Source organism: Hyphomonas sp. BRH_c22, from assembly GCF_000961795.1.
GTDB lineage: Bacteria > Pseudomonadota > Alphaproteobacteria > Caulobacterales > Hyphomonadaceae > Hyphomonas.
The window spans coordinates 1-48,348 of the sequence record NZ_LADU01000071.1; the positions used below are offsets into that span (position 1 = coordinate 1).

46 protein-coding genes and 1 tRNA gene are annotated in these 48,348 nt (G+C 61.6%); 24 read left to right on the forward strand and 23 right to left on the reverse strand.

Features of this window, described 5'->3' with window-relative positions:
* Positions 1-528 (reverse strand): IS110 family transposase (locus VR74_RS09305; RefSeq protein ID WP_045694826.1); only part of this gene is annotated, 528 nt, incomplete at its 3' end.
* A gap of 39 nt (positions 529-567) precedes the next feature.
* A complete protein-coding gene (locus VR74_RS09310; RefSeq protein WP_299950016.1) occupies positions 568-1,461 on the reverse strand; it encodes an aminotransferase class IV in 894 nt (297 codons plus the stop codon).
* Between the two features lie 179 nt (positions 1,462-1,640).
* Between VR74_RS09310 and ccrA the strand changes: the two genes are divergently transcribed.
* Together ccrA and VR74_RS09320 are read left to right on the forward strand one after the other, a co-directional pair.
* A complete protein-coding gene (gene ccrA, locus VR74_RS09315; RefSeq protein ID WP_045696135.1) occupies positions 1,641-2,897 on the forward strand; it encodes a crotonyl-CoA carboxylase/reductase in 1,257 nt (418 codons plus the stop codon).
* A 122-nt stretch (positions 2,898-3,019) separates the two neighbouring features.
* Positions 3,020-3,274 carry a hypothetical protein gene (locus VR74_RS09320; protein ID WP_045696137.1) on the forward strand — a complete coding sequence of 85 codons (255 nt, stop codon included), beginning with the start codon at positions 3,020-3,022 and terminating at the stop codon, positions 3,272-3,274.
* A gap of 18 nt (positions 3,275-3,292) precedes the next feature.
* On the opposite strand, the gene VR74_RS20780 is transcribed toward VR74_RS09320, so the two are convergent.
* The 6 genes from VR74_RS20780 to VR74_RS09350 form a co-directional block, all read right to left on the reverse strand.
* On the reverse strand, positions 3,293-6,499 hold the full coding sequence (locus VR74_RS20780; RefSeq protein ID WP_299950019.1) for an ATP-binding protein: 3,207 nt from the start codon (positions 6,497-6,499) through the stop codon (positions 3,293-3,295).
* 131 nt (positions 6,500-6,630) lie between these two features.
* The gene (locus VR74_RS09330) at positions 6,631-6,867 is read right to left on the reverse strand and encodes a DUF465 domain-containing protein (protein ID WP_045696138.1); all 237 of its coding nucleotides are present in this window, start codon (positions 6,865-6,867) and stop codon (positions 6,631-6,633) included.
* A gap of 89 nt (positions 6,868-6,956) precedes the next feature.
* Positions 6,957-7,493: a hypothetical protein gene (locus VR74_RS09335; RefSeq protein WP_045696140.1), complete on the reverse strand. Its 537-nt coding sequence runs from the start codon at positions 7,491-7,493 to the stop codon at positions 6,957-6,959.
* Positions 7,494-7,569: 76 nt separating this feature from the next.
* Positions 7,570-8,862, reverse strand: coding sequence for an adenylosuccinate synthase (locus VR74_RS09340; protein ID WP_045696141.1), 1,293 nt, complete (start codon positions 8,860-8,862; stop codon positions 7,570-7,572).
* A gap of 101 nt (positions 8,863-8,963) precedes the next feature.
* Complete coding sequence (locus tag VR74_RS09345) at positions 8,964-10,433, reverse strand: NAD(P)/FAD-dependent oxidoreductase (protein ID WP_045696143.1); 1,470 nt, start codon at positions 10,431-10,433, stop codon at positions 8,964-8,966.
* 87 nt (positions 10,434-10,520) lie between these two features.
* Positions 10,521-11,099, reverse strand: coding sequence for an acyloxyacyl hydrolase (locus VR74_RS09350; RefSeq protein WP_045696144.1), 579 nt, complete (start codon positions 11,097-11,099; stop codon positions 10,521-10,523).
* Between VR74_RS09350 and VR74_RS09355 the strand changes: the two genes are divergently transcribed.
* Entirely contained in the window at positions 11,098-11,313 is a 216-nt protein-coding gene (locus VR74_RS09355; protein WP_045696146.1) for a hypothetical protein, read from the forward strand. The genes VR74_RS09350 and VR74_RS09355 overlap by 2 nt on opposite strands.
* A 43-nt stretch (positions 11,314-11,356) precedes the next feature.
* On the opposite strand, the gene serA is transcribed toward VR74_RS09355, so the two are convergent.
* Together serA and VR74_RS09365 are read right to left on the reverse strand one after the other, a co-directional pair.
* A complete protein-coding gene (gene serA, locus VR74_RS09360; protein ID WP_045696147.1) occupies positions 11,357-12,958 on the reverse strand; it encodes a phosphoglycerate dehydrogenase in 1,602 nt (533 codons plus the stop codon).
* A gap of 108 nt (positions 12,959-13,066) precedes the next feature.
* Complete coding sequence (locus VR74_RS09365) at positions 13,067-14,230, reverse strand: phosphoserine transaminase (RefSeq protein ID WP_045696149.1); 1,164 nt, start codon at positions 14,228-14,230, stop codon at positions 13,067-13,069.
* A 134-nt stretch (positions 14,231-14,364) separates the two neighbouring features.
* Between VR74_RS09365 and VR74_RS09370 the strand changes: the two genes are divergently transcribed.
* Positions 14,365-15,201 (forward strand): TauD/TfdA family dioxygenase, encoded by an 837-nt coding sequence (locus VR74_RS09370; protein ID WP_045696150.1) that lies wholly within the window; start codon positions 14,365-14,367, stop codon positions 15,199-15,201.
* On the opposite strand, the gene VR74_RS09375 is transcribed toward VR74_RS09370, so the two are convergent.
* Positions 15,198-15,848, reverse strand: coding sequence for a lysoplasmalogenase (locus tag VR74_RS09375; protein WP_299950023.1), 651 nt, complete (start codon positions 15,846-15,848; stop codon positions 15,198-15,200). The two genes, VR74_RS09370 and VR74_RS09375, sit on opposite strands and share 4 nt — an antisense overlap.
* Before the next feature lie 4 nt (positions 15,849-15,852).
* Positions 15,853-16,254: a YkvA family protein gene (locus VR74_RS09380; RefSeq protein ID WP_045696152.1), complete on the reverse strand. Its 402-nt coding sequence runs from the start codon at positions 16,252-16,254 to the stop codon at positions 15,853-15,855.
* Positions 16,255-16,320: 66 nt separating this feature from the next.
* On the opposite strand from VR74_RS09380, the gene VR74_RS09385 reads away from it, so the two are divergent.
* On the forward strand, positions 16,321-17,100 hold the full coding sequence (locus VR74_RS09385) for an SDR family NAD(P)-dependent oxidoreductase (RefSeq protein ID WP_045696154.1): 780 nt from the start codon (positions 16,321-16,323) through the stop codon (positions 17,098-17,100).
* A gap of 154 nt (positions 17,101-17,254) precedes the next feature.
* On the opposite strand, the gene VR74_RS09390 is transcribed toward VR74_RS09385, so the two are convergent.
* On the reverse strand, positions 17,255-18,007 hold the full coding sequence (locus VR74_RS09390; RefSeq protein ID WP_045696155.1) for a vWA domain-containing protein: 753 nt from the start codon (positions 18,005-18,007) through the stop codon (positions 17,255-17,257).
* A gap of 154 nt (positions 18,008-18,161) precedes the next feature.
* Complete coding sequence (locus VR74_RS09395) at positions 18,162-19,052, reverse strand: stearoyl-CoA 9-desaturase (RefSeq protein WP_045696157.1); 891 nt, start codon at positions 19,050-19,052, stop codon at positions 18,162-18,164.
* Positions 19,053-19,258: 206 nt separating this feature from the next.
* On the opposite strand from VR74_RS09395, the gene VR74_RS09400 reads away from it, so the two are divergent.
* On the forward strand, positions 19,259-20,413 hold the full coding sequence (locus VR74_RS09400; RefSeq protein WP_045696158.1) for a hypothetical protein: 1,155 nt from the start codon (positions 19,259-19,261) through the stop codon (positions 20,411-20,413).
* A gap of 2 nt (positions 20,414-20,415) precedes the next feature.
* On the opposite strand, the gene VR74_RS20785 is transcribed toward VR74_RS09400, so the two are convergent.
* Entirely contained in the window at positions 20,416-21,258 is an 843-nt protein-coding gene (locus VR74_RS20785) for a hypothetical protein (RefSeq protein WP_299950025.1), read from the reverse strand.
* The gene (locus tag VR74_RS09410) at positions 21,255-22,826 is read right to left on the reverse strand and encodes an AMP-binding protein (RefSeq protein WP_299950027.1); all 1,572 of its coding nucleotides are present in this window, start codon (positions 22,824-22,826) and stop codon (positions 21,255-21,257) included. The genes VR74_RS20785 and VR74_RS09410 overlap by 4 nt, the downstream gene beginning before the upstream one ends.
* A gap of 112 nt (positions 22,827-22,938) precedes the next feature.
* Between VR74_RS09410 and VR74_RS09415 the strand changes: the two genes are divergently transcribed.
* The 10 genes from VR74_RS09415 (at position 22,939) to VR74_RS09460 (ending at position 33,582) form a co-directional block, all read left to right on the forward strand.
* Positions 22,939-24,078, forward strand: a complete 1,140-nt coding sequence (locus VR74_RS09415) for a LuxR C-terminal-related transcriptional regulator (protein ID WP_045696160.1) — start codon at positions 22,939-22,941, stop codon at positions 24,076-24,078.
* A 182-nt stretch (positions 24,079-24,260) separates the two neighbouring features.
* Positions 24,261-25,196, forward strand: a complete 936-nt coding sequence (locus VR74_RS09420) for a hypothetical protein (protein WP_045696162.1) — start codon at positions 24,261-24,263, stop codon at positions 25,194-25,196.
* Positions 25,197-25,265: 69 nt separating this feature from the next.
* On the forward strand, positions 25,266-25,709 hold the full coding sequence (locus tag VR74_RS09425; RefSeq protein WP_299950029.1) for a curli assembly protein CsgF: 444 nt from the start codon (positions 25,266-25,268) through the stop codon (positions 25,707-25,709).
* 164 nt (positions 25,710-25,873) lie between these two features.
* Positions 25,874-26,704 (forward strand): CsgG/HfaB family protein, encoded by an 831-nt coding sequence (locus VR74_RS09430; RefSeq protein WP_299950031.1) that lies wholly within the window; start codon positions 25,874-25,876, stop codon positions 26,702-26,704.
* Between the two features lie 199 nt (positions 26,705-26,903).
* Positions 26,904-27,716, forward strand: a complete 813-nt coding sequence (locus VR74_RS20790; RefSeq protein WP_299950033.1) for a hypothetical protein — start codon at positions 26,904-26,906, stop codon at positions 27,714-27,716.
* 148 nt (positions 27,717-27,864) lie between these two features.
* Positions 27,865-29,982 (forward strand): hypothetical protein, encoded by a 2,118-nt coding sequence (locus VR74_RS09440; RefSeq protein ID WP_045696164.1) that lies wholly within the window; start codon positions 27,865-27,867, stop codon positions 29,980-29,982.
* Positions 29,983-30,175: 193 nt separating this feature from the next.
* Entirely contained in the window at positions 30,176-30,700 is a 525-nt protein-coding gene (locus tag VR74_RS09445) for a hypothetical protein (RefSeq protein ID WP_045696166.1), read from the forward strand.
* 773 nt (positions 30,701-31,473) lie between these two features.
* Positions 31,474-32,259 (forward strand): type IV toxin-antitoxin system AbiEi family antitoxin domain-containing protein, encoded by a 786-nt coding sequence (locus VR74_RS09450; RefSeq protein ID WP_045696168.1) that lies wholly within the window; start codon positions 31,474-31,476, stop codon positions 32,257-32,259.
* On the forward strand, positions 32,246-33,160 hold the full coding sequence (locus VR74_RS09455; RefSeq protein ID WP_045696170.1) for a nucleotidyl transferase AbiEii/AbiGii toxin family protein: 915 nt from the start codon (positions 32,246-32,248) through the stop codon (positions 33,158-33,160). Before VR74_RS09450 ends, VR74_RS09455 begins: the two co-directional genes overlap by 14 nt.
* Positions 33,161-33,330: 170 nt before the next feature.
* Positions 33,331-33,582: a helix-turn-helix domain-containing protein gene (locus VR74_RS09460; protein ID WP_045696172.1), complete on the forward strand. Its 252-nt coding sequence runs from the start codon at positions 33,331-33,333 to the stop codon at positions 33,580-33,582.
* A gap of 71 nt (positions 33,583-33,653) precedes the next feature.
* Here VR74_RS09460 and VR74_RS09465 read toward each other — a convergent pair.
* The 4 genes from VR74_RS09465 to VR74_RS09480 form a co-directional block, all read right to left on the reverse strand.
* Positions 33,654-33,730: transfer RNA gene (locus VR74_RS09465), tRNA-Arg, on the reverse strand.
* An 82-nt stretch (positions 33,731-33,812) separates the two neighbouring features.
* Positions 33,813-34,781: a serine protease gene (locus VR74_RS20795; protein WP_299950035.1), complete on the reverse strand. Its 969-nt coding sequence runs from the start codon at positions 34,779-34,781 to the stop codon at positions 33,813-33,815.
* A 69-nt stretch (positions 34,782-34,850) separates the two neighbouring features.
* Positions 34,851-35,786 (reverse strand): serine protease, encoded by a 936-nt coding sequence (locus VR74_RS09475; protein ID WP_045696174.1) that lies wholly within the window; start codon positions 35,784-35,786, stop codon positions 34,851-34,853.
* Positions 35,783-36,781: a P1 family peptidase gene (locus VR74_RS09480; protein ID WP_045696209.1), complete on the reverse strand. Its 999-nt coding sequence runs from the start codon at positions 36,779-36,781 to the stop codon at positions 35,783-35,785. The genes VR74_RS09475 and VR74_RS09480 overlap by 4 nt, the downstream gene beginning before the upstream one ends.
* A gap of 126 nt (positions 36,782-36,907) precedes the next feature.
* On the opposite strand from VR74_RS09480, the gene ggt reads away from it, so the two are divergent.
* The 3 genes from ggt (at position 36,908) to VR74_RS09495 (ending at position 40,575) form a co-directional block, all read left to right on the forward strand.
* The gene (gene ggt / locus VR74_RS09485; RefSeq protein ID WP_045696176.1) at positions 36,908-38,689 is read left to right on the forward strand and encodes a gamma-glutamyltransferase; all 1,782 of its coding nucleotides are present in this window, start codon (positions 36,908-36,910) and stop codon (positions 38,687-38,689) included.
* Between the two features lie 134 nt (positions 38,690-38,823).
* Positions 38,824-39,411, forward strand: a complete 588-nt coding sequence (locus VR74_RS09490) for a thymidine kinase (RefSeq protein WP_045696178.1) — start codon at positions 38,824-38,826, stop codon at positions 39,409-39,411.
* 114 nt (positions 39,412-39,525) lie between these two features.
* Positions 39,526-40,575, forward strand: a complete 1,050-nt coding sequence (locus tag VR74_RS09495) for a phytase (protein ID WP_299950037.1) — start codon at positions 39,526-39,528, stop codon at positions 40,573-40,575.
* Between the two features lie 6 nt (positions 40,576-40,581).
* On the opposite strand, the gene VR74_RS09500 is transcribed toward VR74_RS09495, so the two are convergent.
* From VR74_RS09500 to VR74_RS09510, 3 genes are all read right to left on the reverse strand, one after another.
* Positions 40,582-41,166 carry a hypothetical protein gene (locus VR74_RS09500; protein WP_045696179.1) on the reverse strand — a complete coding sequence of 195 codons (585 nt, stop codon included), beginning with the start codon at positions 41,164-41,166 and terminating at the stop codon, positions 40,582-40,584.
* Positions 41,156-41,665, reverse strand: a complete 510-nt coding sequence (locus VR74_RS09505) for an MgtC/SapB family protein (protein WP_045696182.1) — start codon at positions 41,663-41,665, stop codon at positions 41,156-41,158. The genes VR74_RS09500 and VR74_RS09505 overlap by 11 nt, the downstream gene beginning before the upstream one ends.
* 105 nt (positions 41,666-41,770) lie before the next feature.
* On the reverse strand, positions 41,771-43,498 hold the full coding sequence (locus VR74_RS09510; RefSeq protein ID WP_045696184.1) for an EAL domain-containing protein: 1,728 nt from the start codon (positions 43,496-43,498) through the stop codon (positions 41,771-41,773).
* A 297-nt stretch (positions 43,499-43,795) separates the two neighbouring features.
* Here VR74_RS09510 and VR74_RS09515 point away from each other — a divergent pair, with 297 nt between their 5' ends.
* From VR74_RS09515 to VR74_RS09535, 5 genes are all read left to right on the forward strand, one after another.
* Positions 43,796-44,356 (forward strand): rhodanese-like domain-containing protein, encoded by a 561-nt coding sequence (locus tag VR74_RS09515; RefSeq protein WP_299950039.1) that lies wholly within the window; start codon positions 43,796-43,798, stop codon positions 44,354-44,356.
* Positions 44,357-44,445: 89 nt separating this feature from the next.
* Entirely contained in the window at positions 44,446-45,270 is an 825-nt protein-coding gene (locus VR74_RS09520) for a ferredoxin--NADP reductase (protein WP_045696186.1), read from the forward strand.
* Between the two features lie 76 nt (positions 45,271-45,346).
* Entirely contained in the window at positions 45,347-46,084 is a 738-nt protein-coding gene (locus VR74_RS09525) for a hypothetical protein (RefSeq protein ID WP_045696188.1), read from the forward strand.
* A 70-nt stretch (positions 46,085-46,154) separates the two neighbouring features.
* The gene (locus tag VR74_RS09530) at positions 46,155-47,585 is read left to right on the forward strand and encodes a D-arabinono-1,4-lactone oxidase (protein WP_045696190.1); all 1,431 of its coding nucleotides are present in this window, start codon (positions 46,155-46,157) and stop codon (positions 47,583-47,585) included.
* Positions 47,578-48,348: alanine racemase (locus VR74_RS09535; RefSeq protein ID WP_045696193.1), on the forward strand; the 771-nt coding region annotated here is incomplete at its 3' end. The genes VR74_RS09530 and VR74_RS09535, both read left to right, overlap by 8 nt.

Genomic DNA, 48,348 nt, shown 5'->3' on the forward strand with positions numbered 1-48,348 from the left:
GTCAGGGATGCGATCATCCTGATCATCTGCCAGTGTGTCGAGGATGGCTTCAACGCCCATCCGACCCTTGGAGGCTACGATCCCAAACTCAGCCAGATAGCCACGCAATGTGTTGATCAGCCTGGTCGACAATCGCACCCAATGATCTCGCACCCCGTGTAGAGCAAGAAGGGCTTGCTGATCGGGTGTCTTGATAGGCACGAACCGCATCGTCGGTCGCGTGACCGCTTCGCAAATCGCTTCGGCATCGCGCATGTCATTTTTCTGGCTCTTCAGGTAAGGCTTCACGAACTGGGGCGGCATTAGCTTAACCTCATGTCCGAGCGCTCTGATCTCTCGACCCCAGTGGTGCGCTGTCGCACACGCTTCCATGCCGACCAGACATGGCTCCAGCTTGCTGAAATAGGCGAGAACTCTCGACCGGCTCAGCTTGCGACGGACAACAACTGCGCCCTCAGCATCAATGCCGTGAACTTGAAAAACGGACTTGGCCAAATCCAATCCAATAACTGTGATAATCTTCGTCATAGGCGTGCTCCTAATGTTGGCGGTGTGGATACCTTCACATTACCAGCTCAGCAGAGCTGGGTGGGGCACGCCGTCCACAGCATCAACAGCGGCCACGTCTGCCCCCATCGCCTGATAATACAGCCTCTGGATCTGCCGCGTCACCGGCCCCGGCCGACCATCGGCCACCGGCTTGCCGTCAATCGCAACAACCGGCGCGATCATCGCCCCCGCCGACGTCGTGAACGCCTCCTTCGCCTGCTGGGCCTCATCCGGTGTGAAGGCACGCTCCACGAGACGAATGCCCGATCCCTCCAGCAGGTCGAGCACACCCGCCCGCGTGATCCCCGGCAGGATGGAAGGCGACAGGTCGCGCGTCACCAGATGCCCCGCATCATCGACGATCCAGGCATTGGCCGAGGCCGCTTCCGTCACCCGGCCGTCCTCCACCATGAAGGCCGTATCGGCCCCCGCCTCCCGGGCCGCGCGATAGGCCAGCGCCTGCGACAACAGCTGCGTCGTCTTCATGTCGCGCCGCTTCCAGCGCGTATCCTCCAGGAAGATGACCTTGACCCCGTCGCGCGCCGCAGTGCCGATCAGCGGCCGTGCATCGGCATAGAGGAACACGGTTGGCTCAAACTCCTCCGGCCCGGCAAAATCGCGCAGGCCGTAGGACCCGGCCGTCACCTGCAGGTAAATCAGGCCTTCGCCCAGGTCGTTGAACGCGATCAGGTCGCGGTGGACCTTGCCCCACCCGTCGCCCGACAGGGGGTTTGGGATGCCAATCCCGGCCAGTGTGCGGCCGAGCCGCGCGATATGACCCCCGAAATCCACCAGGTGACCGCCATAAACGGCCGTCACCTCATAGGCGGCATGGGCAAACAGGAAGCCCCGGTCAAAGGGAGATATCCTAGCATCCGCTGCAGAACAGAAGGCGCCGTTGAGGTAGGCCATGGTGCATATTGTCATTTTTGTCACGCTGTTACGGTTGCGTTATTGTGCGCCGCAACAAATGCCTTGCATCCTCGCGAACGTGACGCCAAGGTGCCGCGACCCGGGGGCTTTGTGAAGACACGCAATAATTGTGCGCATACAGCCCCCTGACCTGATTTTGGAGGATTGGTATTTCAATTATGGGCAGAGAACAGAAAGACATTTACGCGCTGGGCGAGATTCCTCCGGAATTCCATGTGCCGAAATTCATGCATGCGTGGGCCATCCGCCGCGAGCGCCACGGTCGTCCGTCGACCGCAATGCAGCTCGAACAGGTTCCCGTGCCGGACATCGACTCCGACGAAGTGCTCGTCCTCGTGATGGCTGCAGGCGTCAACTATAATGGCATCTGGGCCGGTCTGGGCGAGCCGATTTCGCCCTTCGACATCCACAAGCAGGACTATCACATTGCCGGCTCCGACGCTGCGGGCATCGTCTGGGCTGTCGGCCGCAAGGTCACCCGCGTAAAGCCCGGCGATGAAGTCGTTATCCACTGCAACCAGGATGATGGCGACGACGAGGAGTGCAATGGCGGCGACCCGATGTTCTCCCCCTCCCAGCGCATCTGGGGCTATGAGACGCCGGACGGGTCCTTCGCCCAGTTCTGTCGCGTGCAGGCGCGCCAGTGCATGCCGCGCCCGAAGCACCTCACATGGGAAGAAAGCGCCTGCTACATGCTGACGCTGGCGACAGCCTATCGCATGCTGTTCGGCCACCGTCCGCACATCGTGAAACCGGCCGACAATGTGCTCGTCTGGGGCGCCTCGGGCGGCCTCGGCAGCTTCGGGGTGCAGCTCTGCGCGGTGACAGGCGCCAATGCGATCGGCGTGGTCAGTTCCGACGACAAGAAAGACCACGTGCTCGGCCTCGGCGCCAAGGGTGTGCTCAACCGGAAGGATTTCAATTGCTGGGGCCAGCTGCCCACAGTGAACGGGCCGGAATTCAGCGACTATATGAAAGAGTCGCGCAAGTTCGGCAAAGCCATCTGGGAATTCACCAACAAGCAGGATGTCGACATCGTGTTCGAACATCCCGGCGAGAGCACCTTCCCCGTCTCAGTCTTCGTGGTGAAGCGCGGCGGCATGGTCGTCATCTGCGCCGGCACGTCCGGCTTCAACCTCACCATGGATGCCCGCTTCCTCTGGATGCGCCAGAAGCGCGTGCAGGGTAGCCACTTTGCCCACCTCAAGCAGGCAAGTGCGGCCAACCAGCTGGTCATCAACCGGCGGATTGATCCCGGCATGTCGGAAGTCTTCCCCTGGGACCAGATCCCGGCGGCCCACGACAAGATGCTCGACAACAAGCACCTGCCCGGCAACATGGCCGTCCTCGTCACCAGCCCCAAACCCGGCCTGCGCACGGTCGAAGATGTGCTGGAAGTAACGGGCCAGGTCTGAACGGCTAGGCAATCCAGGCGCGGGTGGCGGCGTCCACCCTCCCCCGCGCCGCACATCCCGGTCCCGCCTCCCGGGAACGATCTATCGCAGCATCCGTTGATCCGGCAAAAGGAGAACCGGATATGCCGCGCAAGACACTCGACCGAGAAGCACGCCCTCACACGTCGCCTGCCGAAGCCGATCAGATCGAAACAGCGGCCCGGCACCGGCGGACCCAGATGCTGCCCGGCAAGGGCCCGCATGCGCCGGAACGCGACATAACCGTCGATCATTTCAAGGGCAGCGACAAAATCATCCTCGGCAGCAACCCGGAGGCGGCCAGCTATACCCGGGCCGACCGGGACACCGACGAGGACCCTGGCGATCCAGATTCATGAAGCCTGCGGACACAGGCCTCAGGCAGCCTGCTGTTCGGCTATGCGGATGAAGTAACCCACGGCCTCTTCCAGTGAAGCCTTCACCGGCGCGCCGGCAATGATCTCCTTGGTCACCGCCTCGAGCCGGAAGGCGGCATCCGAGACAGCGCTGAAGCCGAAATTGCCGGCCGTGCCCGCAACGGAGTGGGCGAGCGCAGCAATCGCCTTTGCCCGCATGTCCGGGTCCGCTATCCGCAACAGCGCGCCCAGCTTGCCCGGCAGGTCCATGATGTCCTGGCGGCACTCGTCTTTCAGCCGCGCGATGGCCGCGTCTGCCTTGGCCGACCGGAGGGCATCCTCTTGGCCCTTCTCGTGCAGCAACTGCGCGATCAGGTCATTCAATGCTTTCATGTCAATCGGCTTCGGGAAATGCGCATCCATGCCGGCCGCCCGGCATTCTTCTGCCTGGCTGGCCATCGCATTGGCTGTCAGCGCGACAATCGGAATACGGCTCGCCGCGCCTGTCATTTGGCGGATACACCGTGTCGCGGTCATCCCGTCCATATCGGGCATCTGGATGTCCATCAGTATGACGTCAAACATCGCGCCTTCAACCAGCGCCTGAATGGCGCCGGCCGCCGAGGCAAAGCTCGTCACATGATGTCCCGACGCCGCCAGTCCGGCCTCGACCAGTGCCCGGTTCATTTCCACATCATCGACAACCATGATCCGTGATCCGGCGGGCACCCTGCGGTCCGGTACCATGCCGGATGCATCGGCTGTTTCCGAGCGGCGTTCCGGGAAGTAGGGCAACGTCAGTATTGCGTTCGTTCCCTCGCCTGGCGCGCTGATCAGTTTGAGATCGCCGTCCATGAGTTTGGCCAGTGAGCGGCTGATCGACAGGCCCAGACCCGTCCCCCCGAAACGGCGTGTGATCGAGCTGTCGGCCTGCGAAAACCCGGTAAAGACATGGTCCAGCTTGTCAGCCGGAATGCCCGGGCCGGTATCAGCCACGATCACGCACAGCCGTCCTGACTTCAGTCTTGCATCCAGCCGGACGTGACCGGCTTCGGTGAATTTCGCTGCATTGCCGACAATATTCGTCAGTATCTGACGGACACGCGTTTCATCGCCGACCACTAGCGCCGCCACATCCTCCGCCACCTGATAGGAAATCCGCACACGCGGATTGGGCCGCGCCGCCGAGACAAGGCTCACAACCTCGTCGATCACCGCACGCAGGTCAAACGGGCGCATTTCAACATCCATGCGTCCCGCATCGATCTTGGAAAAATCAAGCACGTCGTTGACGATCCCCAGCAGAGAGCGGCTCGCCGACACGATCCGCTGGACATAGGCGGCCTGATCATCCGACAGGGGTGTTGTCTTCAGCATGTCAGCAAAACCCATGACACCGTTCAGCGGTGTACGGATTTCATGGCTCATGTTCGACAGGAATTCCGACCTTGCCACAGCCGCCGCCTCGGCCAGCAGCCGCGCCTCTGCGAGGGCCTTTTCCCGTTCATGCCGCTCGCTGACATCCCGATAGGACGAGACGACTTCAACCGGCTTGCCCAGTTTATCACGAATGACCTGCGGGCGTCCTTCAAGCCAGATGACGGACCCGTCCTTGAGACGCACCCGGTATTCGCGGGCCACGGAAGGGTCAATGTCTTCGCCCGTAAAAAGCGCGCGCGTCACGGCGATCGCGAACTCCCGGTCTTCCGGAACGACAAAATCGACTGGCCGCATGCCAACCGCCTTTTCCGGCGGCGTGATGATGGACGCAGACGGCGACGCATAGCTGATGATCCCGTCGGCGCCGAACTTGAGCACAATATCCGTCGAATGCTCCGCAAGCAGCCGATATTGTTCTTCCTGCGTCGCGAGCGCTTCGTAGAGTTCGTGCTCCTGAGTGATGTCCTTGAACACGCCAAAGATGTTCTCAACCTTGCCCGATGGTCCGAGGTTGCACTTGGCAATCGACCTGACGCGCCGCCGGCTGCCATCAGACCGGCGGATGATTGTGGCCTCAGTATCCCAGTCCTCGCCGGTTTCCAGACGTTCCTTGATCAGGTTTGAGACCCGTTCGCGATCATCCTCGCAGTAGAAGTCCAGCGCATCGCCCAGTGTCGGGTTAAAGGTTTCGGGTGTCACGCCATGAATGCGGTACACTTCAGGTGACCAGAAGACGGCGCCGATGTCCGAACGCAATGTCCAGTGGCCAACCTGTGAAATGGCTTCAGCCAACTCCGCCTGCGCCAGAAATTCCTTTTCACGGGCCATGCGTTTCAGGAACCTTCGGTTTGCATACCGCGCACGCAGGGTCAGGCGGCGACGCTCCGCTACGGACGCGCCGAGCGAGAGCGCCACGTAGAAGTTTGCTGCCAGGAAGGCCTGAAGCACAAGCATGTGAAGGACAAATCCCCCATCTGCCAGCACGGTCGGCCCCCTGCCGGCATAAGTGAACCCAATCGAGATCACGGTCACTGCCAGCAGTGCGACCGCTGCCCCGCGCGCGCCGTGACGGAACGTCAGCGGCACAAGCACCGGCGGCACCAGGAAAAGCAGCGGATAGATCGACTGCGCGAAAACGCCCGTCGTCACGACGACCACCAGCAAGGCTTCCAGGAAAGACTTCCAGCCAGCTTTCACACCTGAAGACTCACGCTTCGCCATGAGCGCCCAGAGAAGCGGTGCAAAAAGAAGCAGGCCAAGCATGTGGCTGAAGAACCAGAGCAGGGGCGCCTGCCCTGCCAAGGCCGCGCCTGTTACCGCGAGCCCGGCAAGCGCGATCGGTGTCGACACGCTGCAAGCAACCAGCGTAGCGGCAAACAGCTTCATGATGCCGGACTTGCGAATAATGTCGGGTCTGGATTTCCGGCAGAGCATCAACGCAACAATGAGAACTTCAACGCAATTTGCGGCGCTGAGGATGACGCAGCGCAGCCACGGATCACCCATGATCAAATTGGCCAGCAGGCTGCCGAGGAACAGGCAGCCAAACAGCGACGGCCATTGCGCACGCGGCCACTTCAGCATCACGGCCAGGAGGGTCGCATTGACAGGCCAAATGGCCGCGATGTCACCGGTACCGCGCGTCAGCTGTGCTGCGCCCGTAATGATCAAACAGGCGGCAAGTGTCAGCAGGATATGGGCGATTCCTGGCCGACGCACCAGGTCAGCCACCCCGGCACGGCCGTGCGGCCCGACCGGAACGCCGGAATGAGGTGCAGTATGCGTCATGCGCTAGGGTCTTTCAGGGCAATTCCTGAAAGACCCTATTCACTATAGAATTTAAGATCTCTTACGCGAGCGGTGCGGCGGAGTGTACATTTTCCACCGAAGAATGATCGCCGGGAAGCCTTGTCTCCTGTTCAGGATTTCAGCATGGCGTAGATTTCATCCTTGAGCAGGATCCGGCGCTTGCGCAGCTCGGTCTCATGGGTCTCGCTGGCCGGCTGAATGCCTGACTCGTGCCGGTGAATGTGCCGGTTCACATCATGATACTCGTCCGCCAGACGCGCAAAATGCGGGTTCGATACTTTGAGTTCATGGATCCTGGCGGCTGATTCCGGAAATTCTTCGGCAAGTTCATGGGGTGTGTTTGACATGGCGTGGGTGCTCCTGAGGCATCATGACTAACGCCCATCAGGCCAATTTGGTTGCCTCAAGTCACTAAGGGAGTCTGCGTATGCGCTGATCAGCGCAACTGGTAATAGGTCGAATAGCCGACAGCATCCTTCGTCTCCGCAATCACCTGCTTGAGGTCAGCATATGCTGTGATCGCGCATTCAGCGTCGAGGCCGAGTTCATTCATCGAATCGATCGACAGGTCGTCGCAATCGGGGAATTTCACAAACAACTTGTCGCCGGCCAGTTTTCCAACGCCATAGCTGTACACATAGCCGCCCTCGATCGCTTCGTCGGGGAGCGCAACCTGCATCAGGTATTCATCCGTCGAACCGTCCAGCCGCGCGAAGACCAGCCATAATTCCTCATCCAGCCAGTAGCCGTACCCTTCCTGGCGAATGGCGTATGCCTCGGGAACGTCATTCTCCGTCACCCTGTCCCAGCGCGCCGGGTCGTCGGCGCTCTGATTGTAGGTCTCTGCGACCGACGCCGTGCCGAGCGGCAGTACAACCGCGTCAGCCGGGATCAGGGCCTCGTACGACCCGAAGGCGCAGGCCGCCACAAGCGCACAGGCCATGGCTGCAACGACAATTCTGAACCGCATCATGACAGGCCTCGCAAGGTTTCGCTGCCGCCAGCTAACCTGCCGGGACTGTCCGTTGCAACAAGGGACTTTCGCTGGATCAGGCTTCGAACGGGTCCCGCATCAGGATCACGTCTTCCCGCTCAGGCGATGTCGAGACCAGGGCGCAGGGTTTCCCGACCAGCTCTTCGAGCCGGCGGACATATTTGACCGCTTCAGCCGGAAGATCTGCCCAGCTGCGCGCACCGGCCGTCGATCCCTGCCATCCGGGAATGGTTTCATACACCGGCTCCACCGCTGCCTGATCGGTCAGCCCGGCCGGGTAATAGTCGATTTCCTTGCCATTCAGGCGATAGGCAACGCAGACCTTGATCTCGTCGAAACCATCCAGCACGTCCAGCTTGGTCAGTGCCAGCCCCGTTACGCCGCTCGTGGCGCAGGCCTGGCGCACCATGACACTGTCAAACCAGCCGCAACGGCGCGCCCGGCCGGTATTGACGCCGACTTCGCGGCCAATCCGGCCCAGGCGTTCGCCGATTTCATCATGGAGTTCGGTCGGAAACGGCCCGGCGCCGACGCGGGTCGTATAGGCCTTCGCAAGGCCCAGCACATAGGAGATTGCCCCGGGGCCGACACCCGAACCGGCGGAAGCGTTCCCGGCAACCACATTCGACGAGGTGACAAAGGGATAGGTGCCATGATCCACGTCGAGCATGACCCCCTGGGCCCCTTCGAAGAGGATGCGGCGGCCACGCCGGACCTGTTCGTCGAGCAGTTTCCACACGGGCTGCGCATAGGCGAGGATCTGCGGCGCGATCTTCAGAAGATCCGCCTTCAGTTGCACGCCGTCTGGCTCAGGCAGGTCGAGGCCGATCCGAAGCGGACGGTGATGCGCGAGCAGGCGTTCGATTTTCATGTCGAGGGCGGCCGGATCAGCCAGATCCGCCACGCGGATCGCCCGGCGCCCGACGCGGTCTTCATAGGCCGGGCCGATGCCTCGCTTGGTCGTGCCAATCTGCGCCGCGCCAAGCGCCCCTTCGCGGGCCGCATCAATGTCCTTGTGCCAGGGCAGGATCAGCGACGCATTGTCTGCCAGGATCAGGTTCTCGGGCGTCACCTCGACACCCTGCGCCCGGATGCCGTCGATTTCCGTCAGCATGTGCCAGGGGTCAACCACCACGCCATTGCCGATGACCGACAGCTTGCCGCCGCGGACAAGGCCCGAGGGCAGAAGCGCCAGCTTGAACACCTTGCCGTCGATGACCAGCGTATGGCCGGCATTGTGCCCGCCCTGGAAACGCACGACGACATCGGCCCGGCTCGACAGCCAGTCGACAATCTTGCCTTTTCCTTCATCGCCCCATTGGGCACCTACGACGACGACACCTGACATGCTCTGCTCCCGTGTTCAGCCGCCGCGACAAGGGCAGGAGTCTGGCCCGAAAAGCAAGGGGCCAGACGCTGCTTTCGCGCGTGTTTTGCAGACTTTCAGACCTACTTGACGAGATCGAAGTCCTTGAGATCGACCGCGGCCACGGCATCGGCATAGGCACGGGTGTGATCGGCCCAGTTCTGGGTAATCCGGCCGCCTTCGGTCTTGTACCAGCTGTTGCAGGCCGGATCGGCCCAGACTGTCTTGCCGAGACGGTCCTGCAGGTCCTTGTTGAACCTGTCCTGGACGGCCCTGTTGGGGGCCATGGCCGCCGCGCCTGCCTCTTCCAGCTTGTGCAGGGCCTCCATCGTGTATTCGACCTGGCGTTCGAGCATGAAGGTGATCGAATTGTGCCCGAGATTGGTGTTGGGGCCGTAGAGCACAAAGAAGTTCGGAAAACCCGCAACCGTGATGCCGAGATAGGCTTCGGGTCCATCAGACCACGCCTCTTCAATCGAAACGCCCCCCTGCCCCACAACGTCGACCGACCAGTGCCAGCCGGTTGTCTCGAACCCGGTCGCGAAGACGAGGATGTCATACTCATGCAGTTCGCCATCCCCGGTGCGAATGCCCTCAGGCACGATTTCCGCGATCGGGTCGGTAATCAGGTCGACATTGTCGCGCATCAGCGTCGGATAGAAATCATCCGCGATAAGAATGCGTCGGCAGCCAACCGGATAGTCCGGCGTCAGCTTCTTGCGCAGCTCAGGATCGGGGACCTGTGCGTTGAGGTGGTCGGTCGCCTGGCGCGTGAAGAAGGCCCGCCCTTCGGGTGTCCACTGGAAGGCCTGCCAGAAGAAATAGTCGGCATTCTCGTAGATGATCTTGCGGTTGATTGCTGCGAATTCGGCGGCCTTTTCCGGTATCGTGAACATCAGCGCCATTTCTTCCGGCGTGATTTCCCGGTCATTGCGCGGGATCATCCAGTTGGCCGAGCGCTGGAATACGCCAACATTGGACGCTTCGAGCGCAACCTGCGGGATCAGTTGAACGGCGCTGGCCGCCGAGCCTATGACACCCACGCGCTTGCCTTTGAAATCAACAGAATGATCCCAGGCAGCCGAATGCATTTTCGGCCCCTTGAACGTGTCGAGGCCGGGAATTTCGGGCCAGAATGGACGGTTGAGCTGGCCGAGGGCGCCAATCACCGCATCCGCTTCAATCACGCGCCCCTTGGTCGTGGTCACCGTCCACGTCTTGTCTGCGTCACTCCAGACCGCGCTGGCGGCACCTTCATTCAGGTGGAGATTGGGGCGCAACTGGAAGCGATCGGTGATTTCCTCGGCATAGGCCTGGATCTCGGCCTGCAACGGATAGAGCCGTGTCCAGACCATGGATTGGGCGAAGGAGAGCTGGTAGAGCGCCACCTGAACGTCGCAGGCACACCCAGGATACGTGTTCGCCGCCCATGTGCCGCCGACACGGTCGCCTTGTTCCAGCAGTGTGAAATCGTATCCGGCTTCCTGCAGCTTGATCGCAGCCGTCAGGCCGCCAAGGCCCGCGCCGATCACTACAACATGCTTGTCTGGCATAACTTCCTCCTGATTGTATTTTCAGGAGAGAGTGTCAGGAACCGGTCTCAGTGCAAGGGGTGTCGCAACGCCAATGCACCCTGCCGCCTAGTTCCCCAGCGCGTAAGTCACCCGCAAGCCCACATTGTCGAGCCCCTGGTTGCGCCCATTGCCGAGTATCTGACCGTGGCTCAGGTGTTCATACAGCGCCTGCGCGCCCCACCTGTCACTGATCGCATAATTGAGGGCCAGCGAGGTCCGGAACAGGTCTTTCGAGCCGAGCAGGACATGATTGGACGTGAACGCGTCGCCTTGCGGATCGCCCTGGGGAAACGGGCTGTGGAGAGCGCCGTCATGCAGCGCGTATCCCACGCCCGGCTCGAAAGACAGCCGCTCGGTCAGGCTGAAATTCCAGATCAGTCCTGCCGCGCCATAGCTCGTATTGCCCGAAGTATTGAGACTACCCATCACATAGGGCCGCGGCGCGAGGACGACCGACAGGAAGTCCGGCGAACTGAACACCAGTTCGGCGCTGATATTCGGGCCGTCTTCCTTGTCGGCATTGTTACAGTCGGTCACGCACACATTGTGCTGCATGACCCCGATGCGAGCCTCGTCCAGAATGTCGGCGAAGGCTGTTCCCGCCATTGCAAAGACGGCGAGAAGACTAAGACCAGTGCGATACATGAGCGATTCCCCAATTAGGCGTGTCCAGAGTGACCAAGGGCTTAAACCCGTTGCCGTCAAGACGGTTCCTTCACGCCCCGCCACGAACCCGGCGCAGGGTGGTTTCTGCGACACGCTTGCCGAACTGTTCAGCCGTTTCAAGGTCGAAGCGATCCTCGCCACGGCAAGCGTCTGCGTCTCGCTACCTCCAGTGGAGGACGGGCCGTTTCACTGACAGCCCGTCCTGACGGCATTCGCTTTATTCAGCCCGAGACGCCCTAGAAGGTCAGCACCTTGGCGTAACGCACCTGCGGCAGCGTCCCGAGCTTGTCCATCAGCGCATCAGCAGGAACCGAATCGATCCCGATCAGCGCAATCGCCTCGCCGCCTGCAGATGTACGGCCAAGATGGAAGGTCGCGATATTCACCTTTGCTTCGCCCAGCATCTGGCCCAGCGCGCCGATAAAGCCCGGCTTGTCGAGATTGTTGACGTAAAGTGTGACTGGCGAGAAATCGCCTTCCAGCGCCATGCCCTTCACTTCCACGATACGCGGCTGGCCGGCAATGATCGTGCCCGCTAGCGTCCGCCAGCCGCCTTCCGGCGCATTCTTGGTCGCCTTGGTCTTCACCTTGACGCGGATCAGGCTGTCATAGACCGGGCTCGCCTCGGTCTTGGTCTCGGTCAGCTTCACGCCGCTATCAGCGAGGATCGCCGGGGCCGACACCATGTTCACATCGCCGCGCGAGGCGCGCAGCAGGCCGGCCAGCAATGCCGCCGTCAGCGGCTTGCGGTTGAGATCTGCCACCTCGCCTTCATACTCGATGACGACTTCATCATAGCCGAAGTCCGAGATCTGGCCGGCAAACGAGCCGAGCTTTTCGGCAAGGCCTGCAAACGGCTTGATGCGCGGGGCTTCTTCCGCCGTGATCGACGGCATGTTGAGGGCGTTGGTCACGGCGCCAGAGAGGAGGTAATCCGACATCTGTTCAGCCACCTGAAGCGCCACATTTTCCTGGGCTTCATTTGTCGCGGCGCCAAGGTGCGGCGTGGCAACGAAGTTCGGCTTGCCAAACAGCACGTTTTCCTTGGCAGGCTCGACCGCGAACACGTCGAAGGCTGCTCCGGCCAGGTGCCCGCTTTCCAGCATCTCGGCGACAGCCTCCTCGTCGACCAGTCCGCCGCGCGCGCAGTTGACCAGGATCAGGCCCTTTTTAGTCTTCGCAAGGTTCTCACGCGACAGCACGTTACGGGTCTGGTCGGTCAGCGGCACATGCAGCGTGATGACATCTGCACGCTGCAACAGCGCGTCCAGTTCCACCTTCTCGACGCCAAGCTCAATGGCCCGCTCCTCGGTGAGGAACGGATCGTAAGCCACGACTTTCATCTTCAGGCCGATGGCGCGTTCCGCGACCCGGCTGCCGATATTGCCGCAGCCGATCAGGCCGAGCGTCTTGTAGCTGACCTCGATACCCATATAGCCGGATTTCGGCCATTTGCCGGCCTGCGTTTCGGCATTGGCGGCGGGGATCTGACGGGCCGCTGCGAACATCATCGCAATGGCATGCTCCGCCGTGGTGATCGCGTTGCCGAAAGGCGTGTTCATCACCACGACGCCCTTGGCGGTCGCCGCCTTGATGTCGATATTGTCAACGCCGATACCAGCCCGGCCGATGACTTTGAGGTTGTCGGCGGCAGCGATCACATCGGCGTTCGGCTTGCAGGCCGAACGGACGACAAGGCCGTCATAGCCAGGGATTTCCTTGATCAGGTCTTCCGCGCTCAGACCGACCTTGGTCACGGTTTCGATGCCGCGGGCGTGGAAAATCTCCACGGCGGCGGGGGAGAGTTTGTCTCCGATAAGGACTTTGGGCATTTGCATATTCCTTGAGGGTTGTGTCATCCCGGACGCCGCAGGCGATCAGGGATCTTGTGCATTTTGGGGAGACGGTCCCGGATACCGCCGCAGGCGGTTCCGGGATGACAGGCGCTAGAGGCCCGCGGCTTCTTCAGCGAAGGCCCAGTCGAGCCACGGCGTCAGGGCGGCCACGTTCGATGGTTCCACCGATCCGCCGCACCAGATGCGCAGTCCCGGAGGGGCCTTGGCATAGCCGGCCGCGTCGAAGCAGGCGTTTTCCTTTTCGAGGCGCTTCATCATGCGCTTGACGAAATCGCGCTGGCCATCCTCGTCCATGCCCGCAACGCGCGGATCGACGATCTTGAACGTCACGCCCGTGTTCGAGCGAACGGATGCGTCCGCACACAGGAAATCGACCCAGTCGGTCTTGCCGACCCAGTCAGTCAGGATGCCGAGGCTCTCATCAGAACGCTTCTGAAGCCCCTTCCAGCCGCCCAGGCTTTCGCACCAGTCGAGCGCCTGGAGATAGTCTTCAACGCACAGCATCGACGGCGTGTTGATCGTCGCGCCCTCGAACAGGGCCTCGTCCAGCTTGCCGCCCTTGGTCATGCGGAAGAGTTTCGGCAGCGCCCGGTCCGGCGTGTAAGTTTCGAGACGCTTCACAGCGTTCGGCGACAGGATCAGCATGCCATGGGCCGCTTCCCCGCCAAGGCATTTCTGCCAGCTATAGGTGACCACATCGAGCTTTTCCCACTCAATGTCCTGCGCGAAGGCGGCAGAGGTCGCATCGCAGATCACAACGCGGTCGGGGTTCGGCTTGATCCAGTCGGCATTGGCAACGCGCACGCCGGATGTCGTACCGTTCCAGGTGAAAATAATGTCGGCGTCGTCGCGGGCCTGCGTGAAGTCGGGCAGCGCGCCATAGTCGGCGCCATAGGTCTTGCAGTCAGCCAGCTTCAATTGCTTGGTCGCGTCCGTGACCCAGTCCTGACCGAAGCTTTCCCAGGCGAAGACATCGACGGGTTTTGCGCCTAGCATGGACCACATGCACATCTCGACCGCGCCGGTATCGGACGCAGGCACGATGGCAACGCGGTAATCGTCGGGAATGCCGAGGATCGCCTTGGAGCGGTCGATAGCGGCCTTCAGCTTCTTCTTCGCATCGCCGGAACGGTGCGAGCGGCCAAGAGCAGCGGTTTCGAGTTTTTGAAGGGAAAATCCGGGACGCTTTGCAGTCGGGCCGGAAGAAAAATGCGGGCATGCTGGCAGCACGCCCGGTTTGGCGACATTGGTCATCTGTTTTACTCCTATCCTCACAGATAGGCTGCATGCCGTTGGGGGCATGTGGCCCGCCGCGTCTGTCTCATATTTCGCGTGGCCGTGCAAATGACATTCTTGCACTGCCCTCGCGCGAATGGTTCACTTGCGCCATGAGCATGACCATCCAGCCCCTCACCGGCACACTCGGCGCAGAAATCCACGGCGTGGACCTGACAAGGGACCTGTCGAATTCGGAATTCGACGCCATCCACCAGGCCTTCCTTGACCACAAGGTCATCGTCCTGCGCGGCCAGAACGGCCTGACGCCGGACCAGCACAAGGCCTTCGCCCACCGCTTCGGCACGCTGAACATTCATCCCTATGTGAAGGGCATGGAGGGCCATCCGGAACTGCTCGAGATCATCAAGGAGAAGGACGAAAAGACCAATTTCGGAGGCGGCTGGCATTCCGATATGAGCTTTCTGGAGGAACCGGCCCTCGGCTCCATCCTGCATGCGCTCGAAGTGCCGCCCTATGGCGGCGACACGCTGTTCGCCGACCAGCAGGCCGCCTATGACCGCCTCTCCCCCGGCCTGCAGAAAACCCTCGCAGGCATGACCGCCGTGCATACCGCCAGCAAGGAATACGGCGCAGACGGCTATTCCGCCGCCGTGCGCCAGTCGATGGACGCGACCGCTGCCCCGGACGCGCCGGAATACGAGCATCCCGTCATCCGCACCCATCCGGAAACCGGCCGCAAGGGCCTCTTTGTCAATCCCGCCTTCACGCTGCGCTTTGCCGGCTGGAGCCGCAGGGAAAGCCGTCCTCTGCTGAACTACCTGTTCGATGTGTCAAAGGAAGAGCGCAATACCTGCCGCGTCCGCTGGCAGGCCGGCGATGTGACGATGTGGGATAATCGCTGCGTCTGGCACTATGCCCTCAACGACTATCACGGCCACCGCCGCCACATGCGCCGCGCCACGGTGGACGGCGACAGGCCGCGCTAGGCCGCCTGCCCATAAACCAGGCCCCACGCAATCAGGGCCTGCCCGCCGAAATAGAGGAACCAGACCGCAAGCGAGGATGCAATTCCTGCAGGCTGTTCCGCCGGCTTGCGGAACAGCTGCAGTGACAGGATCGTGTCGGACGCAATGAACATGACCGCTCCGAGCGTCACCAGCCAGTAGGCCGTATCGAGCCGCAGGGCAGCTGCGCCCATCACGAGAATAACGGCTGCATAGGCAAAGACCGGCACCCGCATGTCCCCCAGATACGGCGACAGCCAGCGCACGAAGAATACCCCGCCAAACACGAGGATCACCTGCGCCGCCAGGACGAGGAGCGTGCGCTCTTCCGCTGCCAGCCCCCAGAACAGCGCCACATAGGCAACATGCGCCATGAAGAAAGCTGCCATGCCGGGCTTAAGCCAGCGCTCGCCTTCCAGCGCCAGGAAGGCATCCCCGGCGGAGCTGAGCGCCAGGGCGGCTACCAGCAGGACAGGGCCACCGGCTATGTAGGCCCAGACGGCCAGCAGGGCCGTCGACCCGGTTTTCACGGCCAGGCCGATCATCCCCTTGCCGCGATAGCAGAAGGCCACGCCGTAAAGCAGGCCCAGCGCCAAGGCGCCCAGAAGTGTGATGTCCCCCCCGGTCATGTGCCTAGCTGTTATCCTTGACCGGCTCCGGCAGCTGCAACAGGCGCCGGGCCAAGCGGCGGTGGCGCTCTTTCACATACATGCCGACCACGCCCAGCGCCGTCGCCAGCACCGTGGCGTCATCGGTAAAGCCGAGCCCGACAATCACGTCAGGCAGGGCGTCAGCCGGCATGACAAAATAGGCCACCGCAGCGAACAGGACGGCCTTCGCCTTCACCGGCGTCAGCGGATCGCGCGCCGCATACCAGGCCGAAACGAGATCATCGGCGAACGGCACCCGGCCAATCACGCGCATCAGCTTGGGGATGACCCCGCGCGCCAGACGCTCGTTCCGCTCAATACTTTTTGGCAGATAGGTTCCGTCAGGTCCCCGGATGGTTTGAATAATTTCCGCTGCGTCAGTCATTGCGAACTCCTCAGACCATTATAGACACGGGTCTCAGTTTACGAAAACCAGGGAGGGCAGTGCCCCATGAAACTCGATTCCAGCATTTCAGCCGTCATTACAGGTGGCGCATCCGGCCTTGGTGCCGCAACCGCCAAAATGCTTGCCAGCCATGGCGTGAAGGTCGCCCTTTTTGACCTCAACGCCGAAAAAGGCGAAGCACTCGCCAAAGAGCTTGGCGGCGTCTTCTGCAATGTCAACGTCACCGATGACGCCTCGGTCGATGCCGGCTTCGCAAAATCGCGCGCGGCCATCGGCCAGGAGCGGATCCTTATCAATTGCGCCGGCACGGGCAACGCCATCAAGACCGCCAGCCGCGACAAGAACACGGGCGAGATCAGCCACTTCCCGCTCGACAAGTTCAACCTGATTATCCAGATCAACCTTGTTGGCACGTTCCGCTGCATCGCGAAATCGGCGGCCGGCATGATGACGCTGGACCCGATCGACGGCGAGCGCGGCGCAATCGTCAACACGGCCTCGGTGGCCGCTGAAGATGGCCAGATCGGCCAGGCGGCCTATTCCGCCTCCAAGGGCGGCGTTGTCGGCATGACCCTGCCGATCGCCCGCGACCTCAGCCGCGAATTCATCCGCGTCAACACGATCCTGCCGGGCATCTTCAACACGCCGCTGCTGGCTGCGGCGCCAGAGCCCGTGAAACAGGCCCTCGGCGCGCAGGTGCCGCACCCGGCCCGCCTCGGCAATCCGGAAGAATATGCCTCGCTCGCAACGGAAATGTGCCGCAACGCATACTTCAACGGTGAAGACGTCCGCCTCGACGGCGCGATCCGCATGGCACCGCGCTGAGTCCTTCGGCACGGCAATGAACAAAGCCCGTCCGGAGCGATCCGGGCGGGCTTTTCCTTGCTTGTGTACCCCGGGAATCAGAAAGCCCGCTCGGGCAGAACGGGCTTTCATCCTCAGGGCGGGTGACGGGAAGGTTGGACCGCCCCGAATCCTTTTACTGGCCTTTGCGTTCTTTCACGCCTTCTTCATCGGCGGCGGCGCGGTCAGCCTCGTCAAACACGATCTCGGCCTCTTCGCCCTTGCCATAGGCGCGGGACTTCTTGGCAAGTGCCGACATGGAATCCTGCATGCGGCCCTGGCCGACAGCCATGGTCTTGGAGGCGCTCATGCCGACCGCGTCCGCGTCGCCGAAGCTTGCAAACTCGGCGCCCAGGAAGACGACTTCCCAGCCATTTGCCTTGGCCCGGTCAAGTGCGGCCTTGGCGCCGTCGCGGGTGATTTCCTTTGACGAATTCTCATGGCCGTCTGTCATGATCACGATAACGGCCTTTTCCGGCTTGTCGGCTTCGGCCAGCGAGATGACCCGGCCGATGGCATCGAACAGGGGAGTCATCCCGCGCGGATTGGCTTCGTCATTGGTAACGTCGGTCCAGTCTTCCGCCGGAACGGCCTTGCGCAGGACATCGAACTGCAGGGATTCCTGATAGTCGAATACGGCAAGCGTCACGGCGGTCTTGATGTCGGCGCCTTCGATCTCGCCTTCTTCGGCTTCACCCACGCTGGCGGCATAGGCGTTCACGGATCCGAGGGCTTCGTCCCAGATGCCGCTCATCGAACCGGTACGGTCCAGCAGGATATAGGAGTGGATCGACCCGGCGGTGGGAGCAGGCGCCGGCTTGGCGGCCGCGGGCAGGACCATGGCGAGGCTGAGGCCAGTCATGGCGAGTGAGAGGAGTGTGGATTTCATCAGGACGTCCCTTCCCAGTTCTATCGGCTCCCCAGCCTTTGATGAGGCAAACATTACCGAAGATTAGGGCGCGCCTGTGGCCGACCTGTGCCGAAGCCAAGAAAAAGCCCGCCTTTTGCAAGGCGGGCTTTTTCGTCAGGCGGCCGCGAAAGCGTCAGGCAAATTGCGGTGCAATCTTCAGGTTCTTGACCCAGCCGATCTTCTCGAAGGCGAGCAGGATCGTGCCATTGTAATCCACGATACGGTTCCAGATGCCCTTGCGCGGGCGGTGAAGGGCGCTTTGCGGAGCGGCATGGTGATGGTCATGGAAGGCCTCACCACCGGTCAGAAGCGCCATCAGGTGATCGGCCCATATCGGCGTTTTCAGGTGGCCCAGCACGTTGATGCCATACACGGTGGCGTGGAACTGGATCGCACGGCCAATGACAACGCTGGCATGGATGATCGCCGTCAACACGAGCGATCCGCCCACCGCCCAGACGATCAGGTAGATCACGGCCGGAATCAGCAGGTGCACGACCAGGCTCAGCTCATTGTAGAACCGGTCCATCCAGACAATCACGGGCTGGTCCTTCAGCCACATGGCGATGGGACGCTCCATGTCTTTCCTGTCGCGCCAGAGGATCCAGCCGACCCATGCCCAGCGCTTGGACTCAAACGGGTTGTGAGGGTCGCCGGGTGTATCGGCAAAGCGGTGATGCTGGGAATGGTAGTTCACCCAGTCCTTCACATTGCCCTGCATCGCAACAACCAGGTTCAGCATGGTGATGAACTGCGCCGGGGCGTTCAGCTCACCCGCCCGGTGCTGCAGGATACGGTGAAGCGGGCCAATACCGGCATTGCACAAGAAGACCGACAACGCGGTCACACCAAAGGCCAGCGGGAAATACCACCAGTGCAGCGTCAACTCGCTGAGCGCGATCCCGAGGATCACAATCGTGGTGAACAATGCAATGCCAAGTGCCGGGTAACCGAAGGCGGAAAAGAAACTTGCCGGATTGAAGGTTTTCCACGTTTTCGGGATGGCCAGCGAACGAGGTATCATAGGTGTTGTCTCCAAATCGGCCGGCGGGCCGGTGCGTTCTGCAAGGCATTCTCAGGCCGGGCCGATTAACACTTACTTAAGGGCGGTCACCGCTGACGGGAAGCACAAATCCGCACCCCTGACACATGTGTGATGAGCAGGGGTGACGCGCGCGTGCGGATTCGGATAAATGCGCCCGTCAGGCATAGTGCGGGGACCTCCAGTTCATGAGTGAAAGAAGCGACGAGCTTCTCCTGAATGAGATCGTGCGGAAGCTGGGCCTCGATCATGATGCCAGCCAGGACGATGGCGAGATCAGGAGCCAATGCCCGCTGACAACGGAATGCGTGGAATTGGGCGACAACAGCCTGACGCTGTATGTCGAACCGAAAACGTTTCATTGCGTGAACTGCGGCAACCAGGGCGGCCTCGCAAAACTTGCGAGCCTGTTGAACGACTTGCCGGAACGCGAAGACCCGGGCAACGCCCTGATGCTGCCCCTCAACACGCAGATGGCGGTGAAGGACGAATACGGCGTCAAGAATCGCGTCGAGCGAAACGCTGTCCTGTCTGCCCAGTCGAAAGTGCACCACCTCCACCCTGACGACCGCGTCCCTCCACCCGCACCACCCCCTCCCCGCCCCCACCGTAACCTCGGTGAGCGCCTCATCATCACCCTGCTCGCGCTGGTCTTTCTTGGCGCAGGCCTCAGCGCGGCAGCGCTGTCGGGTTTTGCCAATTACCAGGCCTTCTCCAGCTCGGTGACAGACCCGCTGCAGGCCGGAATCTGGGGCTGGACGGGGGTTATCGCCGCGATCATCTCGTTCGGCGGCTTCACCTTCTTCTACTGGCACACCGCCAACAAGCGCATGAAGGAAGGCGTCCGCGCCCTACTGTTTGCGCTGGCCGGCGCCGGCACCAGCATCCTCGGCACGCAAATGTACATCGCGGCCAACAACCAGGCTTCACAGGCCGAGATCACCACCGCCGGATCAAACCGCGGCCTGCTGGAGCAGCAATTGAGTGACTGGCGCGTGCAACTCTCCGGTATTCCCCCGGAGACACGATCCGTGGAAGGACTGGAAGCCTATATTTCAGAAGTTGAACGTGTCGGCCGCACAGAGCAGAAGCCCTATCGCGACGCCCAGAACGAGCTTGGCCTCGCCCGCCGCCGCGACGACCTGCAGGCCAAGATCGAAGCAGCCAATGCAGAACTGCTCGGCAAGGGCAGCGGCGACATCCTGATCGAGACGCAGGCCCGCGCCGCCATTCCCAGCTGGTTCTTTGCCGGAATGCTGGAACTCTTCTCCAGCCAGGGCACCAGTATCGGCCTCGTCGCCCTGCTCATCCTCTACACGCGACGGCGTGAGGTGGTGCCCTGAGCCTACCCGCTTTCGAGGTCGATAAGGACCTGCCATTTGCAACCCGACCGGGTCCAGATTCGCAGATAGGTGGGCACCACTCCACCCGCTTCATTCGCCTTCCCTTCACCGGCCGTCATGCCAAGGTCGCCGGAGGCCGCCGTGGCGGCCCGGCGCATCTGGAACCGCCGCTGTGCGCCGGAGACCGTGCCGACTGTGCTGACCTGGTCATTGCGCAGGAGAATGGCCGAAGCCGAAGGAGACGTGACTGCATTCAGGGCAGCATCAGCCGCCTCGAGCGTGCCTTCACAGGCTGCAAGCGCAGGCCTGCGCGCCGCCCAGGCGTCCGTGAAAAGACCGGAAAATGCCGCATGCTGCGGGCCGACCAGGTCAGCGGGCAGGCTGATGCCGTGATCCGCCAGCAGGCGGATTGATCCGTCCGCCTGCCGTTGCCAGACCGACAGGTATTGGCCAAAGCCGCGATCCTGTCCGTCGGATGCCAAGACATATGGCCCGGTCGAAAAGAAAAGATCATCCGAGGCAGCGCCCTCGCCTTCGACAGGCCACCACGCCAGGCTGAAACGGCTTTCAGGCGCCGCCGAATAGCGTGCGATTCCCGAAACGACACCTGATCCGGTAAACACGATGGAATCATCTGACAGCACCGACAGGAAGCCCTGCTTTGCGCCCTCCGTTTGCGCAGCGACTGCAAAGGCCCGTTCTGCCTCAAACACGACGGCGCGCCCGTCATCCGCAACAGATTCGTGCAGAGGCGCCGACGCACAGGCCGACAGCATCACGAAGCCTGCTGCAACCATGCCGATGTGAACCCTGCACATCATGCACGTCCTCTCAGGATAGCTCATGTCGCCGTTTCCGGCTGGCCAAGCCGCGCCTCGCGCAACGCCTTGCGCCGCACCTTGCCGGCATCGTCGCGCAGGGGTTCGCTGACCCATTCGAATGATCGCGGAATCTTGTAGCGCACCAGCCGCTCTGCAAGATGCGCCAACAGGCCCGGTTCATCCGGTGCGCCTGCGGGAAAATCCACAATGGCATGAAGGCGCGCGCCCAGATCCTCATCCGGCAGGCCGATCACGGCAGACGAGCGCACACCGGGAAACGCGTCGAGTGCGGCCTCCACTTCCGCCGGATAGATGTTGGCGCCGCCTGACAGGATCATGTCGGACAGCCGGTCGGAGAGATACAGAAAGCCATCGGCGTCCATCCAGCCGAGATCGCCAAGGCTCTCCCAGCCGCCGTCGATAATCTTGGCTTCAGCGCCCAGGTATGTGTAGGTCGTGCCCGGGCCCGCCAGCGGGCGCATGTAGACTTCGCCCACTTCGCCCGGCGGCAATGTTTCGCCCGCCTCGCCGACGATCTTCATTTCGCAGGTCTCCACCGGCCGCCCCACCGAGCCGCGATGTTCAAGCCAGTCCGTCCCCTGGATCGTGGTCGACCCCTGGCCTTCGGTTCCGCCATAGAGTTCCCATATCACTTCGGCCCCCAGCCACTCGATGAAGGCCTCCTTCAGCCAGGCAGGACAAGGCGCTGCAAGATGCCAGACCGCCCGGAGGCTGGAGACATCATATTTCGTCCGCACAGCCTCCGGCAGCGCCCAGATGCGTCGCATCATGGTTGGCACCAGGTAGACGATGTCGACCCCCATCGTGTCGATCCGCTCGAGCACTTGTTCGGCGTCGAACCGTGTGGTGATGACGATCGTGCACCCTTTGAACAGCGCGATCATGGCCCAGAGAAAGGGACCGTTATGATAGAGCGGGCCTGGGATCAGCATCGTCCCCTGATTGACAATCTCAAGGTAGGGCGCGTCCGGGTCCCAGGCGGCGGGCAATTTGGATACGATCAGTTTCGGGCGTCCCGTCGAACCACCCGATGTCATCGCCTTGAAAGAGGCTGCCGTCCGCTCGGGCAACTGGGAATCCGGCAGGCTCGCATCCGGCTCGAACCCCTGCTGCAGGCAGGGCGTTGGCGCGTATTCATCCGCTTCGACCCCGACAACCAAAGCCGGCTTGCCAAGTTCAATGATCTGGTCGCGTTCGAACTTGGGCAGTCTCGCAGAAATCGGCTGTGGCGTGGCACCCAGCTTCCAGGCGGCAAGACAGGCCTCGATGAACTCGCATCCGTTCGGAAGCGCGATTGTCACGAAATCATCCGCCTTCACGCCCAGCGCCGCATAGGCCCGCGCCAGCCGGTTGGTGCGGGCCTCCAGCTCTGCCCAGGTGCGGCGGTCACCAAGATGGTCGAGGGCCACGCGGTCCGGCTGGATGGCCGTCCAGTGCGAGACGATGCGTGAAAGGGAGATTGCCGCCATGTTTTCCTGCCCGGATTTGGAAACTCGCCGTTTCGCATTTTTTTGCCGTTGTCCGAACGGCGCCATCTGGCCGAACGTGCCATAGGCACGATGGTACGTCATCAGGAACCTGAAGCAGCTGGCGCAGAAAAGCTTGCGCCAGCCACAACCCGGAGGGGCAAAGAAATTACCTTGACGTGAACACGGTTTCCATAAATGATAAACGTTAAGTAGAATGGCGTGGGCGGCCTGCATCTCGGTCTGTCCGGGGGCAATCGTGAGTTCGAACAGTCCTATATACAAGTTTCAGAATCTGCTTCTGGAAGGCATTTCGGACCCGGCGGCCCTGCCCTTCGCCATGGAATATTTGACTTCGTTCTGCGATGCGCCGACAGCGCAGATCATTTTCGTAGGTGATGGCAAAAACATTCTTCAGTCGACGATCGTCGGCACACATGATCCCGAACTTTTCAGGCTTGAAAGTCAGTACTGGCCAATCAATCCACGCGCCAAACTACTACCTGACATGCCCGTCGGCGTCATATGGCGCGAGCAGGATTTCATAACCCCTGAGGAAATCGCGCGGGATCAAGCCTACCAGGAATTCCTGATTCCAGCGAAGGTCGGCCATTTTGCCGGCGTCGTACTCGAAAGGGACCATCGATCGTTTGCAGCCCTTGCTGTTGCGCAGCCTTATGAACACGGACCGATCTCGGATTCGCGAACAGAAACGCTCAATCTCGTCGTGGACGCGGCGCGCCCGGTCCTGGATATCGCAGCACGCATGTTCGGCTCCAGAAACGAAGCCATTGTGTCAGCATTCGGAGCGAGCGCGCGCGTAGCAATCCTACGCAAAGATGGCACATTGCTCGACCGGTCTAAAGCATTTGAAAGTCTTTTGTCAGCAGGCATCGTTCGCATTGACCGGTTTGGCCAACTTGATCTCATGTCGGACGATGCCAATCGCCAGCTAGCCATGGCTGTGCGGCCACCGAATGGAATAATCGGTGGACGGTTTGCCTTGTCGCGGCTGCGCCCTGAAGATGGATACATCTGCATCATCACCCCTGTCACGAAGACGAATGATAGCGCCAATCGGTCTGGTGAAGCCATCCTTTTCCTTGAGCCTATATTCCAGAAGCGGGAGCTTGATCCAGGCCTTCTGATGGAAGCATTTGGATTCACGGAGGCAGAATGTTCGATCGCCGAGCGCCTTTTCACGGGTGACAACGTCAAGGAAATTGCCCGGTTTCGGCACGTCGCTCCGAGTACGGTCAAGACCATGCTCAAATCGATCATGCTGAAAACAGAGAGCCGTCGTCAGGCGGAAGTTGTGACCAAGCTGTCGCGCTTCGCATTCCCGGCTAAGCTATAAATCGTGTGAGGCAAAGGCGCCGCAGACGGGGCGGACGCGAACTCCGGCGAATAAATGCAACAGAAAGAATAAGTTCAACTAGCCTCCCCCAAATGGGGGATGACGAGTTTTCGTTTTTAACGCTTCGTTAATGTATAAAATGGCCGCGTGGGGCGGCCGTTGGTTGAAAATGGCTGAGTGTCATGACCTGCATTCTCAATTTGGGGGCGAATGGCTGGAGCAGGCGCCTGGCGGCTGCACTGGTGATTGCAGGACTCGCGCTGGGCCTCGGCATGAGAGCCGAGGCTCGGACGCCACCGGGGGACGCAATGCACCACTTCGTGTCGATCTCGGACTATATCGGAACGATCCGTGTCGTCCAAAGTGCCACGTCGAAACTTGAGATCGTGTCTGCAACCCAGGGGACGTCAGACATATACGGGTTCGAAATCGAGCATTCAGATGATGACGAAATACATATTCACGGTACCGCACCCCCAGGATCCATGAACTGCGTGCGCAAGAACGGCGTATTGCACGTCTCCGTCAACAACGGCCCCCCCATACTGGTATCCGCATTGCCCGAGATCGTAATCGCAGCACCTCTTTCCTCCCGGATCCAACTTTCGGTCCGAGCCGGAGACGTGAGCATCGGTGAAATTGGCAGGTTGGATGCCATTGTCGGCGGGTGTTCCGCGCTGGACGCCGATGCGGTGAACGGCGAGTTTGATTTACGCACGACAGGAAGCGCCCAGGTACGTGTTGGCAGGGTCGTCCGGGCGGTCATTGATGCGACCCAAGGCGGCGTCATCAGTCTCAATACCGTAACCAATGGTGTCGACGCGCGGCTTGGCGGGACTGCCAGGCTCTTGTCCGACAGGCTGGACGGAGACTCGCGGTTTGTGCAGGCCGGAACGAGCCAGGTTTTGGTGTCAGAAGCGCGAATGGATATTCTTGACGTATCACTGGATGGTGCGTCGCGCTTTGGATTGGAAGGAAACGTGTTGGCGGCCTCGTTCGACATTCGATCAGCCGCGCGAGCGATCGCTACTGGCAATGTATCCCTGCACAACGTGCAGCTGCTGCGGGCTGGTCGCCTCAGCTTGAATGGAAAGAGATGGCGCGAAGAGAGGATCTGAACCGCCGAGCAAAGCCGCATCGCCGTGTCCGGATGAGTCGGGAAAATATAGTAGAAAGGGGAAACGATCATGAAAATGTTCCGCCATGCGAGGTGGCTAATGATGTCGGGTTGCATAGCTGCCTTTGTCAGCGTTGGCGCCCAGGCTCAGGAGCTGGTCTATACGCCAGTGAATCCGTCTTTCGGTGGAAACCCGTTCAATTCGGCGCACCTGCTGGCTGTCGCCAATGCTCAGGACAAGACCGAAGCTCCATCGTCCGGAGACAATGCAAGCAATCCTCAGGCGGACCTGTTCATTCGTCAGCTTCAGAGCCGTCTCTTGTCGGGATTGGCGTCGCAGGTGGCCAACGCCATCTTCGGTGATGACCCGCAGGACTATGGCCGCATCGTGTTTGGTGACCAGACGATCGAATTCACCCGCGGCCTCGATTCCATCACCCTCAACATCTTTGACGCAACGACCGGAACGACGACAGAAATCGTTGTTCCGATCTTCACGACAGGTGGCGGGTGAAGAAGGCGAAAGGAGGCCATACAGGCACCGGGCCGATGGCGTTGGAACCCGGCAGCCTGTCCCTGTGGAACAATGGTATTTGGCGACTGGCGGCGTTTAGCCTTGCCGCGTTCATGGTGTCGTGCGCAACGCCGCCCAAGTTAGAGCAGAAGATGACGCAACCCGTGCTGAATCCGACAACGCAGACAGAATACGCGTTGCTTTGGCTACCCAAGCCGCTGGAGCAGATTCCAGTGGCCGTTTACGGCGTGAATGATGAGACCGGCGCCTTCAAATCCAGCGATTCGGTCCAGACACTCTCGCGCGCCGTGACACAAGGGGCGACCCCGATCCTCATCAAGGCGTTGCACGATGCGGGTGACAGGTCATGGTTTACCGTGATCGAACGCGAGAAACTCGACAATCTTCTCAAGGAGCGCCAGATCATTCTGGAGATGCGCCAGCGCTATCTCGGCGAGTCGGCACAGGACTCCCACGCGCTCCCTGCGCTCCTGTTTGCAGGTATCCTGATTGAAGGCGCGATCACGGGTTACGATACAAATACGCAGACGGGTGGCGCAGGCGCGCAATACCTGGGCATCGGCGCCAGTACGCAATACCGCGAAGACTCTGTGTCGGTTTACCTGCGCGCAGTTAGCGTAAAGACAGGCGAGGTCCTACTGTCAGTGTCGACCGAGCAGCGGGTTGCCTCCGTCGCGTGGCAGGGCAATGCGTTCAAGTATGTGGCCTATCGCGAGTTGCTCGAAGCGGAGGCCGGCATAACGCTGAACCAGCCCCGTCACCTTGCGGTACGGCAGGCGCTTGAGAAGGCAGTCTACGGGCTCGTCGTGCAGGGCGCCAAAACGGGGCTCTGGAAATTTGCCGACGAGGGCAAAGGCGAAACGGCGATCCGCTTTTTCGATGAGAACTACAAGAGCGATTTTTCGAAGGACGCCATGAAAGGCGTACCAAAGGAATTCCTGGATGAGGCGAAGGAGAAGGCAGCAACGCGGTAGCGATCAGATCAAGGCTCAGGACCTGTCCCAGGCGGGCTGGTCAAACTGAGCCATAATTGTCCGGCACTTGCCGGATGGGTGGGGGAGAAGCCGGCATCAAGTTGGCGCTCGTATCAGCTTCTCCCCCGGGGCCAGCCATAGTGGCTGACCCTGAGTCTTTAGTGCCTTCAATCGAAGGCCGCAACTCAGGAGGCGCAGCGTGCGCGGAATACGGCACTCGGATATCAACAGACCAGGCAAGGCCGCCAAACCTCGCACAGCCGGGCTCTATCGTTTGGGTGCGGGTGTACTTGTGGCGTGTCTGGCGCCCGGAGCAGACGCCGATGGAGTCGGACATCACTCCTTTGCGATGATCGACCAGATCTCGGATGTGGCCCGGGCGCGCGTCGAACAGATAGGGGCGGAAAACAAGGTCGATGTCCTTCAGGCTGGCCGCAGCCTTGAGGCAGACATCTACATCCTCGGCCAGCTGAACAAGGCGGCCGACGGTGCCAACCGTGTCGAGCAGACGGGTGAGGCATCCCGCGCCAGTGTCGAAGTTACCGGTGATGCAAACCAGTTCGATATCCTTCAGCAGGGCAATAGCGGTCCGGCAAACAATACGGCCACGACCCGGATTGAAGGCGACTTCAACAGCGCGTCCATTTCGCAGAGCAATGATTTCGGATCCGACTATTACAACTCGGCGCAGCTCTCCCAGCTCGGGACAGCCAATGCTGCAGCTATTCGCCAGCGGGTCGATCCGCGCACTCTGCCGGTCGGTGGCAATACGGCCTCAATCAGCCAGGACGGCACCTCCAATGAGGCCCTGATCGAACAGGCCGGTGCGGATAATTCGGCATCCATCGATCAGACCGGAACAGCCAACAAGGGCACCATCCAGCAGGACGGCATCGGCCTCTCGGCCATTCTCGCCCAGACCGGAACAGCCCTTCAGTACACGATTAATCAGACGGGCTGCGTCCTTGCAGCCGGATGCGGTGCCATTTCGGTGACGCAGACGGGCCCCTGACGGCCCGCGTCTCACACGGACATGCCTTGGCTGGGTGACGGCGGGGGTGTGACAGAAGCCAGGTTGGGGAACACCCAGATTGGCCTTCAGAACAACCCATTCGAAATCGGATGGGCAAACAAGAAGTGCAATGAACAGGAGAACAATCATGCGCACGAAACTTTTAGCCTCAGCCGCCATCGCGGCGATTTGCTTCGGGGGCACCGCATTTTCTGAAGAAGCCGTCGTTAACCAGAATGGCCTGAACAACACGGCCTCGGTTGACCAGACGATTGATGCTTCGCTGACACCGACCGGGCTCGCGAGTAACGAGAACCTTGCGACGGTCAATCAGACCGGTGACGAGAACGATGCCACCGTGCTTCAGGGACACACGCCCGCCGGCATCGACAACTTCGTGATCGCCGCCAACTCGGCAGAAGTAGACCAGACCAGCGCAACCGGCGCCGCCGTCGGCAACATCGCCACGGTGACCCAGTTTGCAGACACGGCCGCTGGATCGGCGCCCAATTCCGTCGACATCGACCAGGCGACAGCAGGCACTGAAGCACAGACGGCAGACGTCACGCAAATAGGCGGTTCGGGCAACGAAGCGACAGTCGCCCAGGGTCTCGATGACGATCAAGGCGGCGAACTGGCCTCGGTCTCCCAAACGGGCAGCGATAACAGCACAGTCGTCGCGCAGGACGGAACCGGCGACACGGCAACTGTCACCCAGGTTGGCACGTTCAACTCGGCCAGTGTTGATCAGGATGGCAATGGCGACCTTGCCATTATCGATCAGCTGGGCGACGACAACTCGTCGACAATCGAACAGGATGGCATCAGCGCGCGCGCCGAAAACGTCCAGGATGGTTTCAACAACGCGTCGACCATTACTCAGGCTGATACGTCCGCAAACGGTACGGTCGGCATCCCCGGCTACGATCCCGAAGCGCGGGTGCTGCAAACCGGCAATGACAACCTGTCAAGCGTCGCGCAGGAAAACCTCGGCGGCGGCTTCAATCAGGAGGCCAATGTCACACAGACGGGCGACGCAAACGACTCGGTCGTCGTTCAGTCCGGTGAGGGTCCGGGCTTCACCGGCACACTGCGTGCCAACGTGACCCAGACCGAAGGATCGACATCGACAATCGGACAGACGGCTGTTGTCGGCAATGCCAACAACCTGTTCGCACGCGTCGATCAGGCGGGCGCATCAACGTCTGACGTCACTCAGACGGCAAACGGCCCGCGCGCGGTCGGCCTCACGGCCAATGTCACGCAGGATGGCGGCTCCGATGCCCTCGTCGGTCAGTCGGTTGACAATACATCGGCGGACAACAATTCCGCGACAAACTCCGGCGCCGTGCTCGCGACGCTGAACCAGAACGGCGGCTCCTCGGCGACTGTCAGCCAGTCGATCATCGGCAATGCCTCCTCGGGGGTCACCGCCACCGTCACGCAGGACAATGGCGCATCGGCCGATGTCACCCAGTCGATTGCGGCTGACGGGGCCACCAGCATGCTGGCAACCGTTGTCCAGGATGGCGCAAGCGATGCGTCCGTGACCCAGACGTTCAACCGGGACGGCAGCATGAACTTCTCCGCTGATGTCATCCAGGACGGATCCGGCAACGTGTCTACAATCGTCCAGTCGGACAATGATGCAGGCGCAGTCGTCGGCGGGCCTGACAATAACGTCTTTGCCTCAACCAACCAGGTCGGCAGCGACAATGAGGCGAGCATCAGCCAGGAAGGCCGGGCATTCCCTGATCTCAACCTGAACTCCTACATCACGCAGATTGGCAGCGACAACTTCGCCAGCGTCGAGCAGGACGGCAAGACCAATACATCGACGATCAACCAGATCGACGGGGCTGCCTTCAACATGGCCAGCATCAACCAGTCGGGCTTCCGTGTCGAAGGCACGATCACCCAGACCGGGGATGACAATGATGCGTCGATCGTGCAGCAGGCCGGCGATGCAGACGCAACGATCACGCAGTCCGGCAATGGCAACACCGCCTCAGTCGAACAGCCAAGCGGCCGTTACCTGACCGCGGAGATCACGCAGAGTGGGCACGACAATGTCGGCTCCATTTACCAGCTCAGCGGTGAGAGCAATACGGCATCCATTGAGCAGTCCACCAATGGCAACCTTGCATTGATCTCGCAGAGTGGTGGCGACGGCAATATGGCCGCCATCATGCAGAAGGCCGCCGGAAACGCGATCGGTTCGATCACGCAGACGGGTGCGGGCAACTCCGCCTCGATCACACAGTAAGCATTTCGCCCCGAACCGGTTCGCCGGTTCGGGGCACTTTTTTAACCAATCACGTTCTGGAGACGGCGTTTTGAGCGGAACAGTCAGACCACCCTCCCGTCGCGCCTTTCGCTATCTGGCGCCAGTGATGCTTCTTCTTGGCACCATGGCATGCACTACTACGTTCACGACGGATCTGCGTCAGGCGTTCAGTATGGATCCGGCCGCAACACCAGATGAGGCCGCTCCCCCGGTTCCGGAACAATACAATGATCAGCCCGGCCCGCCCGACGCCAGGACCGGTGCGGACCAGGTGGGCTCCGATGAGCTGAATGCACCCGGCGGCACTGCCGCGATGAGCGTTGCGCAGGTCAGCGAGACAGACAGCATATCAGCCGGATATTCACAGCCCATTCTCAATTCCGACGATCCCTGTTCCGCCGAGCCGGACAATGTGGAACGCTGCGGACCGAGCGCCTTGCCTGCCCCCAAAGACACGTGCCGCGCATGCGGGACAGACGCAGAGATGACACTTTTCGCGCCGAAAAGAGCACATGCCGGCAATTTTGACCCGGCTGTGGCCGTGCAGGAAATCGGTCGCGGGCGCACAGTCTCGCAAGCGTCGCAATCGGTCGGCAATGCCTTCCTTACGGCGCCTGCAACGCATTCAGAGCCTGCTCCGGAGGCCATCCCGATACCCCTGGAAGGCCTGGGGTCCGTCTTGCCCGACGCCCCTTAGCCAGATGGCGGGCAGGCTGACCTGTCCATTTCACCCTTCCGTCAGGTTCCGGAACTGCTTTGCACCGTCGAATTGGTTCGCGCTTTGCGCGATGCTTGGCCGATTGACACTTAGTGCCGGCAACAAGGCAGTCATGGAGCGCAACTGGATCAAGCGCGCTGCGGATGCACACGCATTTCGGGTGCTGGAGTGCGCTGATTTTACAAGACCTATCCGCGACGCATGCAGAAAACGCTGTAAAATCATACAGCCGCGCTTCGCCAATGCCTTGATTTCCCATGGTGCACCCGGAGCGATTCGAATGCCCGACCCCCAGATTCGTAGTTCGCCCAAACCAACTTTGCAACAACTACGGAAAGCGCATAAATTCCCTATTTAGGTTTGTTTTTACTACCTTTTCGCGTTTTCAAATTTGACTGCCATTGATCGAACTGGACTGTTGTTCGGTTGATTTGTGGGCAAACTTGGAAACTGTCCTCAAATCCATGGGCTACGCCGCCAGAGATGAGCCTAAAGCCGATCGGGAGGTGCGGCCTCATGGATGCCAAAGAATGCGATCTGCGCGACTTTCCCCTGGACGAATGACAACAAGCCAAACGAATTGCCCACCATGCGGGCGAGACCGGCGAATTTAGCTCAGTTCCTGACAGATCAGTCTGGCAACGTCAGTCGCAAGTCAGTTTGCAATTTTCCCATTTAGCGCAGTCTCACTGCGTAAAAACAGCTTAAAGGTAAACTTGATTGAAGTTTGAAAAAATGATATTTAGCTAAGTATGACTGCGCAAAATGATGGAAAGCTAAACCAGCTCTTTCACGATCTCCCTGAAGGGCTGGTCGTCGATGCCGCATGGCTGCGTCAGAAGGGCTATTCCACATCGCTGTGCAGCCAATACGTTGCGGCGGGCTGGCTGGAGAAGCCAGCACGGCGCGTCTACCGCCGCCCGACTAAAACCAAACTCACCTGGCAGCAGGTCATTATCTCCCTCCAGGCACCCTTGAGCAAGCTCCTGGTGGTCGGCGGCCGAACCGCGCTCGAGTTGCAAGGCATGGGACATTACCTCTCGCGCGAGGTCCGCGAGGTTCACCTCTACGGGCCAGAAGCTCCACCGACCTGGCTCAAGGATTTGGATCTTGGCGTGCGGTTCATCCACCACACCGGCAAGCGGCTCTTCGGAAACGATCCCATCCATGGCAGTTTCAGGCAGATTGAATGGGGACATCTGAGCTCGCCGCTCACCGTATCCACACCCGAGCGCGCCGTTCTCGAACTGCTGGATGAGCTGCCGAATAACGAAAGTTTTCATCAGGTCGATAAACTGATGGAGGGCCTCTCCAGCCTCAGCCCGCGCCGCCTCAAAGAACTGCTCGGCGATTGCCACAGTGTGAAAGTGAAACGGCTCTTTTTCTTTTTCGCGGAACGCCATCACCATCGTTGGATGAACCAGCTCGACCCAGAGAGCTTCGATCTCGGAACAGGAAATCGCGTTCTGGTGAAAGGCGGCAAACTCAATCGCCGTTATCACATCACCGTGCCGGAGGATCTCGATGGCCTACAGTGATACCTACCGGCAACAAGTTACGCTCCTCATCCGTACGCTTCCCTATGTGGCCGAGGAGACTGCCTTCGCTCTCAAGGGTGGGACCGCCATTAATCTCTTCGTTCGCGACATGCCGCGCCTCTCCGTGGATATTGACCTGACTTACCTTCCAGTGGAGCCACGCGCGGCCTCGCTCAAAGCAATCGATGAGGCAATGACCCGCATTGGCGAGCGCATCGCCGCAGGCATTCCAGGCGCACGGATCGCACTTCATCGCCCGCAGGGCTTAGGGATAGTCACCAAAGTGCTTGTCGAAGAGGGCGGCACGCGGATCAAGATCGAAGTCACGCCGGTCTCGCGCGGCTGCGTCTATGAGCCCGTCACAATGAGCGTTTCGGCGTTTGTCGAAGCAGAGTTCGGCTATGCAGAAACACAAGTCGTTTCATTCGCTGATTTGTACGCGGGCAAGATTGTCGCCGCGCTTGATCGGCAGCATCCGCGGGACCTATTTGATGTCCGCGACCTTTTGGCCAACGAGGGTGTGAATGACGCGCTTCGCGCTGCATTCGTCGCCTACATGCTTAGCCACAATCGTCCCATGCACGAAGTCCTTTCCCCGATCCGCAAGGACATTGAGGGCGAATTCGTGCGTGGATTTGAAGGCATGACTGACGCACCCGTCGACCTCGCCGAACTCATCACCGCCCGCGAGAGAATCATCGCCATAATAGTGGGCGCTATGCCCGAGGCGCATCGCAAATTCCTGATTTCATTTAAACGCGGCGAAGCCGACTGGTCTCTGCTCGGCTTGCCCGGAGTGGCCGATCTTCCTGCTGTAAGGTGGCGTCAGCAAAATCTCGACACACTCTCACGCGAGGTCCGCGCTGCCGAAGTGGCCAAGCTGGAGAAAGTATTGTTCTGAGACAGCCATAAAGGCTGATCTGCCATCGCTTCTCCCAAGAACAGTCACTGTGTCACGAGACTCCATCGATTCCAGTTTCGACTTGTTGGAGGGCGACCACAGCTCGGCGAGGCACTGGCGGATGCGGTGTTCAGTGAGGACGATTTTGTATCGATGCAGGACAGGCGGCAGTGAACCCAGGCGGCACCCATCCTGGTCCGGGCGACCCTGACCAGCTCTTCGCCCCGGAAGAGGCCGCCGCCCTGCTCAACGTGAAACTTCAGACACTCGCGAAATGGCGGATGGGAGGACAAGGCCTTGGCCCGCACTTCGTGAAAGTCGGCAGAGCGATCAGATATCGCCGCGCAACGCTGGTGTCATTCATCGAAGGCAACACGTTCACCAACACTGCCGAAGCCAGATCAGGCGTTCGCGAACACTAATTTTTGTGGGCAATGTGTGGGCACGGCGAAATTCGAAGAAGCGATGTTTTCGTCTAACCCCTTGTTTCCCATGGTGCACCCGGAGCGATTCGAACGCCCGACCCCCAGATTCGTAGTCTGGTGCTCTATCCAGCTGAGCTACGGGTGCCTACCCAAAGAAGGCGGACACATACAGGCAGGTTTCCGCGCTTGCAAGCCTGTGTGACACGGGTTTTTGGGTAAAAATGGGCTCAGGGCAGTTGGGAGGCGCCCGGTTCATCCACCGTGGTACGGATCCAGTCTGAAAAAGCGCTGATTCTCGTATAGATTCCGGGGCTTTCGGCCCGGCCGCATCCGAGACCCCAGCTGACAAGGCCAACCTGCACAGGCTGGCCCGTATGGCCATAACGCACGAGCGGGCCGCCGCTGTCGCCCTGGCAGGAATCGATGAAACCGTCGCCGGCACATATCTGGGAGGCTGCATTCACCGTGACACCGGCATGGGATTCTTCCAGCCCGTACGCGTGGATAAGACGCTGGATCTGCGCCCTGCATAAGGCGTTGCTGACCGGCGGCACCCGGCCCTCGGAGAGGCGCATCGAGGGGGCGCTGAGGTGGCGGCCGGTGCGGCTGACGGCGCGTTCACCCATGCTGTCCTCTTCCCTGTTGCCGTAGCCCGCAACATAAAATTCGGACTCGTCTTCATCGGCGCCCGGCAGGGCCTGCAGGGTGGCGACGGGCCCCTCCCATTGTCCGGAGATGCGCAGGAGCGCGATGTCGGAGCCGGCCTCCGGGCGTCCGGGCTGGTAGTCGGGATGCATTTCGATCCGGTTGACCGGAAAGACCGATCCGGCGGCCATGCGGCGCAGGTCGCTGTTGCCGATGACCAGGATCAGCGGCCCGAAACGCACCAGGTTTCCATCCGCATCTGGGATGTACTGGACAGCCCGGCCAGCCGTATCGACGCGGGCGGCTTCAACGCAATGGGCCGCCGTCAGGGCCCAGGTGTCGCTGATCATCGTCGCCCCGCACTCATGAAAGAGCGCGCTGCCCTGTATTGACTGCAGGGAGGCGATGCCGGGCCAGTTGTCAGCATTGGCATCATTGCCGCCGATGATCTGCCTTGCCGTGGCGGGCGCGGCGGACAGCCAGACGGCACACGCAAGCAGAATGGCGGTTTTCAGGATCAGGTAAGTGCGTTGCCGGGCCTGTTTCGTCATGTCTTGTCCCTCACACCCCGACCATACGCCCACTTTGACACTGTTCCAATGCGGGTGTGAGGGGCGGCGTCAGGGGGGTGTGAGGGGCGCGATGCCGGTGGTGGCGGATATCCAGTCGGCATAGGCGGCGACGCGCATGTAGACGCCCGGGCTCTCTGCACGGCCACACCCGAGGCCCCAGCTGACAACACCCACCTGGACCGGCGGCTCCTCCGCGCCGCGCTGCACCAGCGGGCCGCCGCTGTCGCCCTGGCAGGAGTCCGAATAGCCTGTCCCCGCACACATCTGCCATTCCGGCGAAACGGTCACGCCGTCATATTCCGCGCCGTAGTCATAGGTTTCGATGAGGGTTTCGATCTGGGCCTTGCAGGTTTCAGGGTCGACTTCGGGCACGTCGCCTTCCTGCAGCACCATCATCGGCGCGCTGAGGTGGCGCCCGCTGCGGCTGACCGCTTCCTGTCCCGCCGCCTGCTCGCCTGACTTGCCATAGCCGGCGACCAGCAATGACGACCAGGGCTCGGCCATCGCAGCTGCGTCGCCCGTGAGGCCGTCCAGCCGGGCGACCGGCCCCTTCCATCTGCCGTCAATGTTCAGGAGCGCCAGGTCGTGGCCCCGTTCAGGATAGCCGCGCGTGTAGCCCGGATGCACGGTGATGCCCTTGACGAGGAAAACGGAATCCTTTGCCACCCGGCGCAGGTCACCTGCGCCGACGGTGACAGTGATCGGGCCAAAGCGCACCAGACGGCCGTCTTCATCCGGCACGTATTGTATGGCACGGCGGCCACCCTCGATACGGGCCGTCTCGACACAATGGGCTGCGGTGATGGCCCAGCTTTCGGCAATCATCGTGGCGCCGCACTCGTGATAGATCGAGCGCCCCTGCACCGATTGCATCGACGCCATGCCGGGCCAGTCTGCCGGATCGGCATCGCGGCCCGCGACGACACAGGCTGTGGCGAACGCCAGCGTCCCGAACGCGAAGCCCCATTTGGTGAATGATCTCATGCGGTTCCCCCCTTGGCCTTGCCTGCAGTATACACGCCCCGTGCAATCGCGCGCGCCAAAGTGCTGGCGGCAAGTTCGCCGATTCGTGCGACCGCTGCCGGCGCCGCCTCGGGCAATGCACGCTTGCCCGTCGCCAGCACGAAGACGGCGTCCCCGTCAAAGGGCGCAAAGACAGGCCGGATCGCGCGGGAAAAGCCCGACAGCGCCATCTGCGCGACCCGCTTGGCCTGATCGGGCGTCAGGTTCGCATCGGTGGCAATGCAGGCGATTGTCGTGTTCTGGCCGAGGGCCGGGTTCATCTTGGCGGCGCCCCAGTCTTCCGGGTCCATTGCAAAATCGGCTGGCGGGCGCACGCCGCCAAACTCGCCGTCGATCTCGTACGGCCAGGCCCAGAAGGTCTCCGTGCCGGGCATGTAGACAGAACCATAGCAATTGACCGCCGCGATGGCGCCAATCGTGAACTTGTCCTTTGTGATGATACTGGCCGAACCGGTACCACCGAGGTGGGCCCCGGCAGCCGCGCCGAACCCGGCCCCGGCCCGGCCCAGCCTGAACGTGTGGGAGGCGGTATCATATGCCTTGCGTCCGAGCGCCGCGTAGGGCGAGGTGTCGCCCCAGTCCTTGTTGCCGCCATTGGCAAGGTCATAGAGGATGGCCGAGGGTACGATGGGTGACTTGGGCACGGTTGGCAGGTCGATCAGGCCGAACCCGCGCCCCGCCTGTTTGAGACCAGCCGCCACGCCATCAGCCGCGGCAAGGCCAAAGGCGCTGCCGCCCGAGAGGACAATCGCATCCACCGCATCGACCAGGGTGCCGCCCGCCAGCAGGTCTGTCTCGCGTGTGCCGGGCCCACCGCCTGCGACACAGACGGCCGCGACAAGCGGCTTGTCAGCGAGAATCACCGTTGCCCCCGTGCGCACCGAAATGTCTTCAGCCTGCCCAACCTTAATGCCGGAGACGTCTGTAATCAGGTTCTTCGCACCCGGTCTGGCCATCATGTCTGCCCTTGTCTTTCCATTCGCGTACCAGTCTCATAAGGTCAGCCGGACACCGCGCCAAGCAAAGGGTTTTTCATGTTTCGCTGCTACTCCTCATCTTCCCGCTCCCTGACACTGCCATTCATGGCCCTGGCAGGGATGGCTTTGGCCGCCTGCGCGCCCGCCAAGGACACGACAACAGCAACGGCTGACGCCGCGCGCAAAGCCGCCGAGGAGGCTGAGGCGCTGAGCCCGCCGCTGGGCGATCTCAGCTGGACCAAGGGCGCCATGGTGGCCGCGGCCAATCCGCTGGCGGTCGAGGCGGGCCTCGAAGTGATGCGCAATGGCGGTAACGCGATTGATGCGGCCATCGCCGTCCATGCGGTTCTGGGCCTTGTCGAACCGGAAAGCTCCGGCATCGGGGGCGGCGCCTTCTTGGTCTATTACGACCGCGCCCGCGACGAGCTGACCGTTTTTGACGGCCGCGAAATGGCACCGGCCTCCACCACGCCGGAGCATTTCATCAAGGACGGCGAGGTCATGGGCTTCATCGATGCCTGGCAATCGGGCCGTTCTGTCGGCGTGCCGGGCCAGGTGGCCCTTTACAAGACAGCGCATGACGCGGCCGGAACCGGCGACTGGGCGGCTAATTTCGCGCCGGCCATCAAGCTGGCAGAAGAAGGCTTTCCCGTTTCGCCGAAACTGGCCGAGACGCTGGCCTCTGAACGGTTGCGCAGCTTTATCCGGCTGGACGACAATCCTGTCACGGCCGCCTATTTCTATCCGGACGGCAATCCGCTGCCGGTCGGCTTCGTGCGCGACAACCCGGATTATACCGCGACGCTGAAAGCCATTGCCGCTGAGGGCCCGAGCGCCTTCTACAAGGGCGATATTGCCGCTGGCATCGTTGCCGCCACCAATGAGGGGCCCGAAGGCGGCAACATGACGCTGGAAGACCTGTCCAATTACACCGTCCAGAAGCGGCCGGCCCTCTGCGGCACGCTGCCGACCGGCTACAGGATCTGTTCGGCCCCGCCGCCAAGCTCGGGAGGCATCACGCAGAACGCGATCATGGGACTGTACGACCAGATGAAGCCCGGTCCGAACATGCGCGTTTCGGAAGACTATTATCTGCGGATTTTCGTCGACGCGCAGCGCCTCGCCTATGCCGACCGCGATCATTATGTCGCTGACGCGGACCATGTCACGGTTCCGGCCGCCGACCTGATCAATCCTGATTACCTGAAAGTGCGCGCGACCGAGGCCTTCGCACCGGAGGCCCATGCGACACCGGGCGATCCCGGCGTGGCGCTCGGCCGTGACCCGATGATCGGCATGTGGGGCCAGGACAAGACCGAGCACCAGCCCGGCACGACGCACATTTCGATCATCGACACGGACGGCAATGCAGTGGCGATGACGGCGACCGTGGAGGCCGCCTTCGGCTCGTCACGCATGACGCACGGCTTCCTGCTGAACAACCAGCTGACGGACTTCTCACGGGCACCGACAGCGGGCGGCCAGCCGGTGGCGAACGCCCCGGCGGCCGGAAAACGCCCGCGCAGCTCGATGTCGCCGACACTGGTTTTCGATGCGGAGGGTGACCTGTTCATGGTGACCGGCTCGCCGGGCGGCAATTCGATCGTCGCCTATGTCGCGAAGACGCTTGTCGGCGTCCTAGAATGGGGCCTGACGGCGCAGGAAGCGGTCGACCGGCCGAACATCATCGCACGCGGCGACACGGTGGGCGTTGAAGTGGACCGCGAAGGCGGCCCGGAATCGGCCGAGACGCTTCGCAACATGGGCTATACGGTTGAAGAGCGCACGGGTGAGAATTCGGGCCTGCATGTGATTGTCGTGCGTGACAGTGGCCTTGAAGGCGCGGCGGACCCGCGCCGTGAAGGCATTGCGAAGAAGCTGGAATAGAGACTGTTACGAGGAGGCTCGTCCTTCGACTTCGCTCAGGATGAGCCTCCTCTCAGGCATGCTGGACCAAGCCCGCGCCCGCCCTTCGACTTCGCTCAGGGTGAGCGCTCCGGAACGAGGTGGCGGAGGAATTGATGGCCAAGCTCTATTTTTCCTATGCAGCGATGAATGCCGGCAAGTCGACGATCCTGTTGCAGGCGGCGCACAATTACCGTGAGCGGGGCATGGATGTGCTGTTGCTGACGTCTGAACTCTATGGCGGGACGAAAGACGGGCATATCTCGTCGCGCATCGGCATCAGTGCCGAGGCGGTGCTTTATTCGCGCGATGTGGACCTGTTCGCCCTGGTGCAGGCGGCGATGGACAGGGGGCGCCTCGATGCGGTCTTCGTGGACGAGGCGCAGTTCCTGACCAAGGAACAGGTCTGGCAGCTGGCGCGGGTGAGCGATCATCTGCGCGTGCCGGTGCTGGCCTTTGGCCTGCGCACCGATTTCCGGGGCGAGCTGTTCGAGGGATCTGCCGCCCTGCTGGCGATTGCCGACAACCTGCGCGAAATCCGCACGATCTGCGACTGCGGCAGCAAGGCCACGATGGTCGTGCGCCTCGGGCCGGACGGCAAGGCGTTGACCGAAGGCGACCAGGTGTCGATCGAGAAGACGACTTATATCTCGCTCTGCCGCCGCCACTGGGAAGAACGCATGGGCCGTTTCCCCGTGGCCTGAGGTCGCAGGTCTGGTGCCGCTTTATCCGGCGGCGAGCGTCATCCTAACGTCGCAAATATGCGGCTGGCTGGCCGACGCAGTCCCCGGGAAAGCCAAACGCGGATACAGTCCCAGATGGAGACAGACATATCCTTTGCCCGCCTCGTCCTCGCCGGTGCTTCCGCCATCCTGCTTGCCGCCTGCGCCACTGTTGCGCCAGTGCCAACCGTGCCCGTCATGGTGACCGCGGAAACCGCTCCGGCTGGGGCAACGGGTGATGCGGCTGATGATCCGGCTGTGTGGCGCCATCCCGCTGACCCCGCGCAATCGCTTACTCTTGGTACGAACAAACAGGAAGGCCTGGTCGTGCACGCCCTCGACGGCTCCGAGCGCCAGCGCCTGCCGATCGGGCCGATCAACAATGTCGACGTGCGCGAGGTACCCGGTTCGGCCCATGACATCGCCGTTGCCAGCAACGACACGCAGGGCATTTCGGTCTTCTCGATTGACCGCACCACAGGCGAAGTGAAGCACGTCAATGATGTGCCGACCGGCAAGACCGAACCCTATGGCATCTGCCTCGGGCTGGATGAGGGCGCGGGGCTTGCGGGTGTCACCTACAAGGACGGAACGGTCGAACTCTGGCAGCTGAACGGCGAAGAAGACGGTTTCACGGGCACGCTGGCGCGCAGCGCGATACTGGCCACGCAGCTGGAAGGGTGCGTGTTCGATGAGGTCAACGGCACGCTGGTGATCGGCGAAGAGGGCCATGGTGTCTGGAGCCTTGCCTACAAGGATGCCGCTTCGGCTCCTGCCGAAATAGACACGATCGCCGCCAATAATGGACTGGTCGCCGATGTCGAAGGCGTCTCCATCTGGCGCGGCCAAGACGGCAAGGGCTGGATCGTCGCCTCCGCGCAGGCAGCCGATCGCTATGTTGTGTACGAGCGTCAGGCACCACATGCAGTGATGGGCGTGTTCACGCTGACCGCCAATACGCAAGCCGGTATCGACAAGGTCACGCACACGGATGTGTTTTCGGGCGCCCTGCCCGGCTATCCGCGCGGCCTGCTCGTGGTGCAGGACGATGGCAATCCGAAACCGGAACGGGACCAGAATTTCAAGCTCGTTGACTGGTCGTCCGTGGAAGCAGCACTTGGTTTGCCGGTACTTGCCGCCGACTAGGCCGGGTCAGGACGGGAGGCCGCCGAACAGGATCGGGTCGCGGAGCGCCGCCCCGTAATTGCAATTGGCCAGCCCGGCGAGACCGAGGGCATGGATTTCCCCGTCAAGCTGGCCGGCATCCTCACATTCGAAGGCGAGCGAGGCATGGGCGCGTCCGTCACATTCCGCCCGGGTGATTTCGGCGCGCAGGCCGTTTGCCATGTGCTTGCGCCGGATCTTGTCGACATGACGGATGTCGGCTGCCCCGGCCAGGGCCTCGCGCAGGGAATCGGGGCTGGCGCAGGCCGAGGTATCAATATCGGGAAACAGACCTGCCAGCAGGGTCAGGGACGGCGCAGCCAAGGGAAACGGATCACTGAAAACCGGATGCCAGCGCTCCAGCAGGCCCCGTACGCCCAGCCGCGCTTTCAGCTCCAGCACCGTGCCGCCTCGCAGCTTGGGCATCAGGTCGGTACGGCCGGGAGCGAGGAGATAGATGTCTGTCCGCGCTTCCGTGTCCCCGAATGCCAGCCGGCTTTCGAGGCGCCGGGCATGCGTGTCAAAGGCATTCGGCCAGCAGCGGAATTCGAAACGCGGCGGCTTAGCTGTCATCCTCGTTCCCTTCATTTCCAATCGGCGGTTTGCCGAATAAACGGCTTTCGAGAAGACGTACAGGCAGCAGGACGATAATGGCAAGCAGGCTGCCAAGGATGGCGACGGTCAGGTATCCCGCACCGCTGGCCAGCCCGACGGCGCCGGCAAGCCACATCCCCGCCCCAGTCGTCAGGCCCCTCACTGAGCCACGGGACTGTAGGATGGTTCCGGCCGCAAGGAAGGCGACACCGGCGGTCACAGCCTCCACGACGCGGATCGGGTCAAGCTGGGTCTGACGGCCGCCGGCCCCGAAGGTCTCAATCATTTCAATCGCGATGATCGTGAAGACCGCGGCCGCCAGCGCCGTCAGCATGTGGGTGCGCAGCCCGGCCGGGCGGTCACGGGCCTCCCGGTCTATGCCTATGACAAGACCCAGGCCGCACGCCACCAGCAAGCGCAGCAGGATCACCGCAAGCGGGAGGTGTGTATCAAAGGACGTGGCAAGAATCTCATGCATTGTGCGCCTTCCAATACGGGCACTCTATGCAACGCGCCAGGAGCGCAGGGGTTTCGCGCCGGCGCGGGTTCAGGCCGCGCGCGGTTGGCGGCAGGGCAGGGACCGTCAGGCGGAGAGGGCGCGGCTCGGGATCTGCCCGCCATCGCGCAACCAGCTCGGCCTGCCAATGAAGTATCCCTGCGCCTGGTCGCAGCCGAGATCGGCCACAAGGGCCAGGTCGTCGGCTGTTTCGATCCCTTCTGTGCAACTTGTTATGCCGACCTCCCGACAGAGTGCGATTGTGGCCTGGAGAACCTTGCCGCGCACAAAACTCTGCCCACGCCCGCGGACGAACGACTGGTCGATCTTGATCTTGCTGAAAGGCAACTGGTCAATCAGCGAGAGCGAGGAATAACCTGTCCCGAAATCGTCGAGCGCCAATGAAACGCCGAGCTGCCGGACAGGTTTCAGCACGGCCAGGCTGCGTTCAAGATTGCCGAAAAAGACATGTTCGGTGACTTCCAGTTCGATCCGGGCCGGATCCACGCCGTAACGGTTCAGCAGTTTCTCAAGCCGCGTTGCAAAATGATCAGACGTCAACTGGGACGGCGAAATGTTCATCGCCAGAAAATGATCGTCTTTTCCGAGAGAACTGATCGCCTTGTCCGCCAATGTCCAGAACAGCGGATCGATCAGGCCGAGCCGTTCTGCGATCGGGATGAACTGGCCGGGTGAAGGATCTGAACTTAGTCCGCTGTCTGGCCAGCGTGCGAGCATCTCGTATCCGACGATTCTCGATGCCCGCACATCCCAGATGGGCTGGAAAGCCGGTTGAAGCCGTCCGGTCGCAATAGCCGCACTTAGGGCGAGCTCGATGGCATGCCCGTCCTCGCCTGTTGCATCCAGAGCCGGATCGAATCGGGAAACTCCGCCACCCTGCGATTTGACGCGCAACATGGCCTTGTCGGCAGCATGCAGCATCGCTGAACTTTCATTCGTGTCGACCAGGTGGACCGAATAGCCAATCGAAGCGCCGACAAAGACACGCCCGACGGAAGTGTCTATCCCATCTGTCAGGTCGGCATGCACAGACTCGATGAAGTCTGCGAGTGTGGACGCATCACTGGCCTGACGGATGACGAAGGCAAACTCGTCGCCGCCGAGGCGCGCTGCATCACTGATTTCTGGATGTCTGGTCAGCCGCCGCGCAACGACGCGAAGGACTTCGTCACCGACAGCATGGCCGTACCGGTCGTTGAGCTGCTTGAAACGATCCAGGTCGATAAAGGCGCACGCAAATGGCAAGCGGTCCAGGATGTGTTGGTTGACCTCGCGGACAAAGGCCCGCCGGTTCAGGATGTCGGTCAGGGGATCGGAATCAGCCAGCCGCTTGATCTTGCCTTCGGCTTCCTTGCGCTCGGCGACCTCCCGCTTGAGACTGGCCAGCATGTCTGCATGCAGAGCGTTCATCGTGCGGAATACGCATAGCCCGCTCATCGTCCCGACATAGCGCCCCGCATCATCGACAACGACCAGCCCGTCCCGCAGGATCGCTTCATTATCGTGAAGCTGGCCAAGAGCCTCGGAGACTTTTTCGCGCATGCTCACGACGATGACGCCGGGCTGCATGAGCGCGTCGGCCAGCTTCTTCTGGTGCAGGGAAAAGCCGAAAGGCGACGCCAGGAGGTTCTTGAATTCGGCAGCCGACACGCAACCGATCGGTCGCATCCCGGCATCGACGATCGCGCACAATGTGACGTCTGTGTGCTGCCGGAAATAGTCGGCAATGTCGCCGAATCGATCGAACGATTGAAGCGCTGGCGTGTACATGATCGAGGCAGATTCAAAACGCATGGCAAACCCTGTTCCTGTAGTGGGCGTAACACAACACACGTTGGCAAAAGCTGAATTGCAGAGGCCAATATTGGCCGAAGACTTAATTCCCGAGCCACTTTTCGCGACGATTCCGCCGCCCTGTTTTATCAGTGTCACAAAGATGATTTCCACGGTCCGGCTTCGCGGATGCAACCTGTAATCCCCGCCTGGACAAAAATGCGCGTGTCCGCGTCATCAAGCTTCATGAGTCCTCCCTATTCCTGCCTTATTTGCGAGCGATGATTCACAGAACTGGGGAAATGAAGGAGACTTCCCGTGGGCGTGAAGCGGAATGCGATACTCGGACTTTTGACCATTGCGGCCTTTATCGGCTGTGGCCTGCTGGCGAGCGCCGAGGCGCAGGAAACACCCGAGGCGCAAATCGACTATGACGGATTTCTTGGCCTGAGCGGGGAGATCGCTGCCTATCGCCAGTCGCGCCTTGTCGACCTTGAGACCTTCAATGCGATGAAAGCCGAACCCGGAACAATTCTTCTGGATACGCGCAGTTCGGAGGCCTTCCACATGGGCCATATTGACGGCGCAGTGAACCTGAACTTCTCCGATTTCACCGACGATAAACTGGCCAAGGTTCTGGGCGACAAGTCCACCCGTATCCTGATCTACTGCAACAATAATTTCAGCGACAATGTCGCGCCGGTCATGCTGAAACGCATGGAACTGGCGCTGAATGTGCCGACGTTCATCAATCTCTATGGCTATGGCTACGAGAATATCTATGAGCTGAATGGTGCCCATTCGATCCGGGATGCAGATATCCACTGGGTGTCCGACTGGCCCGCAATGGTTGAGGCCGCGACTGTTCAGCAAAACTAAAGTGCCAATCTGCCGCCTTGCTTTTGCAGGCGCGAAGGGTCATTTGCGGGCTGAACCTGAATAGCCGCCCCCCGCAAAGAGGCCCGCCCATGTCCGCTGATGCATCCGCCGCCGCTGCAGTGCCTGCACCGAAAGTGAACCCGAACGCCCCGACCGAGGAAACCGTCCTCAGCGTCGAGCACTATACCGACCGGCTGTTCCGCTTCCGCATCACGCGGCCGCAGAGCTTCCGCTTCCGCACCGGCGAGTTCGTGATGATCGGCCTGCCCAAGGAAGACGGCAAGCCGCTGCTGCGCGCCTATTCCATCGCCTCGCCCGCCTGGGACGAGGAACTGGAATTCTATTCGATCAAGGTGCCGGACGGCCCGCTGACATCACGCCTGCAATCCATCCAGCCGGGCGACAAGGTGCTGCTCGGCAAGAAACCGACCGGCACGCTGGTGCTGGATGCGCTGACCCCCGGCAAGCGGCTCTACATGTTCTCGACCGGGACGGGTTTTGCGCCTTTCGCGAGCCTGATCCGCGACCCGGAGACGTATGAGCGCTATAACGAGGTGATCGTCACGCATACGTGCCGCGACGTGGCCGAACTCACCTATTCCCGCAACCTCGTGAACGACCTTGTCAATGACCCGCTGGTCGGCGAAATGGTCGAGGGCAAGCTGCGCCTCTATGCCAGCACGACCCGCGAACCCTATGCCTGCATGGGCCGGATCACCACGCTGATCGAGACCGGCAAGCTGTTTGCCGATCTTGGCGTGCCTCCACTCAATCCGGAAACCGACCGGGCGATGATCTGCGGCTCGATGGAGATGATCCAGGACGTCAAGGCCCTGATGATCGCCGCCGGCCTAACCGAAGGCTCCAATGCCGCGCCAGCTGAATTCGTGATCGAGAAGGCCTTCGCGGGCTGATTCGCCCCGATCGCCGTTGCTCCCCTGCCCCGGCAGGTGCAGACTGGCGCACATTTGATCTGCGCGGGATGAGCGGATGGCCGACTGGGATATACTGACAGGGCTGGGCGTGAGCGATTTCGCCACGATTGGCATATCGGCCTTTGCGCTGATTGCGGCAGTCATCGCGAACGTGTCGGCCTCGGCGTCCAAGGCGAATGAAAACCGCGTCCAGGCCCGCAACACGGTCAACAGCCTGTGCGTGAAGATTGCCGAGCTCAGCACCCAGATCCAGGTCTACCGGGTGGAGCAGAAGGGCACGACTGATCTTACGCTCTACAATACGCGGGTGAATGCGACCGTGCGCCAGGTCGTGGCGCTGGCGACCCTCGCCCGGGATGTGCTGGCAAAGTCCGGGATCAAGGCCGCGGCGGTGGAATATGCGCTGATCGCTGATGCCATCGCGATGAGCGGCGACCCGAGCGCGGAGATCATGTGGACGCAGGCCGTGGCCGCCGCCCGGACGCGCCATGACCGGATCGACCTGATGCAGCGCTTTGCCGAATACCTCTATACAGTGGGTAACACAGAGCGCGGCGCGGTGGCCTATCGCGATGCGCGCGCCGCGATGGCGGGTGAGGCGACACCGTTCGAGATCGGCCGCAACCTGCACATGGAGGCGGTTGCCAGCGCCAATGCCGGCCAGGCCGGCGCGGCGCAGCCCCTGTTCGACGAGGCCCGCGGCTATTACCAGCAGATGCCGGCAGGGGCGACGCGCACCTATGCGCTGAATTCCCTTGAGAGCGCCCTCAAGAGCGCCCTGCCTGATTCCTGACGGGGACGTCATGTATTGACATGGCCCACGCACCCCGTGTCCACTCACCTTAAAAATGAGGGGAGAGGACATGGCGGTTTCACGACGAACAATGATGCTGGCGGGCGGCGCGGTGATTGCAGGCGGCGCGGCGATTCCCGCCACACGCCACCTGTCATGGGGCGCGCGGGACTTCACGCGGCCAGGCTATGACCCGGATTATCCCGAAGCGCCTGCGGGCGAGGAAAGCTGGATGAACTGGTCCGGCGTGGAGCGGGCAACGCCGCAGGCGATGCGCCTGCCTGCCAGCGAGGACGAACTCCGCCAGCTGATCGCCGGCACGAATGGGCGTGTGCGCCCCTGTGGCAGCGGCCACTCGTTTTCCGGCCTTGTACCCAGCGAAGGCATGATGGTGGATGTGAGCCGCCTGGCAGGCCTGCAGTCACTTGATGCCGGGACCGGCCTTGCCACGTTTGGCGCGGGCACGCGCCTGTTCCAGATGGCGACCGAACTGGCCAATGCAGGCCGGGCGCTGCCGAACCTGCCGGATGTCGACGTGCAGACGCTGGCGGGGAGTTTCTCGACGGCGACGCATGGCACGGGCGAAACGCTGACCGCGCTGCATGACCATATCGAGGCGTTCCGTATCGTGACCGCGAATGGCGGTATTCTGGACGTGACGCGCGGCAGCCATCCGGACCTGTTTGCGGCCGGGCGCGTGTCGCTGGGCGCGCTGGGCGTGATGACGCAATACACGCTGCGCACGGTGGCCATGTTCAACCTGCGCCGGAAGGTCTGGGTCGAGCGGATCGAGACGCTGATGGAACAGGCCGAGGCGCTGGCCAGCCAGCACCGCAATTTCGAATTCTACTATTTCCCGCATACGGGCATGGCTGCCGGGATCAGCCATGACCTGCACGAAGGGCCGGTGACGGGAAAGGGCGAAAGCGAGGATGATTCCACGCTGGAAGACCTCAAAGCCCTGCGCGATTCCATGGGCTGGTCGCCCTGGCTGCGCCGCAAGATCATTGGCGCGGCCCTGCCGCGCGGCGTGGTGGAGGATGTCAGCGACAGTTCCTACAAATTGCTGGCGACGACACGGCCGATCAAGTTCAACGAGATGGAATACCACCTGCCGCGCGCAAACGGGCTGAAAGGCCTGCGCGAGGTCATCGCCAGGCTGGAGAAGCGCAAGGACGTGTTCTTCCCGATGGAAGTGCGTTTCATCGCGCCGGACGATGCCTGGCTGAGCCCGTTCAATGACGGCCCGCGCATGTCGATTGCGATCCATGCCGCCGTGGATGAGCCGTATGACTATTTCTTCTCCGATATCGAACCCATCCACCGGGCGAATGGCGGGCGGCCGCACTGGGGCAAGCATCATTCGCTGGGCAAGGACGAACTGACGGCCCTGTACCCGAAATTCGGTGATTTCCTGGCCCTGCGCCGTGAACTGGACCCGGCGGGCAAGTTCCTGAACCCGCACCTTGCCCACCTGTTCGGGGAAGATTTCGATGATTGAGCTTTCCCGCCGCAATATAATCCTGGGCGGCGCCGCCCTTGCTGGAGTAACCGTGCTGATGATGAAACCCGGAGACAAGAGCGGGCCGCGCGACGCGTATTTCCTGGACGTGCAGAAGGCGCTGATCGCAGCGGGCATTGCGGTGCCGACCATGGTTGTGGACAAGGCGCGGCTGAATGCGAATATCGACACGCTGAAAGGCTTCCTGCCGCCGGGCATGGGCTACCGGATCGTGGCGAAGTCGCTGCCCTCGCTGGGCCTGATCGATCATGTCCGCAAACGGACGGGTACGGACCGGCTGATGACGTTCAACCTGCCCATGCTGCTGGAGATTTCGCAGGCCATGCCGGAGGCAAGCCAGCTCTTGGGCAAGCCCCTGCCCGTGATGGCGGCGCGGCATTATTTCGAGCAATTGCCGCTGGAGGCTTCCGGCGCGGCGGACAATGTACAATGGCTGGTCGATACGCCGGAGCGGCTGGCGCAATATGCGTCGCTGGCGGATGAGATGGGCCGCGACATGGCGGTGAATGTGGAACTGGACGTGGGCCTGCACCGGGGCGGCATGGTGGCGGGGGCGGACCTGAAGGCCATGCTGGAGGCGATCAGGGCGAACCCGCGCCTAACCTTCGCAGGCTTCATGGGATATGATCCGCACATTGCCTCGCTGCCGACGGCGATGGGCTGGCGCGACCGGGCGATCAAGGGCGTGCGCGCCGGCTATGCGGCGGCGCTGGCGCAGGCGGGCGAAGTGCTCGGCGCGGAC

Excerpts from the sequence above, each read along its gene's own strand:
- ccrA (WP_045696135.1), top strand. The coding sequence starts at position 1,641 with ATGGGCAGAGAACAGAAAGACATTTACGCGCTGGGCGAGATTCCTCCG.
- VR74_RS09510 (WP_045696184.1), bottom strand. The coding sequence starts at position 43,498 with ATGCGTTTTGAATCTGCCTCGATCATGTACACGCCAGCGCTTCAATCG.
- VR74_RS09335 (WP_045696140.1), bottom strand. The coding sequence starts at position 7,493 with ATGATGCGGTTCAGAATTGTCGTTGCAGCCATGGCCTGTGCGCTTGTG.
- VR74_RS09505 (WP_045696182.1), bottom strand. The coding sequence starts at position 41,665 with ATGCATGAGATTCTTGCCACGTCCTTTGATACACACCTCCCGCTTGCG.
- VR74_RS09390 (WP_045696155.1), bottom strand. The coding sequence starts at position 18,007 with ATGAAATCCACACTCCTCTCACTCGCCATGACTGGCCTCAGCCTCGCC.
- VR74_RS09495 (WP_299950037.1), top strand. The coding sequence starts at position 39,526 with ATGGAGACAGACATATCCTTTGCCCGCCTCGTCCTCGCCGGTGCTTCC.
- VR74_RS09410 (WP_299950027.1), bottom strand. The coding sequence starts at position 22,826 with ATGACGTACCATCGTGCCTATGGCACGTTCGGCCAGATGGCGCCGTTC.
- VR74_RS09520 (WP_045696186.1), top strand. The coding sequence starts at position 44,446 with ATGTCCGCTGATGCATCCGCCGCCGCTGCAGTGCCTGCACCGAAAGTG.
- VR74_RS09385 (WP_045696154.1), top strand. The coding sequence starts at position 16,321 with ATGAAACTCGATTCCAGCATTTCAGCCGTCATTACAGGTGGCGCATCC.
- VR74_RS09525 (WP_045696188.1), top strand. The coding sequence starts at position 45,347 with ATGGCCGACTGGGATATACTGACAGGGCTGGGCGTGAGCGATTTCGCC.
- VR74_RS09340 (WP_045696141.1), bottom strand. The coding sequence starts at position 8,862 with ATGTCAGGTGTCGTCGTCGTAGGTGCCCAATGGGGCGATGAAGGAAAA.
- VR74_RS09375 (WP_299950023.1), bottom strand. The coding sequence starts at position 15,848 with ATGACCGGGGGGGACATCACACTTCTGGGCGCCTTGGCGCTGGGCCTG.
- VR74_RS09355 (WP_045696146.1), top strand. The coding sequence starts at position 11,098 with ATGAGCGATTCCCCAATTAGGCGTGTCCAGAGTGACCAAGGGCTTAAA.
- VR74_RS09475 (WP_045696174.1), bottom strand. The coding sequence starts at position 35,786 with ATGAGATCATTCACCAAATGGGGCTTCGCGTTCGGGACGCTGGCGTTC.
- VR74_RS09370 (WP_045696150.1), top strand. The coding sequence starts at position 14,365 with ATGAGCATGACCATCCAGCCCCTCACCGGCACACTCGGCGCAGAAATC.
- ggt (WP_045696176.1), top strand. The coding sequence starts at position 36,908 with ATGGCCCTGGCAGGGATGGCTTTGGCCGCCTGCGCGCCCGCCAAGGAC.
- VR74_RS09350 (WP_045696144.1), bottom strand. The coding sequence starts at position 11,099 with ATGTATCGCACTGGTCTTAGTCTTCTCGCCGTCTTTGCAATGGCGGGA.
- VR74_RS09330 (WP_045696138.1), bottom strand. The coding sequence starts at position 6,867 with ATGTCAAACACACCCCATGAACTTGCCGAAGAATTTCCGGAATCAGCC.
- VR74_RS09380 (WP_045696152.1), bottom strand. The coding sequence starts at position 16,254 with ATGACTGACGCAGCGGAAATTATTCAAACCATCCGGGGACCTGACGGA.
- VR74_RS09365 (WP_045696149.1), bottom strand. The coding sequence starts at position 14,230 with ATGACCAATGTCGCCAAACCGGGCGTGCTGCCAGCATGCCCGCATTTT.
- VR74_RS09310 (WP_299950016.1), bottom strand. The coding sequence starts at position 1,461 with ATGGCCTACCTCAACGGCGCCTTCTGTTCTGCAGCGGATGCTAGGATA.
- VR74_RS09415 (WP_045696160.1), top strand. The coding sequence starts at position 22,939 with ATGGCGTGGGCGGCCTGCATCTCGGTCTGTCCGGGGGCAATCGTGAGT.
- VR74_RS20780 (WP_299950019.1), bottom strand. The coding sequence starts at position 6,499 with ATGACGCATACTGCACCTCATTCCGGCGTTCCGGTCGGGCCGCACGGC.
- VR74_RS20795 (WP_299950035.1), bottom strand. The coding sequence starts at position 34,781 with ATGACGAAACAGGCCCGGCAACGCACTTACCTGATCCTGAAAACCGCC.
- VR74_RS09480 (WP_045696209.1), bottom strand. The coding sequence starts at position 36,781 with ATGGCCAGACCGGGTGCGAAGAACCTGATTACAGACGTCTCCGGCATT.
- VR74_RS09500 (WP_045696179.1), bottom strand. The coding sequence starts at position 41,166 with ATGACAGCTAAGCCGCCGCGTTTCGAATTCCGCTGCTGGCCGAATGCC.
- serA (WP_045696147.1), bottom strand. The coding sequence starts at position 12,958 with ATGCAAATGCCCAAAGTCCTTATCGGAGACAAACTCTCCCCCGCCGCC.
- VR74_RS20785 (WP_299950025.1), bottom strand. The coding sequence starts at position 21,258 with ATGAGCTATCCTGAGAGGACGTGCATGATGTGCAGGGTTCACATCGGC.
- VR74_RS09345 (WP_045696143.1), bottom strand. The coding sequence starts at position 10,433 with ATGCCAGACAAGCATGTTGTAGTGATCGGCGCGGGCCTTGGCGGCCTG.
- VR74_RS09320 (WP_045696137.1), top strand. The coding sequence starts at position 3,020 with ATGCCGCGCAAGACACTCGACCGAGAAGCACGCCCTCACACGTCGCCT.
- VR74_RS09440 (WP_045696164.1), top strand. The coding sequence starts at position 27,865 with ATGCGCACGAAACTTTTAGCCTCAGCCGCCATCGCGGCGATTTGCTTC.
- VR74_RS09395 (WP_045696157.1), bottom strand. The coding sequence starts at position 19,052 with ATGATACCTCGTTCGCTGGCCATCCCGAAAACGTGGAAAACCTTCAAT.
- VR74_RS09420 (WP_045696162.1), top strand. The coding sequence starts at position 24,261 with ATGACCTGCATTCTCAATTTGGGGGCGAATGGCTGGAGCAGGCGCCTG.
- VR74_RS09490 (WP_045696178.1), top strand. The coding sequence starts at position 38,824 with ATGGCCAAGCTCTATTTTTCCTATGCAGCGATGAATGCCGGCAAGTCG.
- VR74_RS09450 (WP_045696168.1), top strand. The coding sequence starts at position 31,474 with ATGACTGCGCAAAATGATGGAAAGCTAAACCAGCTCTTTCACGATCTC.
- VR74_RS09400 (WP_045696158.1), top strand. The coding sequence starts at position 19,259 with ATGAGTGAAAGAAGCGACGAGCTTCTCCTGAATGAGATCGTGCGGAAG.
- VR74_RS09455 (WP_045696170.1), top strand. The coding sequence starts at position 32,246 with ATGGCCTACAGTGATACCTACCGGCAACAAGTTACGCTCCTCATCCGT.
- VR74_RS09530 (WP_045696190.1), top strand. The coding sequence starts at position 46,155 with ATGGCGGTTTCACGACGAACAATGATGCTGGCGGGCGGCGCGGTGATT.
- VR74_RS09425 (WP_299950029.1), top strand. The coding sequence starts at position 25,266 with ATGAAAATGTTCCGCCATGCGAGGTGGCTAATGATGTCGGGTTGCATA.
- VR74_RS09445 (WP_045696166.1), top strand. The coding sequence starts at position 30,176 with ATGGATCCGGCCGCAACACCAGATGAGGCCGCTCCCCCGGTTCCGGAA.